Source organism: Sinorhizobium terangae, from assembly GCF_029714365.1.
Classification (GTDB): Bacteria; Pseudomonadota; Alphaproteobacteria; order Rhizobiales; family Rhizobiaceae; genus Sinorhizobium; species Sinorhizobium terangae.
In genome coordinates this window covers 3,583,184-3,627,500 of the sequence record NZ_CP121659.1, presented here as the reverse complement: position 1 = coordinate 3,627,500, position 44,317 = coordinate 3,583,184, and the positions used below count along the sequence as shown (strand labels likewise).

38 protein-coding genes (2 of these 38 cut by a window edge) are annotated in these 44,317 nt (G+C 63.2%); 26 read left to right on the top strand and 12 right to left on the bottom strand.

Annotation, left to right across the window (positions count from 1 at the left end; translation table 11 throughout):
- From lhpI to QA637_RS17030, 7 genes are all read left to right on the top strand, one after another.
- A protein-coding gene (gene lhpI, locus QA637_RS17060; RefSeq protein WP_153440541.1) for a bifunctional Delta(1)-pyrroline-2-carboxylate/Delta(1)-piperideine-2-carboxylate reductase crosses the window boundary here: on the top strand, positions 1-404 show its 3' end. Its footprint begins 544 nt before the window's first position; 404 of the gene's 948 nt are visible here — the last part of the coding sequence; its start codon lies beyond the left edge, outside the window; the stop codon is at positions 402-404.
- Positions 405-651: 247 nt separating this feature from the next.
- Positions 652-1,878, top strand: a complete 1,227-nt coding sequence (locus QA637_RS17055; protein ID WP_153440542.1) for an ABC transporter substrate-binding protein — start codon at positions 652-654, stop codon at positions 1,876-1,878.
- Positions 1,862-3,574: an ABC transporter permease gene (locus tag QA637_RS17050; protein ID WP_153440543.1), complete on the top strand. Its 1,713-nt coding sequence runs from the start codon at positions 1,862-1,864 to the stop codon at positions 3,572-3,574. Before QA637_RS17055 ends, QA637_RS17050 begins: the two co-directional genes overlap by 17 nt.
- The gene (locus QA637_RS17045; protein ID WP_283062423.1) at positions 3,575-4,240 is read left to right on the top strand and encodes an ATP-binding cassette domain-containing protein; all 666 of its coding nucleotides are present in this window, start codon (positions 3,575-3,577) and stop codon (positions 4,238-4,240) included.
- Entirely contained in the window at positions 4,240-6,699 is a 2,460-nt protein-coding gene (hrpB, locus tag QA637_RS17040; protein ID WP_153440545.1) for an ATP-dependent helicase HrpB, read from the top strand. The genes QA637_RS17045 and hrpB overlap by 1 nt, the downstream gene beginning before the upstream one ends.
- A gap of 99 nt (positions 6,700-6,798) precedes the next feature.
- Positions 6,799-8,097, top strand: coding sequence for an ActS/PrrB/RegB family redox-sensitive histidine kinase (locus QA637_RS17035; protein ID WP_153440546.1), 1,299 nt, complete (start codon positions 6,799-6,801; stop codon positions 8,095-8,097).
- Positions 8,098-8,194: 97 nt separating this feature from the next.
- Positions 8,195-8,779: an ActR/PrrA/RegA family redox response regulator transcription factor gene (locus tag QA637_RS17030; RefSeq protein WP_153440547.1), complete on the top strand. Its 585-nt coding sequence runs from the start codon at positions 8,195-8,197 to the stop codon at positions 8,777-8,779.
- Between the two features lie 42 nt (positions 8,780-8,821).
- On the opposite strand, the gene QA637_RS17025 is transcribed toward QA637_RS17030, so the two are convergent.
- Positions 8,822-9,349 carry an MmcB family DNA repair protein gene (locus QA637_RS17025; RefSeq protein ID WP_153440548.1) on the bottom strand — a complete coding sequence of 176 codons (528 nt, stop codon included), beginning with the start codon at positions 9,347-9,349 and terminating at the stop codon, positions 8,822-8,824.
- A gap of 251 nt (positions 9,350-9,600) precedes the next feature.
- Here QA637_RS17025 and QA637_RS17020 point away from each other — a divergent pair, with 251 nt between their 5' ends.
- Positions 9,601-10,275 carry a L,D-transpeptidase gene (locus tag QA637_RS17020; RefSeq protein ID WP_153440549.1) on the top strand — a complete coding sequence of 225 codons (675 nt, stop codon included), beginning with the start codon at positions 9,601-9,603 and terminating at the stop codon, positions 10,273-10,275.
- Positions 10,276-10,482: 207 nt separating this feature from the next.
- On the opposite strand, the gene QA637_RS17015 is transcribed toward QA637_RS17020, so the two are convergent.
- The 7 genes from QA637_RS17015 to hslV all read right to left on the bottom strand — a co-directional run bounded on the left by QA637_RS17015 (position 10,483) and on the right by hslV (position 20,069).
- Positions 10,483-12,654, bottom strand: a complete 2,172-nt coding sequence (locus tag QA637_RS17015) for a malate synthase G (protein ID WP_153440550.1) — start codon at positions 12,652-12,654, stop codon at positions 10,483-10,485.
- Between the two features lie 170 nt (positions 12,655-12,824).
- Positions 12,825-14,828 (bottom strand): hydantoinase/oxoprolinase family protein, encoded by a 2,004-nt coding sequence (locus QA637_RS17010; protein WP_283062420.1) that lies wholly within the window; start codon positions 14,826-14,828, stop codon positions 12,825-12,827.
- Between the two features lie 169 nt (positions 14,829-14,997).
- A complete protein-coding gene (locus QA637_RS17005) occupies positions 14,998-16,398 on the bottom strand; it encodes a cytochrome P450 (RefSeq protein WP_153440552.1) in 1,401 nt (466 codons plus the stop codon).
- 107 nt (positions 16,399-16,505) lie between these two features.
- On the bottom strand, positions 16,506-17,450 hold the full coding sequence (locus QA637_RS17000; protein WP_283062418.1) for a DUF1402 family protein: 945 nt from the start codon (positions 17,448-17,450) through the stop codon (positions 16,506-16,508).
- 249 nt (positions 17,451-17,699) lie between these two features.
- Positions 17,700-19,007: an ATP-dependent protease ATPase subunit HslU gene (gene hslU, locus QA637_RS16995; RefSeq protein ID WP_153440553.1), complete on the bottom strand. Its 1,308-nt coding sequence runs from the start codon at positions 19,005-19,007 to the stop codon at positions 17,700-17,702.
- A complete protein-coding gene (locus QA637_RS16990) occupies positions 19,004-19,522 on the bottom strand; it encodes a GNAT family N-acetyltransferase (RefSeq protein WP_153440554.1) in 519 nt (172 codons plus the stop codon). Before QA637_RS16990 ends, hslU begins: the two co-directional genes overlap by 4 nt.
- Entirely contained in the window at positions 19,512-20,069 is a 558-nt protein-coding gene (hslV, locus tag QA637_RS16985; RefSeq protein WP_153440555.1) for an ATP-dependent protease subunit HslV, read from the bottom strand. The genes QA637_RS16990 and hslV overlap by 11 nt, the downstream gene beginning before the upstream one ends.
- A 420-nt stretch (positions 20,070-20,489) precedes the next feature.
- Between hslV and hisB the strand changes: the two genes are divergently transcribed.
- The 7 genes from hisB to coaA all read left to right on the top strand — a co-directional run bounded on the left by hisB (position 20,490) and on the right by coaA (position 25,362).
- Positions 20,490-21,098: an imidazoleglycerol-phosphate dehydratase HisB gene (hisB, locus tag QA637_RS16980; protein ID WP_153440556.1), complete on the top strand. Its 609-nt coding sequence runs from the start codon at positions 20,490-20,492 to the stop codon at positions 21,096-21,098.
- Between the two features lie 25 nt (positions 21,099-21,123).
- Positions 21,124-21,600, top strand: a complete 477-nt coding sequence (locus QA637_RS16975; RefSeq protein WP_153440557.1) for a DUF2628 domain-containing protein — start codon at positions 21,124-21,126, stop codon at positions 21,598-21,600.
- The gene (gene hisH / locus QA637_RS16970; protein WP_153440558.1) at positions 21,600-22,250 is read left to right on the top strand and encodes an imidazole glycerol phosphate synthase subunit HisH; all 651 of its coding nucleotides are present in this window, start codon (positions 21,600-21,602) and stop codon (positions 22,248-22,250) included. Before QA637_RS16975 ends, hisH begins: the two co-directional genes overlap by 1 nt.
- Positions 22,251-22,284: 34 nt before the next feature.
- The gene (gene hisA / locus QA637_RS16965) at positions 22,285-23,022 is read left to right on the top strand and encodes a 1-(5-phosphoribosyl)-5-[(5-phosphoribosylamino)methylideneamino]imidazole-4-carboxamide isomerase (RefSeq protein WP_153440559.1); all 738 of its coding nucleotides are present in this window, start codon (positions 22,285-22,287) and stop codon (positions 23,020-23,022) included.
- A 4-nt stretch (positions 23,023-23,026) separates the two neighbouring features.
- Positions 23,027-23,803 (top strand): imidazole glycerol phosphate synthase subunit HisF, encoded by a 777-nt coding sequence (gene hisF, locus QA637_RS16960; RefSeq protein WP_153440560.1) that lies wholly within the window; start codon positions 23,027-23,029, stop codon positions 23,801-23,803.
- 243 nt (positions 23,804-24,046) lie between these two features.
- Positions 24,047-24,370 (top strand): phosphoribosyl-ATP diphosphatase, encoded by a 324-nt coding sequence (locus QA637_RS16955; RefSeq protein ID WP_153440561.1) that lies wholly within the window; start codon positions 24,047-24,049, stop codon positions 24,368-24,370.
- On the top strand, positions 24,367-25,362 hold the full coding sequence (gene coaA / locus QA637_RS16950) for a type I pantothenate kinase (protein ID WP_153440562.1): 996 nt from the start codon (positions 24,367-24,369) through the stop codon (positions 25,360-25,362). Before QA637_RS16955 ends, coaA begins: the two co-directional genes overlap by 4 nt.
- Before the next feature lie 49 nt (positions 25,363-25,411).
- Here coaA and QA637_RS16945 read toward each other — a convergent pair whose 3' ends face one another.
- The 4 genes from QA637_RS16945 to QA637_RS16930 form a co-directional block, all read right to left on the bottom strand.
- Positions 25,412-26,023 (bottom strand): alpha-ketoglutarate-dependent dioxygenase AlkB, encoded by a 612-nt coding sequence (locus QA637_RS16945; protein WP_153440563.1) that lies wholly within the window; start codon positions 26,021-26,023, stop codon positions 25,412-25,414.
- Between the two features lie 114 nt (positions 26,024-26,137).
- Positions 26,138-26,611: a peptidoglycan-binding protein LysM gene (gene lysM, locus QA637_RS16940; protein ID WP_153440564.1), complete on the bottom strand. Its 474-nt coding sequence runs from the start codon at positions 26,609-26,611 to the stop codon at positions 26,138-26,140.
- A gap of 137 nt (positions 26,612-26,748) precedes the next feature.
- Entirely contained in the window at positions 26,749-27,183 is a 435-nt protein-coding gene (gene arfB, locus QA637_RS16935) for an alternative ribosome rescue aminoacyl-tRNA hydrolase ArfB (RefSeq protein WP_153440565.1), read from the bottom strand.
- Positions 27,184-27,392: 209 nt separating this feature from the next.
- On the bottom strand, positions 27,393-29,003 hold the full coding sequence (locus QA637_RS16930) for a phosphoenolpyruvate carboxykinase (RefSeq protein WP_153440566.1): 1,611 nt from the start codon (positions 29,001-29,003) through the stop codon (positions 27,393-27,395).
- A gap of 331 nt (positions 29,004-29,334) precedes the next feature.
- Between QA637_RS16930 and chvI the strand changes: the two genes are divergently transcribed.
- The 11 genes from chvI to addA all read left to right on the top strand — a co-directional run.
- Complete coding sequence (chvI, locus tag QA637_RS16925) at positions 29,335-30,060, top strand: two-component system response regulator ChvI (protein ID WP_153440567.1); 726 nt, start codon at positions 29,335-29,337, stop codon at positions 30,058-30,060.
- A 280-nt stretch (positions 30,061-30,340) separates the two neighbouring features.
- Positions 30,341-32,125, top strand: a complete 1,785-nt coding sequence (locus QA637_RS16920) for a sensor histidine kinase (RefSeq protein ID WP_153440568.1) — start codon at positions 30,341-30,343, stop codon at positions 32,123-32,125.
- Positions 32,122-32,580, top strand: coding sequence for an HPr kinase/phosphorylase (locus QA637_RS16915; protein WP_184108619.1), 459 nt, complete (start codon positions 32,122-32,124; stop codon positions 32,578-32,580). Before QA637_RS16920 ends, QA637_RS16915 begins: the two co-directional genes overlap by 4 nt.
- Before the next feature lie 155 nt (positions 32,581-32,735).
- Positions 32,736-33,137 (top strand): PTS sugar transporter subunit IIA, encoded by a 402-nt coding sequence (locus QA637_RS16910; protein ID WP_153440569.1) that lies wholly within the window; start codon positions 32,736-32,738, stop codon positions 33,135-33,137.
- Positions 33,134-33,427 carry an HPr family phosphocarrier protein gene (locus tag QA637_RS16905; RefSeq protein ID WP_167528290.1) on the top strand — a complete coding sequence of 98 codons (294 nt, stop codon included), beginning with the start codon at positions 33,134-33,136 and terminating at the stop codon, positions 33,425-33,427. Before QA637_RS16910 ends, QA637_RS16905 begins: the two co-directional genes overlap by 4 nt.
- Positions 33,428-33,638: 211 nt before the next feature.
- Positions 33,639-35,039: an adenosylhomocysteinase gene (ahcY, locus tag QA637_RS16900; protein WP_153440570.1), complete on the top strand. Its 1,401-nt coding sequence runs from the start codon at positions 33,639-33,641 to the stop codon at positions 35,037-35,039.
- A 342-nt stretch (positions 35,040-35,381) separates the two neighbouring features.
- Entirely contained in the window at positions 35,382-37,865 is a 2,484-nt protein-coding gene (locus tag QA637_RS16895; protein WP_153440571.1) for a PAS domain-containing sensor histidine kinase, read from the top strand.
- On the top strand, positions 37,865-39,373 hold the full coding sequence (tsaE, locus tag QA637_RS16890; protein WP_283062406.1) for a tRNA (adenosine(37)-N6)-threonylcarbamoyltransferase complex ATPase subunit type 1 TsaE: 1,509 nt from the start codon (positions 37,865-37,867) through the stop codon (positions 39,371-39,373). The genes QA637_RS16895 and tsaE overlap by 1 nt, the downstream gene beginning before the upstream one ends.
- A gap of 9 nt (positions 39,374-39,382) precedes the next feature.
- Positions 39,383-40,114 (top strand): nucleotidyltransferase family protein, encoded by a 732-nt coding sequence (locus tag QA637_RS16885; protein WP_153440573.1) that lies wholly within the window; start codon positions 39,383-39,385, stop codon positions 40,112-40,114.
- 1 nt (position 40,115) lies between these two features.
- Positions 40,116-43,292: a double-strand break repair protein AddB gene (gene addB, locus QA637_RS16880; RefSeq protein WP_153440574.1), complete on the top strand. Its 3,177-nt coding sequence runs from the start codon at positions 40,116-40,118 to the stop codon at positions 43,290-43,292.
- A protein-coding gene (gene addA / locus QA637_RS16875) for a double-strand break repair helicase AddA (RefSeq protein WP_283062404.1) crosses the window boundary here: on the top strand, positions 43,282-44,317 show its start. The gene runs 2,531 nt beyond the window's last position; the window shows 1,036 of its 3,567 coding nt (coding positions 1-1,036); the start codon lies at positions 43,282-43,284; the stop codon falls past the right edge of the window. Before addB ends, addA begins: the two co-directional genes overlap by 11 nt.

Here is a 44,317-nt window from a genome sequence, read left to right as displayed (position 1 = left end):
ATCTCGAAGCGGCGGCGCGCGAGGCAGACATCATCTCCTGCGCGACGCTTTCCTCCGAACCGCTGATCCGCGGCGATTGGCTGAAACCGGGTGCGCATCTCGACCTCATCGGCGCCTTCAAGCCGACCATGCGCGAGTCGGACGACCGTGCCGCCGAGCGCTCCAGGATCTTCGTCGACACACGCGAAGGGGCGCTCAGCGAAGGCGGCGATATCGTCCAGCCGATCCGCTCGGGCGTAATCAGCAAGGATGCGATCTGCGCCGATCTCTTCGAGCTGGCCCGCGGCGCACATCCCGGCCGCACGAAGGCCGAGGAAATCACGCTGTTCAAGTCGGTCGGCGCCGCATTGGAAGATCTGGCAGGCGCGGTGCTTGCCTTCGAAGCGCAGCGTGACATGGCCTGATCGACGCAAGGCGGCCAGGCCTTTCCGCATCCGGCATCCGGCGACCGGTTTCACCGAATCGTGAGAGCGCCGCCCGCTGGCGCGCATTGACGCGGACGGCATGCGGCTTACCTTCGCCCGACACCTACAGCGCCGCGCGTCTTATCAGACGCGCAACGGACGCTGCAGCACTTTGAATTCCTGCATGTTTTTATCCCTAAATCGGCTACGATTTAAGGAAACATGCAGAAGCGAGACGGAGCGGCTCATGATCGGGCGGGCAAGACAGTTCATCACGGCCGCAACCCTGGCGCTCGGTCTCGCCAGCGAAGCGTCCGCGATCGACGTCAGCGACTGGAATTCGGTCGTCGCGGAGGCCAAGGGCCAGACCGTCTATTTCAATGCCTGGGGCGGCGCAGAAAACATCAACGCCTATATCAAATGGGCCGGCGACGAAATGAAAGCGCGCTACGGCGTCTCCGTCGTCCATGTGAAACTCGACGACACCGCAAAGGCGGTCGCGACCGTCGTCGCGGAAAAGGCCGCTGGAAAGGACCATGGCGGCGCTGTCGATCTCGTCTGGATCAACGGCGAAAACTTCGCGGCGATGAAACGCGAGGGCCTGCTTTTTTCTCCCGATTGGGCGACGAAACTGCCGAATTGGGCCTATGTCGATCATGAGAGCAAAGCGACGGTTCTCACCGATTTCACGATAGCGACCGAGGGACTGGAAAGCCCCTGGGGCAGCGCCAAGCTCGTTTTCTTCTACGATTCGGCGCGCACCCCGAGCGGCGAACTGCCCGATTCGGCCGCTGAACTGCTCGAGTGGGCCAAGGCCAATCCCGGCCGTTTCTCCTATCCGCAGCCACCGGACTTCACCGGCTCGTCGTTCCTCAAGCAGGTGCTGACCGAGCTGATCGACGACAAGGCCAAGCTGCAAAAGCCCGTTGACGAGGCGACCTTTGCCGGGGATGCCGCTCCGCTCTTTGCCTATCTCGACAAGCTCACGCCGCTGCTCTGGCGCAAGGGCAAGGCCTATCCGCAGAACTACCCTGACATGAAACAGAAGTTCGCCGACGGCGAGCTCGACATCATTTTCGCCTTCAATCCGGCGGAAGCGTCGGCGGCGATTGCCAATGGAGAACTGCCGGACAGCGTGCGATCCTTCGTCTTTTCGGGCGGCACGCTCGGCAACACGCATTTCGTCGCGATCCCCTACAACGCCTCGGCGAAAGCGGGCGCGCTGCTCTTCGCCAATTTCCTGCTCTCACCCGAGGCCCAGCTGCGCAAGCAGGACCCGAAAATCTGGGGCGACCCGACCGTCCTGTCGCTGGCAAAGCTTCCGGCCGCCGAGCGGCAAGCCTTCAGGGCACTCGATCTCGGCGCCGCGACGCTCGGCCCCGACCAACTTGGACCTGCGCTCGGCGAGCCGCATCCGGACTGGATGACGCGAATTGAGGCGGAATGGACCCGGCGATATGGGGCAGCGAACTAGGCGGCTGGATCAAGACCGAGGGGTCACGTACGTGACCGCCGGCAACGGCCTTCTTGTCATCATCCTTGGACTCCCGGTGCTGGCGGGGGTCGCGGGAACGATCCTGCCGGCATTCGGCTACCTGCCTGCTCTCGGCGGCTTTCGCCCGACGACGGTGTATCTCGCCGAGCTTGCTGGCCAGCCCCACATCCTTCGTTCCGTCCTTATCGCCCTGGCGGCGGGCCTGATCACCACCTTTGCGGCGCTCGCAATCGTCGGAACCTTCACTGCAGGCTTTGCCGGCACGCCGATTTTTGCCCGCATCCATCATCTCGTTTCGCCGCTGCTTGCCGTTCCACACGCCGCCGCGGCCTTTGCTCTCGCCTTCCTCATCGCGCCTTCCGGGCTGCTTCTCCGACTGGTCTCGCCGGAGCTGACCGGCTTCACGCGGCCGCCGGACTGGCTTCTGCCGAACGACCCCCTCGCGCTCTCGATGATCGCGGGGCTTGTCACAAAGGAAGTGCCCTTCCTCTTCCTGGTGACGCTCGCTGGCTTGCCACAACTTCCGCTGCGCAGGGCAAGGCAGCTGATGGCGGCACTTGGCTACGGACGTTTGTCCGGCTTTCTGATCAGCCTCTGGCCGACGCTCTACAGACAGATCCGACTGCCTGTCTTTGCTGTGCTTGTCTATTCCGTCTCCGTTGTCGATATCGCGATGATCCTTGGTCCGCAGCTGCCGGCGACGCTGCCTGTGCGCATTGCTCATTGGGCGGCCGATCACGACCTCAGGATGCGATTTCTTGCCTCCGCCGGCGCATTGTTGCAACTCTTCGTCGTCTTTGCGGCGATCGGAATCTGGCTCGCGCTCGAACGGCTCGGAAAGCTCGCGCTAACCTTCCTGACGTTCGCGGGTACGCGACTGCGGAAAGACATGCTGCCCCGGGCAACATCGGGATTGGCCATGGCGGGCTGCGCCGCCATCATATTTTCGGGACTGGGCGCCCTCTTCATTTGGTCCGTCGCCGGTCTCTGGCCGTTTCCAAAAGCACTGCCCGGAATGATAACCGCCAAGATCTGGCTGCGCACGTTGCCACAGATCTCTGAGCCGCTGCTCACGACTGTCGCCCTCGCCCTTTCCGCCTCGGCGCTGGCATTGCTTATCGCGATTTCATTGCTTCATCGAGACGGCCAGGGCGGCAACGGTGCAAGCTACAAGCTTCTTTACCTGCCGCTCATCGTACCCGAGATCAGTTTTGTCTTCGGCCTGCAGGTCCTGGCGGTCTCGATCGGCTTCACACCCGCTTTCCCAAGCGTGCTGGCGGTCCATTTGCTGTTCGTCCTGCCCTATGTCCTCCTCTCGCTGTCGGCACCCTGGCGCGAACTCGATCCACGTTTCGAACAGGTAGCGGCCGGGCTCGGGAAACCGCCCCTGCGGGTGCTCGTGACGGTCCGGCTGCCGCTTCTGTTTCGAGCCTGCCTCACCGCCTTTGCCGTCGGGTTTTCGGTGTCGGTGAGCCTCTACCTTCCGACGCTGCTGATCGGAGCAGGACGGCTGACAACGATCACCACCGAGGCGGTTGCTCTTTCGGCCGGCGGCGACCGGCGCGTCATCGGTGTCTATGCGCTCGTCCAGGCGGCTCTTCCCTTTCTCGCATTTGTCGTTGCGTCGCTTGGGCCCCAGTTGCTATTCCGCAACCGTCGCGCAATGAGGATGTGAATGCAGGCAGTTGACGACCCGATGCCGCTCACGCTGGCGGATGTGACGATTCGGCTCGCGGAGCGAACGTTGCTGTCCGTATCGGCGACGGTGATGCCCGGCGAGGTTCTGACCGTCATGGGCCCGTCCGGCTCCGGCAAGTCGACACTGCTCGCCTTTGCCGGCGGGTTTGTCGATCCGGCCTTCCGTGTCAGCGGCCGAATTCTGATCGGTGACAGAGACCTGACCGATGTCCCGGCAAATAAGCGCCGCGCCGGCATCCTGTTTCAGGACCCCCTGCTTTTTCCGCATCTCTCCGTCGGCGGCAATATCCTGTTCGCGATACCGCAGGCGGTGAAAGGACATAAGATGAGACGACAGCTCGCCGAGCGGGCATTGGAGCAGGTCGGGCTCGCCGGCTTCTTCGATCGCGATCCGGAAACGCTCTCCGGCGGCCAGAAGGCGCGCGTGGCGCTGCAGCGTACGCTCGTTTCGGCACCGCGTTACCTCCTTCTCGACGAACCTTTTTCGAAACTCGACGCGGCACTCAGGCAGCAGACCCGCGCGCTGGTCTTCTCGAAGGCGAAGGCGGCAGGCGTGCCGATCATTCTCGTCACCCATGACGGCGCGGACGCGGAAGCGGCCGGCGGCAGAGTGATCGAGATCGGCAGCGAGGCAGAGGCCTGATGCGCGATCTTCCGCCACTGCCGGTTCGTGACATTCTGCCCCGTGTGGGCGAGGTGCTCAAAGAGGCGCCGTCCGTCGTGCTCTCGGCGCCGCCCGGCGCCGGCAAGACGACGCTTGTGCCGCTCTTTCTTCTGGACCAGCCCTGGCTCAACGGCGGCAAGGTGATCCTCCTGGAGCCACGCAGACTCGCCGCCCGTGCCGCCGCCGGACGGATGGCCGAGCTGCTCGAAGAAAAGGTCGGTGAGACCGTCGGCTACCGCATGCGGCTCGACAACAGAATCTCGGCGCGGACGCGAATCGAGGTGGTGACCGAGGGCGTCTTCAGCCGGATGATCCTCGACGACCCCGAACTTTCCGGCGTTTCGGCCGTGCTCTTCGATGAATTCCACGAGCGCTCGCTCGACGCCGATTTCGGTCTGGCGCTGGCGCTCGATGTGCAGTCGGCTTTGCGCGACGACCTGAAGATCGTCGTCATGTCGGCAACGCTCGACGTCGGGCGGGTCGCCAGGCTGCTTGGCGATGCTCCCGTCATCGAAAGCCAGGGCCGCAGCTTTCCGATCGATATTCGCTACGAGGAGAGGAACGCTGGCGAGAGCGCCGAGAATGCGGTTGCGCGGGCGATCGTGGACGCCCACCGATCCGAAGCGGGTTCGATCCTCGCCTTCCTTCCAGGCCAGGGGGAGATCACCCGCACCGCCGAGCGTCTCGCCGGGCGTTTTGATGAGAAAACCGCGGTCGTGCCGCTCTACGGCAATCTGAGCCAGAAGGAGCAGGATGCGGCCATCCGCCCGGCACCCGCCGGCACGCGCAAGATCGTGCTGGCGACGTCGATCGCCGAGACCTCGATCACCATCGACGGCGTCAGGATCGTCGTCGACAGCGGTCTGCAGCGACTGCCGGTGTTCGAAGCCTCGACGGGGATCACCCGGTTGGAGACGGTGCGCGTATCGCGGGCATCCGCCGATCAGCGCGCTGGGCGCGCCGGACGAACCGAGCCCGGGATTGCAATTCGCCTGTGGCACCCGGGCCAGACCGCAGCGCTTGTCGCCTTCACGCCGCCGCAGATCCTCGCGAGCGATCTTTCCGGCCTTCTGCTCGACCTCGCCCACTGGGGCGTTGCCGATCCATCCTCGCTCGCCTTCATCGATCCGCCGCCCGAGACGACGTTGCGTGAGGCGCGCAGCCTGCTCGTCGAGCTTGGAGCGCTCGATGCCAACGGTGCGCTGACACCGCGCGGGCGCAGGATACGCGATCTCGCTTTGCCGGTCCGGCTGGCGGCAATGGCGGTCTCGGCGGCGGAAGAGGGCGAGGCGCAGGAAGCCTGCCTGCTGGCGGTGATGCTGACCGAGCAAGGCCTCGGCGGCAGCAGCCTCGATCTCGAGGAGCGGCTGCGCCGGTTCCGGGCGGACCGCGGCGATCGCGCCGATGCCGCTCGGGGGCTGGCAAGGCGCATGGCGGCCGACCTCAAGGCGCAGATGAGCAATGGCCAAAGCGCGCTGCCCGGTCCATTGCTGATGCACGCCTTTCCTGACCGGATCGCGCTCCAGCGCGGCGGCCGCGGGCGCTTCGTCATGGCGAACGGACGCGGCGCCGAAGTACCGGAAACCGAGCGACTTGCCGCAGCGGGAATGCTGGTCATTGCCGATCTGACCGGACGGGCTGGCGCCCAGCGCGTGCTCGCGGCAGCAGAAATCACCAGGGCGGATGTCGAGGCACATATGCCGGAGGCAATCCGGCGGGAGGAGCAGATCTTCTTCGATCGTGCGAGCCACCAGGTGCGCGCCCGCCGGGTCACCCGCCTCGGCGCCATCATCTTCGAGGAAACGCCGCTTTCACGCCCGAGCGGCGAAGCGGCGGCGCGCGCGCTCGCCGACGGCGTTCGTCAGTTGGGCCTTGCCGTCCTGCCCTTCTCGAAGGAAACGGCACAATTGCGCGATCGCATCGGCTTTCTCCATAGGTCGATCGGCGAACCCTGGCCGGACGTCTCGGATGAAGCGTTGCTGTCGCGCCTCGACGACTGGTTCGTGCCGTTTCAGCATGACGCCGGCAGCATCGACGGGATCAGGGCCCATGATCTCGCCGAAGGCCTGCTGTCGCTCGTTCCTTACGATCTTCAGCGCGATCTCGGTAAGCTCGCCCCGACGCATTTCGAAGCGCCGACCGGGCACCGCCATTCGATCCACTATGATGGCGACGAGCCCCTGCTTTCGATCCGCGTACAGGAGCTTTTCGGTCTGAAAGAGCATCCAACGATCGGCAATGGGCGGCTGCCGCTGCTCCTGGAACTCATATCGCCCGGCCACCGCCCGATCCAGACGACCCGCGATCTGCCGGGCTTCTGGGCCGGATCGTGGCGGGACGTGAGAGCCGACATGCGCGGGCGCTATCCGAAGCATCCCTGGCCGGAGGACCCGGCGAACGCGATGCCGACGACACGCGCCAAGCCGCGTGGTACATGAAACCACTGTATAATTCCCGGATCAGATGAGTTTGGGGCATTATAGGGGTGCTGCGACTCCCAAATCCGGCGGACGCAGCGGTGGAACGAAAGCGGCAGCATGGCAGCAGCGATGGCACTCGACTACAATGACATGAACAGCAACCGCAGCCTCAGGCTTCAGACGCTCGTTCGTCTGCGTTGGCTGGCCGTGGGCGGCCAGTCGCTTGCGGTCATCATTACCGCGGTGTGGCTGCAGTTTCCCTTGCCGCTCGTTCCCTGCCTGGCGCTGATCGCGAGCCTTGCGCTGCTGAACACCCTCCTGACGATCCGATTTCCACCGACACACCGGCTGACACCGCCGGCTGCCTTCGCGCTGCTCGGCCTTGATCTCGCGCAGTTGACGGCACTGCTCTTCATCACCGGAGGCCTCGCCAATCCCTTCGCGCCGCTCCTTTGCGTGCCGGTCATCATCTCCTCAGCCTCGCAGCCGAAGCCGCACAGCATCGTGCTGGCGGGCTTTGCGGTCATCGGGGTTACCGCACTTGCCTTCTCGCCCTACCCGCTGCCCTGGTATCCCGGAACCGTTCTCCTGATCCCGCGGGTGCTGACGGCCGGTATCTGGTTCGCGATCGTTTCGATGACGGCGTTTGCCGCTTTCTACACTTACCGGGTTTCGCTGGAGGCAAGCGAGCTTTCGGAAGCGCTAACCGCAACCGAGCTCGTGCTTCAGCGCGAAAAACACCTGTCGCAACTCGACGGCCTCGCCGCCGCCGCGGCGCACGAACTCGGAACGCCACTCGCCACCATCAGCGTCGTCGCCAAGGAGATGGAGCGCGAGCTCGGCGACGATCCCCGCTTCGGCGAGGACGTCCACCTCTTGCGCAGCCAGAGCGAACGCTGCCGCGATATCCTGAAGCGGCTCACGACGCTTTCGTCCGAGAGCGAAGAGCATATGCGGCTCCTGCCGCTTTCCTCGCTGATCGAGGAGGTGATGGCGCCGCATCGCGAATTCGGGATCGAGATCGAGCTCAAGGAAAAAGGCGATCGCGCTTCGGAACCGGTCGGCATCCGCAATGCCGGGATCCTCTACGGGCTCGGCAATCTGCTCGAAAACGCGGTCGATTACGCGCGCAAGAAGGTGACGGTCACGGCCGAGCATACGGCCGAACGCGTCAGGGTGACGATCGAGGATGATGGCGATGGTTTCTCGCCGGATATCCTCATGCGCATCGGCGAGCCTTATGTCACCAAACGGCAGAAGGACGACAGCGCCGGCGGCCTGGGTCTCGGCCTCTTCATTGCCAAGACCTTGCTTGAGCGCTCGGGCGCTCGACTGCGCTTCGAGAACGGCAGTCCGGGTGCGCGTGTCAGCGTCGAATGGCCGCGCGCGCTGATGGATACGAAACTGGCGAAATGACTTTTGGCAGTTTATTGAAGACGACAGCGAGAAAACCCACATAATTTCAGCGAAAACGGCATTGTTCGGGCCGTGTTTTGCCTAGGGATCGGAAGAAATGACGGAAAAATCGACAACCGCGCCGAGTGCACAGTCTTCGGATGCCGACCTGATCGGCCCGGACAGGACGCTGCTGATCGTCGATGACGACGGTCCGTTCCTGCGCCGTCTTGCGCGGGCGATGGAAGCGCGGGGCTTCACGGTCGATATTGCCGAGTCGGTCGCCGAAGGCATCGCCAAGGCCAAGGGCAATCCGCCGAAGCACGCCGTCATTGATCTCCGGCTCGGCGACGGCAGCGGCCTCGACGTGATCGAAGCGATCCGCGGGCGCCGGGACGACACGCGAATGATCATGCTGACCGGCTACGGCAACATCGCCACCGCCGTGAATGCGGTCAAACTCGGCGCCGTCGACTACCTCGCAAAGCCGGCCGATGCCGACGACATCTTCGCCGCGCTCGTCCAGCGCCAGGGCGAGAGGGTGGAGCCGCCGGAAAATCCGATGTCCGCGGACCGGGTCCGCTGGGAACACATCCAGCGCGTCTACGAGATGTGCGACCGCAACGTTTCGGAAACCGCCCGCCGACTCAACATGCACCGCAGAACGCTGCAGCGCATTCTGGCGAAGCGCGCCCCGAAATAATCCGATATCAGCTGTTTTTGAAGTGAAGGCGCACGCGGCTGCCTAACCGTCGCGCGTGCCGGCCACGATATCGCGAATCGAGTCACCGAGTTCCCCGTTTCGCTCCGCTGCCCACTCAGCAAGCATCAGTCGCTGGGCGGCTGTCCGGGCGAATGATTGAACGACGGACTTGCGCGTTGCCGGCGCGAGGCGATGTTCCGGTGCCTCTCGCAGCATGTGCGCCCCGTAGCCGTCGGAAAGCAGCAGGCCGCATTCTTCCGGAAAGATGTCCAGCGGCACGGCCGCGTGGGTCGCGAAAAACAGTCGGTCGCAATGCAGCCGGTACTCGGGCCATTTGCGATCTACGCGAAAATCCTCGATCGACGTCTTGATCTCGATGATCCAGATCTCGCCCTTTGCCGAAAGCGAAATGAGGTCGGCGCGCCTGCCGCTTGCGAGCGTCAGTTCGGGCAGGACGGAATGCCGAAATTCCGCAAGCAGCCGCTGAACGCCGCGGCGCACCTTCATCGCCCGTTCGGACTGACGTCCGTCGGAGAGCGGATTGTCTCCATGGATCGATAGAATCGTCATCGGTTCACTCTCGGACTAAAACAATTCCAGCAGAGGCGTGAAGCGGTTTCCGTCCGGAATTGCGTCGTTTCAACACCTTCCACTTCGCCATTTTGTTGCAAAAAAGCAATCGTGACGGAATTTACACTTTTCGGCCAAATTGCGGCGGCGCAGTCCCTTGCGCGGCGCGATGCAATCGAAAATAAGCTGATGACGCTGACGGCCGGGCATCCTCCCTCCCGTATTCCCTTACTTCCTTTCACGAGACCCCCATGCGCTTCCGCAACGCTATCCTCTTGTGCAGCCTGGCCGCCACTGTTGCCCTCGCCGGCTGCTCGCAAACGACGTCCACGACCGGCCCGGCTCCCGAGGGTCAGAAAATCGCGACGAATCAGATCTTTACCGGCACATACGGCGCCGTCGAGGACCACGGCTACGCGCTGCCTGCTATTCCGATCAACCGGGTCGACCAGCGTTTCCACCGCCAGATCGTCGACTACGCGACGAAGGAGCGACCGGGCACGATCATCGTCAACACGCCGAATCGCTTCCTCTACTATGTCCTGCCGGGCGGTAAGGCCGTACGTTACGGCATCGGCGTCGGCAAGGCCGGGTTCGCCTGGGAAGGCGAGGCCTATGTCGCCTGGAAGCAGGAATGGCCGACCTGGCATCCGCCGAAGGAAATGGCCGAGCGTAAGCCGGAAGTCGCCAAATATGTCGAAGACGGCATGGGCCCCGGCATCAGCAATCCACTCGGCGCGCGAGCTCTCTACCTTTTCAATGACGAGGGCAAGGACACGCTCTTCCGCCTGCATGGCACGCCGGAATGGGCCTCGATCGGCACTGCCGCGTCGTCGGGCTGCATCCGCCTGATGAACCAGGACATCATCGATCTCTATTCGCGTGTCCGGCCGGGCAAGGGCGCAAGGGTGGTCGTTCAGCAGTAACGCTGCCGGGTTTTGATAATGAGAGAGCCGTCGGTCGATGCCGGCGGCCTTGTTTATTTTCCAGCCAATTTAGTGTGTCAGCGGCGCCGTTGCTCGCCCCTCACCATAGCCCTCCCCCGCACGCGGAGAGAGGAGACTGAGGCGGTGCGGCATCGTCCCTTCTCCCGCCTGCGGGGAGAAGGTCGCGGCAGCGGGATGAGGGGCTGCTTATGCCCCCAGCTTCGCCTTCAACTCCAGACGACGGCGATGCAGGACCGGCTCGGTGTAGCCGTTCGGCTGTTCGCGTCCCTTGAGGACGAGGTCCAATGCGGCCTGGAAGGCGACCGATTCGTCGAAGCGGTCGGCCATCGTCGTATAGTTCGGATCTTCCGCGTTCTGCTGGTCGACGACCGCCGCCATTCGCTTCATCGTTTCGACGATCTGCATCTCGCTGACAATGCCGTGATGCAGCCAATTCGCCATGTGCTGCGCCGAAATGCGCAGCGTCGCGCGATCTTCCATCAGGCCGATATTGTTGATGTCCGGCACCTTGGAGCAGCCGACGCCCTGGTCGACCCAGCGCACGACATAGCCGAGAATCCCTTGGGCATTGTTGTCGAGCTCTCGCTGGATTTCGGCCTCGGTCCAGTTCGGCCGCGCCGCCACCGGCACCGAGAGGATGTCGCCGAGCTTGGCACGCGGCCGGTTCTTCAGGCCCTCCTGAACTTCCGCGACGTTGATGCGGTGATAGTGCGTCGCATGCAGGGTCGCGGCCGTCGGCGACGGAACCCAGGCGGTGTTCGCGCCCGCCCTCGGATGGGCAATCTTCTGTTCGAGCATCGCCGCCATAAGGTCCGGCATCGCCCACATGCCCTTGCCGATCTGCGCGTGGCCGGAAAGCCCGCACTCGAGGCCGATGTCGACGTTCCAGTTCTCATAGGCCGTGATCCACGCCGCCTGCTTCATGTCGCCCTTGCGAATCATCGGGCCGGCTTCCATCGAGGTGTGGATCTCATCGCCGGTGCGGTCGAGGAAGCCGGTGTTGATGAAGACGACGCGCTCGCGGGCGGCGCGGATACATTCCTTCAGGTTGACAGTGGTGCGCCGCTCCTCGTCCATGATGCCCATCTTCATGGTGTTTGCCGGCATTCCAAGCGCCGCCTCGACGCGTGCGAAAATCTCGCAGGCAAAGGCAACCTCTTCCGGCCCATGCATCTTGGGCTTGACGACGTACATCGAACCCGCGCGCGAATTCGCCCGGCGGCCGTTGGATCCGATGTCGTGAAGCGCGATCAGGGCCGTGACCATCGCGTCCATGATGCCTTCCGGGATCTCGCGGTCGTCGCGGTCGAGTATCGCCGGGTTGGTCATCAGGTGGCCGACATTGCGCACCAGCATCAGCGAGCGTCCGGGCAGCGTCAGCGCCGTTCCGTTCGGCGTCGTGTAAACCCGATCGGCATTGAGCTTGCGGGTGAATGTCCTGCCGCCCTTGGAAACCTCTTCCTCGAGGTCGCCCTTCATCAGACCCAGCCAGTTGCGGTAGACGACGACCTTGTCTTCGGCATCGACAGCAGCGACGGAATCCTCGCAGTCCATGATCGTCGTGATCGCCGATTCGATGATGATGTCCGACACGTTAGCCGGATCACCCTTGCCGATCGGCGTCGTCGCATCGAGGACTACGACGATATGAAGATTGTTTTGGCGCAGAACGATTTCCGATGGCGCTTCGGCAGGACCGGAATAACCGGCGAAGCGGGACGGATCCGCGAGCGCCGTCTTGGTGCCGTCCGCAAGCGCGATCGCAAGCGCAGAAGCTTCGACCCTCAACCCTGCCACATCGCTCCAGCGACCCTTGGCGAGCGGCGCGCTTGCATCCAGAAAGTCCCGGGCCCAGGCGATGACCTTGGCGCCGCGCTTCGGATTGTAGGTCTTGCCCCGCTCCGCGCCGTCGGCGTCGGGAATTGCGTCGGTGCCATAGAGCGCGTCATAGAGCGAGCCCCAGCGGGCATTGGCGGCGTTCAGCGCATAACGCGCGTTCATCACCGGCACGACGAGCTGTGGGCCGGCGATCGTCGCGATCTCGGGATCGACATTCGCGGTGGAGACGGAGAAGGCTGGGCCTTCCGGCAGAAGGTAGCCGATCTGCCTCAGAAAGGCCTCGTAGACGTCGAGATCGACGGGCGGGCCGTTGTCGCGATACCAGGCATCGAGCTGCGCCTGCATCTCGTCTCGCTTGGCAAGAAGCGCCCGATTCTTCGGCGCGAGATCGTGGACGAGATCAGCGAAAGCGGAAAAGAACCGCTCGGGGTCGACGCCGGTGCCCGGCATCGCCTCCTCAACCAGGAAATCATGGAGACCTGCATTGATCTTCAACCCAAACTTCTCAACGCGGTCCATGCGACAACTCCTGAAATCTCTGTTTCGGTATTCCGATAAGTAGGGCGGGACGCGGATGGGGAAGCGCGCTGACCCGCTCACGCGCGCGGACAGTCTCTCATCAATCCTTTGCCTGTCAATTCCGCAAGGATGTGAAGAATTCTTTCCAAAACGGAAAAGATCGACATGCATTAGTGATGCGCGATACGCGGCCGGCCGCTGGCCGAAGCGATGAACCGCGCCTCGATCAACTTGCGGCCGCCCTCGATCTCCGGCGCGTCGATCTCTTCCCACATCGTCGCCGCCGGTTCCTCGGCGCCATTCGCGCGGGCGGTCTCGAGCGCCATGGACTGTGCGCGGTGCCGGGCGACGCCGAAAGCCTGCTCCTGATCGAGAAAGCGTTCGCTCGCGCCGGCGCCGTTGACAATGAAGATACCCTCTTCCGGTGTCGTCACGAAAACGGTGACGGAGGCCCGGACCTGCCCAACCACCGCTCCGACGGCATTCGCCACGTCCGCCTCGGCCGGTATCGCTGCATCCGTACCGAGCATCTCGGCGATAGCCGGGTAATAAACGGGCGCCGAAGCGCCGAGACCGACAAGAGGCCGATCAAGCCCGAGCGAAAAACGGACGATGCCGGGTTCGCGTTTCAGGGCACGATCGACGGTGAGTGACGTTGCGGGGTCGATGGTGCCGGCGCCATCCTCGCCGAGACAGGCCTGCAGGATCACTTCCGATGATTGCCGCGTCAGCCGGTCGACGATCATCTCAGCCAGTCCTTCGGCGGATGCGGCGATCGGCTGGCCGGAGCCATCCTTCATGCGTGCGGCGATCTCCAGGCCGAGGCGGGCCGCCGCCGCATTCCACTGCGCCTGCCTGCCGAGCACATGCATCGCATCCGACGGCGTGATGCCTGAGATATGCACCAGCCCTCGCGCCACGAGGCGGTCGAGCGTCGCCTTCTGCGGCGTGCTGAGGAGCACGTCCGCGAGCGCCACCGGCACCGGGCCGATCCGCGCGTATAATGCCTGTTCCTGCGGCTGAAGGCCGCTCGCGACGTGATCCGGCAGACCGGTCCGCACGGCGAGGCGGCCGTCGTGTCGTCCCGCATGCGTCGCGCGCAGTTGCTTTTCGAGCACGGACAGCACGGCGTCGCCGTGCAAAGCGGCCGCGAGGCTCAACGGCAGGAACCGGCGCGGACCAAGATCGATCTTTGCCTTGAGGCCGCGATCGTTGATGCGCACTTCCGAATCGCCGCCGAGCCCATAGGTGCGCATCGCGACCGCCTCGACCATGGTGCGAAAGCCGCCGACGACGGCGCCTTCGGCGTCGAGCCTCGGACGGCCCTTCTCAAGCACGGCAACATCCGTCGTCGTGCCGCCGATATCGGAGACCACCGCGTTTTCGAGGCCGGTCAGATGCCGGGCGCCGACGAGGCTTGCAGCCGGCCCGGAAAGGATCGTCTCGATCGGTCTCAGCCGCGCTTCCGCTGCGGAGATCAATGCGCCATCGCCGCGCACCACCATCATCGGCACGTGAATGCCGCGGACCTTGAGGAAATCCTCGCAGGAGCCGATCAGCCGATCGATCATCGAGACCAGCCGGGCATTGAGAAGTGTCGTCAGCGCGCGGCGCGGGCCGCCGAGCTTCGACGAAAGCTCATGGCTGCATGTTACCGGCAGGTGCGAAACCTCGCGGATGCGTTCGCGCACGCGCTTTTCATGCGCCGGGTTGCGCACGGCGAAATAGCCGGCGATCGCGAACGACGATACCTGGTTTGCGAGTGTCGGCAGCGCCTCGTCGAGCGCGCTCATGTCGAGCGGCGTCTCGCCGCCATGCACATTGTGCCCGCCGGGCAGGAAAAGCACGGGATCGGAGCCCAATGCCTCAAGCAGGCCGTCGCGCTTCAAATCCTCCGGACCGAAGCCGATCATCACCAGGCCCGCTCTGCCGCCCTGCCCCTCGACCAGTGCGTTGGTGGCGAGCGTCGTCGAGAGCGAAACGAGGCTGATCGCCGAAACAGGAACCTTCGCCTTTTCGAGAACGGCTTCCACCGCTCCGGCGATGCCGACCGCCAGATCATGGCGCGTCGTCAGCGCCTTGGCCTTGGCGACGACGCCCGCCGCTTCGCTGAAGAGAACGGCGTCGGTATAGGTTCCGCCGGTGTCGATGCCGAGAAGAAGATGCGAGGTCAATTTTCTGCTCAGTCCAGTTTTTGAGGATCGGGAGGAGTCCCGAAGGTGGAAGGATCGTCTGGTGATAGGACATAATTCCGGGAAAGACCATCGCGTGAGAGCGACCTTTGTGCGTCTGGTTGGTGCGGCGTCCAATCAGATTGCAACGGTACGGTGGCCACTCAGGGACCTACTCAGCCCGCAGCGACACCTTCATCGGCAGGCCGCCCCTCGGTTGCGTCGTCAGCCGCTGCACCGGCCAGGGATGGGTCGCCTCGGTCAGATCGAAGCGGAAACGGTGCATCAACACGCCGAGCGCGATAACCGCCTCCTGCAGGGCGAAGGTCGCGCCGATGCAGACGCGCGGGCCCGCACCGAAGGGCAGATACTGGAACCGGTTGATCTTCTCCCGGTTCTCCGGGAGGAAGCGCTCCGGCATGAACGCGCGCGGCTTCTGCCAATAGAGCGCGTGCCGATGGAGCGTCCAAGGCATGATTAGCACCGTTATGCCTTTTTCGATGCGGACATATTCGCCGGCCGGCGATGTCCACTCATCTTGCTCGATTGCGGCGCGGTTGATGGACGGCGCGGGCGGATAGAGCCGCAACGCCTCCTCGAAGGCGGCAAGCACATGCGGCATGCGATCAAGCCATTCGACGGGGTCAGCGCCGCTTGTCACCACCTCGTCTACCTCGCGCTCCATCACCTCGCGATAGGCCGGCGTATTGGCGATGCAGTAGAGGGTCCAGGCGAGCGCCCGCGCCGTCGTTTCATGCCCGGCGCCGATGAAAGTCAGGATATTGTCTTCGATCTCGGACGTCGAAAGACCCTCGGGCCCTTCGAGCTGCAGCAACAGCGTCAGAAAATCGTTCGGAACGCGTTCGGATTCCTCCGCCATCCGCCGCCGGCGTTGCGCCATTGTGTCGGAAACGATCGACCGGAACCGGTTCAGGACCTTCTTGCCGCCGATGCGGGTCAGCCGCGGCACCCACGGCGGCGCCATCAGGAGATCCACGGGATCGACTCGGCCCATCCGGTGCAGCAACTCCTCGACGTTGCCCGCAAAGCCTTGCTTTTCGACGGCGATCTCGCCGGAAAAGAGGGTTTCGGCGAGGATCTCGAAGGTGAGCTCAGTCATGTCGACGGCAACGTTCGTCACCAATGGCTCTGCGCCGGCGCGCTCGTAGCGCTCAACGAATTCCTCGCAGACGCGGTGCATCTGGCCGGCAAAGCCCTTGGCGTGCCGCGGCGTGAAAACCGGCGCCATCGCCTTGCGGCACCGCTTCCAGATATCGCCTTCCGCCGTCAGCAGGCCGTCGCGAAGGATCGGGCGAAGGATCAGCTGCCGGACGACCGCCATCTCGTAATTGCCGGCATTCTCGACGAGCACATGGCGGATGAGACCGGGATCGTTGACGATCAGGGTGCGCTGATTGATGAATTTCGTCTCGATCCAGGGCAGCGTGTAGGAGGGCTCGCCCCAGAGTTCCAGCGGATTGCGAAAGACCGTGCGGATGATCTGCAGCCGCGAGGGAATGCCGACCCGGGGTTCGGGCGCGGGCGGCTCGAAGGGTTCCGGTCGCGTGTCCATGATGGAGGCCTTTCTCGATCGTCTACCGTTGCAATTATATACGGCGCAATCGAGGTAGATGCTTCACGTGAATCACAAATGAGCGAAGCGGACGAGCCTCACTCGGCTCAAAGCAGGCCTTCCAGTTCGGCGAGCTTGTCGTTGACGAGCCAGCCGTAATAATTCTCCTCCGGCCAATGGACCTCGCCGCCCTGGTTTTTCGCTGCGAGCGCCGCGGCGCGCTGATCCGGATTACCGACATTGTAGAGCGTCGCGGTCAGACCTGGATTGTTGGAGATGTCCATGCCGGCGATCGAGCGATAGGCATCGATCGAGTGGCGGATCGAGGCCGCCATATAGGCGAGCGAGACGTCCGGATCCATGATCGCCTCATAAACGCCCGCGGCGTTGTTCTCATCCAGGCGCTCGTAGCCCGAAACGCGCGAAACCATGTCCGTCAGCATCAGGGCGGTCAATGGATTGATCTGGCCGAGACCGAATGTCTGGCCAGCGAAAAAGGGCTGGAAGAAGACGGCGCTGAAGCGGTTGTTCGGGAAGGATTGCCCGCCGACCGAGCGGCCGCGGAACTCGCTCTCCCACACGCGCTCGCGGCAACTCCACAGCGCATAGGAATTGTCCTTGCCGGCGCAGGCGGAAAACTGCGGTCGCGCGACGAACTCGTCAACGGACTCGCCGTCATAGCCGAACTGGAAGCTGTTGCCGGCATAGGCGGCCGCCTTGACATAATAGGATTGCAGCCGGTCATAGGCATCGACATTGTAGGTATGCTCGCCGACGATGGCGCCGATCATGTGGATCGGCGCGATGCCATAGGCGCCGGCGACCGACTTGATCTTGCCGACGAGCTGGCGATCGCTGGCGAGCAGATCACGCACTTTCTCGTATTTGGCATCGAAGGAGGTTCGGCCCGCTTTCGTGCGGCGAACCGAGGCGCCCGGTATCTTCGGCTGCTCGACGTGGCGGTTGCCCGCGGGAACCATTTCCGCCGCGGCTCCCGGACCGGCGGAGAGGCAAAGCGTGGCGATGACGAGCAAGCAGGCGGTGAGACGCACGATCTGTTCTTCCTATGAAACTCCGGACCCCCGGTCATTCGAGCGCGCGGCCCCTACGGCAAGATCATGTCGGAATAATGCCCGGCCTTCGATCGATCACCGACCGCTGTAGAAAAAATAAATGCGCCTGTCGAGGGACGGGCGCCTCACAATTCGGCGAGTGCCGGAGTTTGCTTCCCTCCGGCACAGCGATTCAAAGTGCCACAGCATCCCTTGCGCCCCTGACAGGATGCGCGGCGCTGTAGCGGGTCACAAAATATAGCGTGACAGGTCCGTGTTGGCGGCGAGATCGCCGACGTGCTCGCGGACATATTCCGCATCGATCATCACCGTCTGGCCGCCACGGTCCGGCGCGTTGAAGGACACGTCGTCGAGAACCCGCTCCATCACCGTCTGCAGGCGGCGCGCACCGATATTCTCGACGTTGGTGTTGAGCTGAACCGCGACCTCGGCGAGTGCGTCGATCGCATCCTCGGTGAAATCGAGCTTTACTTCCTCCGTGTCGAGAAGCGCCTTGTACTGGCGGATGAGGCTTGCCTCGGTCTCGGTCAGGATACGGCGGAAATCCTCCTTGGTAAGCGCGCGCAGCTCTACGCGGATCGGCAGGCGGCCCTGCAGCTCCGGAAGCAGATCCGACGGCTTGGAGACGTGGAATGCGCCGGAGGCGATAAAGAGGATGTGATCCGTCTTCACCGGCCCGTATTTCGTCGCGACCGTCGTGCCCTCGACCAGCGGCAGCAGGTCCCGCTGGACGCCTTCTCGCGATACGCCGGCACCCATGCCGCCGTCGCGGGCGGCGATCTTGTCGATCTCGTCGAGGAATACGATGCCGTCGTTCTCGGCTGCCGACACGGCCTCACGCTGGATCTGCTCGTTGTCGAGCAGCTTATCGGACTCGTCGTTGATCAACAGCTCATAGGAGGCCTTGACGGTCGTCTTGACCTTCTTGGTCCTGCCGCCGCCGAGCGCCTTGCCGAACATTTCGGAAAGATTGAGGACACCGATATTGGCGCCCGGCATGCCCGGAATCTCGAAGGCCCCCGGAGCGCCGGTTTCGGCAACATCGATCTCGATTTCCTTGTCGTCGAGCTCGTTGGCGCGCAATTTCTTGCGGAAGGAATCGCGCGTCGCGGGCGAGGCCGTCGCGCCGACCAGGGCATCGAGCACACGTTCTTCGGCGTTCTGATGGGCCTTCGCCTTGACGTCGGCGCGCTTCTTCTCCCGCACCAATGTGATGCCGACCTCAACGAGATCACGAACGATCTGCTCCACGTCACGGCCGACATAGCCGACCTCGGTGAACTTGGTGGCTTCGACCTTGACGAAGGGGGCGCCAGCAAGCTTCGCCAGCCGCCGGGAGATTTCCGTCTTGCCGACGCCGGTCGGGCCGATCATCAGGATATTTTTCGGCATCACCTCGTCGCGCAGATCGTCGTCAAGCTGCTGGCGCCGCCAGCGGTTGCGCAAGGCAATGGCAACGGCGCGCTTCGCGTCCTTCTGGCCGATGATGTAGCGGTCGAGCTCCGACACGATTTCTCTGGGTGAAAAGTTGCTCATGAATTCCTCTCAAACTCCGTGCGCGTCAGCTCCATCAGGAGCGTGCGGCCGGACTCGTCTATCCATTCGCCAAAGGGCACGAAGCCTGCCTTCGAATAGGCCCGGACCGCGCGGCGGTTGCCGGCGTCAGGGTCGATCACGATGCGGACGGCGCCGTTTTCGAACAGTCTTTCGGCAAAGGCCTTGAGCGCCAGGGCAGCGATGCCTTTTCCAGTCATTTCAGGCGGGCCTACGAAGATATCCACGCCGGGCGTGTCGGACGGCAGATCCTTCGCCCAGGGCTCGTCATACTGGGACGGCGTCCAGGACTGAATGTATCCGGCGGGCTTTCCGTCGACATGAAAAATGAAGCCCTCCACTTCGCCGCTCGCGCAGCCATCGCGGATCGATTCCAGTTCCTTGTCCGGGTCGCCCCACCACTGCCGTACATGCGGCTCTGAAAGCCAGCCATGCAGCATCGACAGGTGGCTGTCGGCTACGGACAGGAAACTGACGTCGATCCCGTCATTCGGCATCCAGCGTCTCCACCACGAGATTGTGGTTGGTGTAGACGCAGATATCACCCGCGATTTCGAGCGCGCGCCGAGCGATCTCTTCCGCGGACTTGTCGCTGTCCATCAGCGCACGCGCGGCCGCCAGGGCATAGTTTCCGCCCGAGCCGATCGCGATCGTGCCGTGTTCGGGTTCGAGCACGTCGCCATTGCCGGTGATTGCCAGCGTAATGGATCTGTCGGCGACGAGCATCATCGCCTCGAGATTGCGCAGGTATTTGTTCGTGCGCCAATCCTTGGCGAGTTCGACGGCGGCACGCATGAGCTGGTCGGGATATTGCTCGAGCTTGGCCTCGAGCCGTTCGAGCAGCGTGAAGGCATCCGCCGTCGCACCGGCAAAGCCGGCCATCACGTCGCCCTTCGACAGGCGCCGGACCTTGCGGGCGTTGCTCTTCATGACGGTCTGGCCGAGACTGACCTGACCGTCGCCCGCCATCACCACCTTGCCATCCTTGCGCACCGTGATGATGGTGGTCGCATGCATCGTTCCGTAGGGATTGTGTTCACTCATCAAGATACCTATCGGGCCCTCGGGGGCGTTGCGGCTCCACTGCACGATCGCCCTGATCGGGATGATTTAAGGGCAAAATCATGCAGCGACTTTAGAGTGCTGCAGCGATTTTTGCGAGACGCGCGCCGCTGCAGGCGAGCCTGGTTGCTTGACGCCTATGTAAGTGCACGCCGCGCGATTGCAATTGGTCGTGCAGTCTGCCGGCGATCTTCCGTGCCGCCGACCGCGATCGGTCGAATTTCCATGACGGTTCTGGATATTTCGCGCCTCCCCTGATATGGAGCGGCTCTGGAACGGTACGGGAAAAGTGTGACGTGATTTTCCTCCCGCACATCCAGCTCTAGTTTTAGTATCGATCCCGCTGATTTCCGGGCGTTTCAGAGCGAAATCATCCGGATCGAACGCGTACAGGAGAGCCTGATGGCAGAAAGCATGCCCAGCCGCAGCGGCCAAGTTTCCAGAAAGACAAATGAAACCGCTGTATCGGTCTCCGTCAACATCGACGGAACGGGAACGTCGAAGATTGCGACCGGCGTCGGCTTCTTCGACCATATGCTGGACCAGCTTTCGCGCCATTCGCTGATCGACATGGAGATCAAGGCGGACGGCGACCTGCACATCGACGACCATCACACCGTCGAGGACACCGGGATTGCGCTCGGCCAGGCACTCGCCAAGGCGCTCGGCGATCGCCGCGGCATCACGCGCTACGCCTCGATCGACCTGGCCATGGACGAAACGATGACGCGCGCCGCCGTCGATGTTTCCGGCCGGCCGTTCCTCGTCTGGAACGTGGCTTTCACCTCGCCGAAGATCGGCAGCTTCGACACGGAACTGGTGCGTGAATTCTTCCAGGCGCTGGCCCAGCATGCAGGCATCACGCTGCATATCCAGAACATCTACGGCGCCAACAATCATCATATCGCCGAGACCTGCTTCAAGTCCGTCGCCCGCGTGCTTCGCACCGCAACCGAAATCGATCCGCGCCAGGCTGGACGCGTGCCCTCGACCAAGGGAACGCTCGCCTGAGCCGGCAATACCCCGGCTGAGACCCATGGCTTCTTATCTGATCATGACCCCGCCCGGCGCACCGGCCGATGACGAAAGGGCGCGGTTCATCGCGGACGGATTTTCCTGGCCCGCATTTTTCTTTCCCGCGCTTTGGCTGATGAGCAAGCGGGCATGGCTTCTTGGAATCGCAGTTGCCGTTCTGCAAATCCTGTTAATCTTCCTGTCCAGCGTACCGGGTGCCTTTGCCCCCTCGCTTTTCATGCAACTGGCGCTCAGCCTGCTGGTATCGCTCGAAGGCCCGCTTCTGGTCGCGCGGAACCTCAAGAAGCGAGACTGGACGCTTCGCTTGATCGTCCCGGCGCGCGATCTGGAAACAGCGGAAGAGATCTATTTTTCCAACATACCGGCCACGGCGGATGGTAAGACGGCAACTCCGTTGCCGTCAGACGAGCGCTCTGCGGCGAAGCGGGCCGACAGCAGCGCCGGCCTTGGCCTCTTTCAACCCTATGGAGAACGCTGATGCGGGTCGCCATCATTGACTATGGGTCGGGCAATCTGCGCTCGGCCACGAAAGCCTTCGAACGGGCGGCACGGGAAGCCGGCATCGCGGCGGAGATCGACCTGACCGACAGGCCGGAACGGGTGGCGTCCGCCGAGCGCATCGTCCTGCCGGGCGTCGGCGCCTATGCCGATTGCCGCCGCGGCCTCGCTGCGGTCGCCGGCATGGAAGACGCGCTGAAACAGGCTGTCGAGAAGGACGGGCGTCCGTTTCTCGGGATCTGCGTCGGCATGCAACTCATGTCGTCGCGCGGGCTCGAAAAGACGATCACAAAGGGCTTCGGCTGGATTCCGGGCGACGTCAAGGAAATGACACCGGCCGATCCGTCGCTGAAAATCCCCCAGATCGGCTGGAACACGCTCAAGCTCAACCGGCCGCACGCGCTTTTTGCAGGAATTCCGACCGGCGAAAACGGCCTGCATGCCTATTTCGTGCATTCCTATCATCTCGCCGCCGAGAAACCCGAGGACGTCATCGCGGAAGCGGACTACGGCGGCCCGGTGACCGCCTTCGTCGCACGCGACAACAAGGCGGGCTCGCAGTTCCACCCGGAAAAGAGCCAGACGCTTGGCCTCGCCCTCATTTCGAATTTCCTGCGTTGGAAGCCTTGAGGCTGCCGGCGTTCATTCTTGATCGGATCAACACATGATTCTCTTCCCCGCGATCGACCTCAAGGACGGACAATGCGTGCGCCTGAAGCTCGGCGACATGGACCAGGCGACCGTCTATAATCCCGATCCGGCCGCCCAGGCGCGCGCCTTCGAGGAGCAGGGCTTCGAGTGGCTGCATGTCGTCGACCTGAACGGTGCCTTTGCCGGTGAGACGGTGAACGGCGCGGCGGTCGACGCGATCCTCGAGGCAACGCGCAATCCGGTGCAGCTTGGCGGGGGCATCCGCACCCTGGCGCACATTGAGAACTGGCTTTCGCGCGGGCTCGCACGTGTCATTCTCGGCACCGTGGCCGTGCGCGATCCGGCGCTCGTCATCGAAGCCTGCCACAAATTCCCCGGCAGGATCGCCGTCGGCATCGACGCCAAGGGCGGCAAGGTGGCGGTCGAGGGCTGGGCAGAGGCCTCCGAGCTCGGCGTCATCGAGCTTGCGAAGAAATTCGAGGGCGCCGGCGTCGCGGCGATCATCTATACGGATATCGACCGCGACGGCATTCTGACCGGCATCAACTGGGCTTCGACGCTGGAGCTTGCCGATGCGGTGTCGATCCCGGTGATCGCCTCAGGTGGCCTCGCCTCGATGGACGACATTCGCCGCATGATCCAGCCGGATGCGCGCAAGCTCGAGGGCGCCATTTCCGGTCGCGCGCTCTACGACGGCCGCATCGACCCGCAGGAAGCGCTGGCATTGATCCGCGCCGCGAGAAAGGGATGATCCGATGACCTTGAAAGCCCGCGTAATCCCCTGCCTCGACGTCAAGGACGGACGTGTCGTCAAGGGCGTCAATTTCGTCGACCTCATCGACGCGGGCGACCCGGTCGAGGCGGCGCGCGCCTATGACGCGGCCGGTGCCGACGAGCTCTGTTTCCTCGACATCACCGCCTCCTCGGACAATCGCGAAACGATCTTCGACGTCGTCGCCCGTACCGCCGAACAATGCTTCATGCCGCTCACCGTCGGCGGCGGCGTGCGGCAGGTTTCCGATATCCGCAAGCTGCTGCTTGCCGGCGCCGACAAGGTGTCGATCAACACGGCGGCGGTGAAGAATCCGGAGTTCGTCGCGGAGGCCGCCGACAAGTTCGGCAACCAGTGCATCGTCGTCGCGATCGATGCCAAGAAGGTATCCGCCGAGGGCGAGGCGGACCGCTGGGAGATCTTCACCCATGGCGGACGCGAGCGGACCGGCATCGACGCCGTCGAATTCGCCCGGAAGGTCGTCGATCTCGGCGCCGGCGAAATCCTGCTGACGTCCATGGATCGCGACGGCACGAAAAGCGGCTACGATGTCGCGCTCACGCGGGCGATTGCCGATGCGGTGCGTGCGCCCGTCATCGCCTCTGGCGGCGTCGGGACGCTCGACCACATGGTGGAAGGCGTGCGCGACGGCCACGCGACGGCGGTGCTCGCAGCGTCGATCTTCCATTTCGGCACTTACAGTATCGGCGAGGCGAAGCGTTATATGGCCGAGCACGGCATCGCCATGCGGCTCGACTGACGACTATGCGAGCATGCAAGGGCCGCGCGATTGCTACCCCCTCTGGCCCGCCGGCCATCTCCTCCACAAGGGGAGAGAACAGATGCGGCACGCTCCGCGCCTCCGTCCATGCATTCCGCTTGCCGCAGCTTATCGGTCGGACAACAGGGGCAGCCGCTTGTTTTCTCCCCCCTTGTGGAGGAGATGGCCGGCAGGCCAGAGGGGGTTGACCGGGATGCCGCACAAGACCCAAGGGAGCCAACCATGACCACGTTCACTCTTTCCGATCTCGAAAACATCGTGGCCGTGCGGGCAAAGGCGGCACCGGAGGAATCCTGGACCGCCAAGCTCGTCGCGGCCGGCCAGCGCAAGGCGGCAAAGAAGCTCGGCGAGGAGGCGGTCGAAGCCGTGATCGCTGCGATCAGCGACGACCGCAAGAATCTGGTCGATGAGAGTGCCGACCTTCTCTATCATCTTATGGTCGTATTGAACATTGCAGCCATCCCGTTGCAGGATGTAATGGACGAACTTGCCAGGCGGACCAGCCAGTCCGGCCTTGAGGAGAAGGCAAACCGGAAAAATCCATGACTATCGCAGCGAAAGACGTCGACGCCGCGGATCTTCCAGGCAACCTCCAAGGTGGGGACTACTCGCCCTATCATGTGTTCTCAGCCGAGGAATGGTCGCGCTTTCGTGCCGACACACCTTTGACGCTGACGGCCGATGAGGTGCAGCGCCTGCGCTCGCTGAACGACCCGGTCGACCTTGGCGAGGTACGCCGGATCTACCTGTCGCTGTCGCGCCTGCTTTCCGCCCATGTCGAGGCTTCGCAGATCCTGTTCCAGCAGCGCAAGCGCTTCCTCAGCATGTCCGACGAAACGAAGACGCCCTTCGTCATCGGCATCGCCGGTTCGGTCGCCGTCGGCAAATCGACGACGGCGCGCATTCTCGCCGAGCTGTTGGCGCGCTGGCCCTCGAGCCCGAAGGTCGACCTGATCACCACTGACGGCTTTCTCTACCCGAACGCGATCCTGCAGCGGGAAAACATGATGGATCGCAAGGGTTTTCCGGAGAGCTACGACATCGGCGCGCTCCTGCGCTTCCTCTCGGCGATCAAGGCGGGCCAGCCGAACGTCAAGGCACCAACTTATTCGCACCTGACCTACGACGTCATCCCGGACCGGTTCCAGACCATCGACCGGCCGGACATCCTGATCTTCGAAGGAATCAACGTGCTGCAGTCGCGCAATCTGCCGGCCGACGGCAAGATCGTGCCGATGGTATCGGATTTCTTCGATTTCTCGATCTATATCGATGCCGAGGAAAGCCTCATACACAGCTGGTACGTGAGCCGCTTCATGCGGCTGCGCGAAACGGCCTTCAAGAGCCCGCAGTCCTTCTTCCACCGCTATGCGACGATCAGCGAGGACGCGGCACGCGCCATCGCCGAGGGGCTCTGGCACAACATCAATCTGAAAAACCTGCACCAGAACATCCTGCCGACACGGCCGCGCGCGGACCTGATCCTGCAGAAGGGCCCCAACCACCTGACGCAAACGGTGGCGCTCCGGAAGCTTTGAAGCGAGCACGGCGCCCCAGTACGGCCGCGCCCGATTCCTCATCCGACTTCTAAGGATTGACCCGGCGCAAGGTGAGATTCAGGCGGCCGCCGTTCTTCAGGAGCGTCGAGGTGTTCGGATAGATGCGGTCGACGCCGTGGAAGGCTAGCCTGCCTTCGCCGCCGAGCACGACGACGTCGCCGCTTGCAAGCTTGAACGAGATCGTCTGTCCACTGCGTTCCCGGCCCCCAACCCGAAAGAGGCAGGTATCGCCGAGCGATATCGAAACGACGGCGGTCTCGAGGTCCTTCTCGTCCCTGTCCTGATGCAGGCCCATGCGCGCGTCTGCGGAATAGAAGTTGACGAGGCAGGCCTCCGGCTCCTTGTCGCTTGCCGAAACTGCGCGCCAGATGTCGTTGAGTGCGGCCGGCATTGCCGGCCAGGGCTTGCCCGTCACCGGGTGCTTCGCCTGGTAGCGATAGCCCCCTTCCCGATCGGTAACCCAGCCGAGCGGACCGCAATTGGTCATGCGCACCGACATCGGCTTGCCGGTCTTCGGCATTTCCGGCACGAAGAGCGGCGCCTCCGTCACGACCAGGCGAATGGCCTCGACCAATTCCTCCTGACGGGAGCGGTCGAGGAAACCCGGAATATGTCTTATCCCTTTCGGCAGAACCTGCATTGTGTGTGTCCCGTCATCCGCTGCTGCGATCGACGGGCCCCAGTTCGTCAAACCCGAACTCGCCCGCTCTATAGCTATCGCGGAACTCGGTCGCCACCCGAAAAAAACCGCCGCTCAGCCAGCGTCCAGATCCGGAATGCGCAGAACCTGCCCCGGATAGATCTTGTCGGGATCTTTCAGCATCGGCTTATTCGCTTCGAAGATCAGCGGGTGTTTGGCGCCCTTACCCTTGCCGTACTGCGTCTCGGCAATCTTCCAGAGATTGTCGCCCTTCTTAACGGTGTAGAAGACGGGGGCCTTGGCGGGTGCGGGCGCGGCGCCGGCGTCCGCGACCTTAAGATCGGAGGCTTCCACCGCCGACACGCCGAGCGTGTTGCCGACAGCCACGACGGCCTTTTCGAACGTCGACTGATCCTTGACGACGCCCTTGAGGACAACCTTGTCGTCCACGACTTCGACCTGCACGTCCTTGGTGCCGAGGTCATGCGAGGCGAGTTCCTTCTGGACACTGTCGGCATCCGGCGGCGTATCGTCGCTGCCGATCCCAAGCTTCTTGCCGGCATTCTTGATAAAGCTGAACAAACCCATGGTTGCCTCCTCTTCCGCAGATGCCCCTCGATAAAAGAGGGCGGCACCGGCGAAAGTTCAAGAGAGCGGCCGAAAGATTCACTTGGCCCGTACGAGGAGCCGCGGGCGCGGTTTCTTACGCACGCTCGCAGACTTCCTCACTCGCCGCCGGGCCGCCCGCGAAGCTTCTTGATTTCGGCGCGGCCGGATTTCTCCTTCAGCCGCCGCTCGATCGAACTGCGGGTCGGCTTCGTCTTCTTGCGCGGGGGTGGCGGCGGCTCGGCCGCCTTCAGAATGAGCTCCTTCAGCCGCTCGCGGGCATCCTCGCGATTGCGCTCCTGGCTGCGAAAACGACTGGCCTCGATCATCAGCACGCCGTCCTTTGAGGCACGGCGGCCCGCAAGCCTCAATGCATTTGCCTTGACGCGATCCGGCAGCGACGGCGAGGCCTGAATGTCGAAGAAGAGCTGGACCGCCGTCGACACCTTGTTGACGTTCTGTCCGCCCGGTCCTCCGGCCAGCACGAACTGCTCCGTCAATTCCCAGCCGGCAATGACGATGCCGTCGTTGATGTACAGCGGTTCGCTGGCCATGGTTGCTCCGTTTCAGTCGTGCTGATGCCGCGGGCAGGCGGTTCCCCTTCCCCTCTCTAACCCATCAGAATCGATCACGTTCATGATTTTGGATCGAATCGCTCCGAAATCCACTGTGGCCTATAGCGAAGCATTTGAAAACAATCGGGATAAAACGCGAAAACCCGGCCCAACGGACCGGGTTTCACGTGAATCATAGCCGGCGATCTTTATTCGGCGGCGACCTTCGCTCCGGGTGCCGCGTCGCGCACGCTGCCGTCGACATGGCTTTCGAACTTGGCGAAGTTGGCGACGAACATGTCGACCAGGCGGCGCGCCTGGGAGTCATAGGCCACGCCGTCCGCCCATGTCGAACGCGGATCGAGAATGCCGTCGTTGACGCCCGGCACGGATACCGGGACGGCAAAGCCGAAATTCGCGTCGGTGCGGAACGCCGCATCGTTGAGCGAACCGTCAAGGGCTGCCGAAAGCAGCGCACGCGTCACCTTGATCGGCATGCGATGCCCCGTGCCGTAGGCGCCGCCGGTCCAGCCGGTGTTGACTAGCCAGCAGGTGACGCCGTTCTTGGCAATGAGGTCCTTCAGCAGATTGCCGTATTCCGACGGATGGCGCGGCATGAACGGAGCGCCGAAGCAGGTCGAGAAGGTCGCTTCCGGTTCGGTCACGCCCTTTTCCGTTCCGGCGACCTTGGCCGTGTAGCCGGACAGGAAGTGATACATCGCCTGTTCGGGTGTCAGCCTGGCGATCGGCGGCATGACGCCAAAGGCATCCGCCGTCAGCATGATGACGGTGCGCGGCTGCGGCGCCGTGCCCGTTTCGCTGGCATTCGGAATGAAGTCCAGCGGATAGGCGATACGGGTGTTTTCCGTCAGCGAGCCGTCGTCGAAGTCAGGTACGCGGCGCTGATCGAGCACGACGTTCTCCATCACGGTGCCGAAGCGCCGGGTTGTGGCATAGATCTCCGGCTCGGCCGTGGCCGAGAGCTTGATCGCCTTGGCATAGCAGCCGCCCTCGAAATTGAAGACGCCGTCCTCGCCCCATCCGTGCTCGTCATCGCCGATGAGCGTGCGGGCGGGGTCGGCCGAAAGCGTGGTCTTGCCCGTGCCGGAGAGGCCGAAGAAGATGGCAGTGTCTCCCGCGGGACCGACATTGGCCGAGCAATGCATCGGCATGACATCCTTTTTCGGCAGGAGATAGTTGAGCACCGTAAAGACCGACTTCTTCATTTCGCCGGCATAGGAGGTGCCGCCGATCAGGACGAGGCCGTTCGTGAGGTCACAGGCGATTACCGTCTCGCTGCGGCAACCGTGGCGCGCCGGATCCGCCCGGAAGCTCGGCAAGTCGATGATCGTCAGTTTCGGCTCGAAGCCCGCAAGCGCCTCGCGCGCCGGGCGGATCAAGAGATTGCGGATAAAAAGCGAGTGCCAGGCGAGCTCGGTGACGACGCGCGTCGGCAGGGCATGGGCCGGATCGGCGCCGCCGATGAGGTCCTGCACGTAAAGCGACTTGCCCTTGGCATGAGCAAGCATGTCCTGGCGCAGGCGCTCGAAGTTTTCGGCCGACATCGCGTTGTTGTTGTCCCACCAGATCTGGTCAGCGGTCGCCGCGTCGCGGACGACGAACTTGTCCTTGGGGGAGCGGCCCGTGTGCTGCCCGGTCCGAGCGCAGAGTGCGCCGTGTGCGGTCAATTGCGCCTCGCCACGGCGAAGGGCGTCCTCGTAAAGCTCCGCTGCCTCGAAGTTGTAGCGGACGAAAGCCAGGTCCGAAAAGCCTATTGTTTCCAGTCCGTTCGAGGGGTTGCGGCTGCCGAGTTGCTCCATGGTCAAGCTTCCTTTGTCATTGGCCATCGGTGGTGAAGATCGTCGGAACATACCGACAAGGTTGATCGAAGACAAGATATCGACTCCTAAAACAATAATGATATCAGTATATTAATCGATTTAAAGAAAAATGTGTATTTTTTAATCGGTTGAATTATGCTTCACCAAGACACATTTGTCGGCCAGTCCCGAGACGATTGACAGGCGGCGCTTTTCTGCTTCGCCACAATTTGTTCCACCTTTATACTCAAGTAACGCCGATGACTCGCGATTGCCGCGATTCCTGCAGCGGGTCTGGCCAACGGACCAAAATAAGACGGAGTTGAATACGATGCAGACCATCGCGCTTGTCGATGACGACCGCAATATCCTGACATCCGTGTCCATCGCGCTGGAAGCCGAGGGCTACAAGGTCGAAACCTACACCGACGGTGCATCGGCACTCGAGGGCCTGCTGGCGCGTCCGCCGCAGCTCGCAATCTTCGACATCAAGATGCCGCGCATGGACGGCATGGAGCTGTTGCGCCGCCTGCGGCAGAAATCCGACCTGCCGGTGATTTTCCTGACGTCTAAGGACGAGGAGATCGACGAGCTTTTCGGTCTCAAGATGGGTGCCGACGATTTCATCACCAAGCCCTTTTCCCAGCGCCTGCTGGTCGAGCGCGTGAAGGCGATCCTGCGCCGCGCGCCGAATCGCGACCTTGCCGCGGTCGGCGCCATCGGCACGGCAAAGGCTTCCGACGCACCGTCCCGGTCGCTGGAACGCGGCCAGCTCGTGATGGACCAGGAGCGCCACACCTGCACCTGGAAGAACGAGTCGGTCACGCTTACAGTCACCGAATTTCTCATCCTGCACTCGCTGGCGCAGCGTCCGGGCGTGGTGAAGAGCCGCGACGCATTGATGGATGCCGCCTATGATGAGCAGGTCTATGTGGATGACCGCACGATCGACAGCCACATCAAGCGGCTTCGCAAGAAGTTCAAGATGGTCGACAACGACTTCGACATGATCGAAACACTTTACGGCGTCGGCTATCGTTTTCGCGAGACGGCCTGAGGGCCTTAGCACCACGCTTGCCATGGCGGCGATTGTGGATCATGCAGAAATGGCGTAACGGCGACGCGGGAGTGGCAACCCGCGTCGAGCAGGCCGCGTCCGCGGGACAAGAGCCGCCCCGGCGCATGAGCCGGGAACCAGGCGGAGCCCCGGGATCAGGCGGATGCAATGTGCCGGCGCACTGCATTCAAAGAGCTACAGCGTCCTTTGCGCATCTGATTAGACGCGCGGCGCTTTAGGAGAAGAAGGCGACGGAATTTTCGTCGTGGGAGCGGGAGACTTGGTAGAAGTCTTGCAGGGCGATCTCGAGGATATCGAAGGGCGGGCATCGGCGCGCAGCGAGCGCCGATGGGCGCACCCCTTCACGCTGATCCGGCGCCTGTTCGGCAATGCCGTCTTTTCGAGCCTCACCCGGCGCATCGTCTTCTTCAACCTCGTCGCGCTCGTGGTGCTCGTCGGCGGCATCATGTATCTCAACCAGTTCCGCGAGGGCCTGATCGACGCCCGGGTGGAAAGCCTGCTCACCCAGGGCGAGATCATCGCCGGGGCCATTTCGGCCTCCGCCTCGGTCGACACCAACTCGATCACCATCGATCCGGAAAAACTGCTCGAACTGCAGGCCGGTGAAAGCATCACGCCGCTGCCGAACGACGAGGATCTCGAATTCCCGATCATCCAGGAGCGTGTAGCACCGGTCCTCAGACGGCTGATTTCGCCGACGCGGACGCGCGCCCGTCTCTTCGACGCCGATGCCGATCTCCTGCTCGACTCCCGCCACCTCTATAGCGGCGGCCAGGTGCTGCGCTTCGACCTTCCGCCGGTCGACCCGGAAACGACCGGCATCGCCGACAAGCTCAGCATGTGGCTCAACCGGCTGCTGCAGCCGGGCGACCTGCCGCTCTACAAGGAGCCGCCGGGCGGCAACGGCTCGATCTATCCGGAGGTGATGAATGCGCTGACCGGTGTGCGCGGCGCCGTCGTGCGGGTGACGGAGAAGGGCGAGCTCATCGTTTCGGTCGCAGTGCCGGTGCAGCGTTTCCGCGCCGTGCTTGGCGTACTCCTGCTTTCGACGCAGGCGGGCGACATCGACAAGATCGTCCATGCCGAGCGCCTGGCCATCATCCGCGTCTTCGGTGTTGCCGCGCTCGTCAACGTGATCCTGTCGCTGCTTCTGTCGTCGACGATCGCCAATCCGCTGAGAAGGCTGTCGGCTGCCGCGATCCGCGTGCGCCGCGGCGGCGCTAAGGAACGGGAGGAAATCCCGGATTTCTCGTCGCGCCAGGACGAAATCGGTAACCTCTCCGTGGCGCTTCGGGAAATGACGACGGCGCTCTATGACCGCATCGCGGCGATCGAAAACTTTGCCGCCGACGTCAGCCACGAGCTCAAGAACCCGCTCACGTCGCTGCGCAGCGCCGTCGAGACCCTGCCGCTCGCGCGCAACGACGACTCGAAGAAGCGGCTGCTCGACGTCATCCAGCATGACGTACGCCGCCTCGACCGGCTGATCAGCGATATCTCCGACGCCTCGCGGCTCGATGCCGAACTGGCGCGCAGCGACGCCAAGAAGATCGACCTGGAGAAGCTGCTCGGCGATCTCATCGATATTTCCCGACAGATCCGCAGCAAGAAGAAGCCGGTGCTCCTCGACTTCGTCATCGACCGCAAGGACAATCCGCGGGCAAGCTTTGTCGTCAACGGCTACGAGCTGCGCATCGGCCAGATCGTCACGAACCTCATCGAAAATGCCCGCTCCTTCGTGCCCGAGCAGAATGGCCGCATCGTCGTGCGCCTGACCCGGTCGCGGTCCCGCTGCATCGTCTATGTCGAAGACAACGGACCAGGCATCCAGGCCGAAGACATCGATCGCATTTTCGAACGCTTCTATACCGACCGGCCGGAGGGCGAGGACTTTGGCCAGAATTCCGGCCTCGGCCTTTCGATCTCGCGCCAGATCGCCGAAGCGCATGGCGGCACGCTGAAGGCGGAAAACATCGTCGGCCAGGGCGGGCACGTGACCGGCGCCCGCTTCATCCTCGCGCTGCCCGCCGAGCCGCACCAGTGACCGCGCCTACCTGCAATATCCACGCAACGGCCATCGTTCTCGGCTCGACCGGATTTCTGATTACCGGCCCTTCCGGTTCGGGCAAGTCGGCCCTGGCGCTTTCCTGCATTTCCGAGGCGAGGCGGCGCGGACGTTTCGCGGCACTCGTCGCCGACGACCGGGTCGACCTCAGCCTTTTAAACGATCGGATAATCGCCCGGTGCCCCCCATCCATTCGCGGCCTGATCGAGATCCGCGGCGGCGGCATCGTCGCCGCCGAAACGGTTTCGGCCTGCGTTCTCGACTGGGCGATTATGCCGGTCCGACCGTCCGGCGATGAGCGTCTGCCGCCCGAGAACGAAGAGCTGCAGCTAGATATTGGGCGAAGTCTGCCGCTGTTGCGCGTTCCCGTTGAAAACCTCGTTTCGCCTCTCGATGCACTGCACGCGCTGCTACCCAAAAATCTAGCACTTTAGCCTTATCCGAAGGCATAAGGGCTGCTTTTTCGGCATTTTTGGCTTGCACTTCCCCTTTTCCTTGCCAAGATGGCCGCCCCAACAGGTGGACGAAATTGCTGCATTGCGATATCTGACCATCAACGAGTTGCTATGCAGTTGGAGCAAAGATACCCATGATCGGACTTGTGCTTGTCACCCATGGCAAGCTGGCGGAAGAGTTTCGGCATGCTTTGGAGCATGTGGTCGGTCCGCAAAAAGCTATCGAGACCGTGTGCATCGGGCCCGAGGACGACATGGACCAGCGGCGTCAGGATATCCTCGATGCGGTCGCGGGCGCGGACGAGGGCAATGGCGTCATCATCCTGACGGACATGTTCGGCGGCACGCCTTCCAACCTTGCCATCTCGGTGATGCGCAGCGGCAGCGTCGAGGTGATCGCGGGGGTCAATCTGCCGATGCTGATCAAACTTGCCGGGGTTCGCGGCGAGAGTGACATGGACAAGGCCCTCGTCGAGGCCTCCGAGGCGGGGCGCAAATACATCAATGTCGCCAGCCGCGTGCTGAGTGGAAAATGATGGACCATCGCCCGGACATGTCGCTGACTCGGGAGCTGCTGATCATCAACAAACGCGGCTTGCATGCACGCGCTTCGGCGAAATTCGTCCAGACCGTCGAAGCCTATGATGCCGAGATCACCGTCTCCAAGGACGGCATGACGGTCGGCGGCACGTCAATCATGGGGCTGATGATGCTCGCCGCCAGCACGGGCTGCACCGTTTTCGTGACCGCCAGCGGCGTGCAGGCGGAAGAGGCGCTCAACGCCCTCGACGCCTTGGTGCGCGACAAGTTCGGCGAAGAGATCTGACGCGGTTCGTCGCGCGATCAGACCGAGGGTCACTTCCCGCGCATCGCCCGATATAAACATATAAAGACTTCTTTATATCGCGGTTGCCCTACCCGTCGATTCCTGATAGACCGTGGCCACTCTCCCCGCGATCCTGCGCGGGAGGCATTGTTATGCCGCCAGAAGGCCAAGGGGCCGGCGCGGCCGGAAGAGATCAGCCCTGGAGAACTCCATGACCGCAACTCAGGACTATATTGTCGCCGATATCGGGCTCGCCGATTTCGGTCGCAAGGAAATTGCCATCGCCGAAACGGAAATGCCGGGCCTGATGGCCTGCCGCGAGGAATTCGGTGCATCGAAGCCGCTGAAGGGCGCGCGCATCACCGGCTCGCTGCATATGACCATCCAGACCGCCGTGCTGATCGAGACGCTGGTTGCGCTCGGTGCCGAGGTTCGCTGGGCGTCGTGCAACATCTTCTCGACCCAGGATCACGCTGCTGCCGCCATCGCAGCAAGCGGTGTTCCGGTCTTCGCCGTCAAGGGCGAAACGCTTGAGGAATACTGGACCTATACCGACAAGATCTTCCAGTGGGCCGACGGCGGCCTCTCGAACATGATTCTCGACGATGGCGGGGACGCCACCATGTACATCCTGCTCGGCGCACGCGCCGAAGCCGGCGAGAACGTGCTTTCGAACCCGGGTTCGGAAGAGGAGGAAATCCTCTTTGCACAGATCAAGAAGCGTCTCGCCGCCTCCCCGGGCTGGTTCACCAAGCAGCGCGACGCCATCAAGGGCGTCACCGAAGAAACGACCACCGGCGTCAACCGCCTCTACCAGCTCCAGGCCAAGGGTCTGCTTCCCTTCCCGGCGATCAACGTCAACGACAGCGTCACGAAGTCGAAGTTCGACAACAAGTACGGCTGCAAGGAATCGCTCGTCGACGGCATCCGCCGCGGCACCGACGTGATGATGGCCGGCAAGGTCGCCGTCGTTTGCGGATATGGCGACGTCGGCAAGGGCTCGGCTGCCTCGCTGAAGGGCGCGGGCGCCCGCGTAAAGGTCACCGAAGTCGACCCGATCTGCGCGCTGCAGGCCGCCATGGACGGCTACGAAGTGGTCCAGCTCGAGGACGTCGTTTCGACCGCCGATATCTTCATCACGACGACCGGCAACAAGGACGTCATCCGCATGGACCACATGCGCGAGATGAAGGACATGGCGATTGTCGGCAACATCGGCCACTTCGACAACGAAATCCAGGTTTCGGCGCTGCGCAACCTCAAATGGACCAACATCAAGCCGCAGGTAGACATGATCGAGTTCCCGAAGGGCAACCGCATGATCCTGCTTTCGGAAGGCCGCCTGCTCAATCTCGGCAACGCCACCGGCCATCCGTCTTTCGTTATGTCGGCCTCCTTCTCCAACCAGGTGCTGGCGCAGATCGAGCTCTTCACCAAGGGCGGTAACTACAAGAACGAGGTCTACGTGCTGCCGAAGCAGCTCGATGAGAAGGTCGCCCGCCTGCATCTCGCAAAGCTCGGTGCCAAGCTGACCGAGCTCTCGGAAGAGCAGGCCGCCTATATCGGCGTGAAGCCGCAGGGTCCGTTCAAGGCCGAACACTACCGGTACTAATCGTTAGCCGGACAATCCACAAGATGTTGTGGCCGCGATCTTGACAGGAGATCGCGGCCTCTTTTTTGAGCCGCGCACTTTCCGGCGATTCGTCAAACAAGTATGCTTAAGTCATTGATTCGTGACGCTACTGCAGCGTCCTTCGCGCGTCTCAAAAGACGCGCAGCGCTGGAGGGCGGACCTTCGAGTGTCACGGATGGGGATGTCTTGTCGGACATGCGGCAAACAGACGGAGACAGACCGGGGATGCAATCGCAACTGACGCAAACCCCTTTCAGGGGTTTCGGTGCATGGCGGCGTAAGGTCGGCGGCAACTTCCGGACAAACGGGGACGGCGGCGCCATGGAAACTGAACGATCGACGCTTTTCGGCGGGGACCTTGGGGCGCCTACACTGGTGCGGCGGTTGCTCGCAAGCACCGTGTTCTTCGCGGCGACCGACGCAGCGGCCCAGGCGTCGACGCCCGTGGCCAAGGCCATATTCGGCTCCTCCGAAGTCGTCACCTTTTCCGTGCTGATCGGCGTTATTTCCGCCGCCATGATTTCTGCCATCTGGCTCATCCGCCAGCGCGGCAATATCGAGGCCGAGAACCGCGAACTGAGGTCCGGACTTTCCGATGCAAACCAGCGGATTTCCCGTTTCCAGGCCCTCATCGCCGACAAGAACCGGCGCATCGTGATCTGGGACGGTCTGGCCGAACGCCCCGAGTTCCTCGGACAGCTTCCCGTCGAAACCGGCGCTCCGCAGGACGACCGCACTTTTCTCGCCTTCGGACGCTGGCTCAAGGCGCCATCAGCCAGCCAGCTCGAGAAGGCGATCGAGACATTGCGCGCGCAGGCGCAAAGCTTCGACCTCGTGCTCGAAACGCAGCGCAACGAGGTGCTGGAAGCCCAGGGCCGCGTTTCCGGCGGACGGGCATTCGTGCGTTTCATCGCGCTCAACAATCTCCGCGCCGAACTTGCCGAGCTGAAACTGGAACGCGATCGTCTGCACGCATCGCTGTCGACCTTCCGCACGCTGCTCGACGCCATCGACCTGCCTGTCTGGCAACGGACCGCCGACGGCAAGCTCGAATGGGTCAACGAAGCCTATGCCGAGGCAGTCGAGACACAGAGCACGAGCCTCGCCGTCGCCGAAGGGCGCGAATTGCTTTCGACTGCGGCGCGCGAAAAAATCCGCGCCGTTTCAACCCTTGAAACGCCTTTCAGCGACAAAGTTTCGACAGTGGTCAAGGGCAATCGCACTTTCTTTGATGTCGTCGACGCCCGCAGCCCGGTCGGCTCGGCCGGCATCGCCATCGACGTCTCCGGCACCGAGGCCGTGCGCGAGGAGCTTGCCCGCACCTTGAAGAGCCATGCGGAGACGCTCGACCATCTGGCCACGCCCGTAGCGATCTTCGACGGCAATCAGCGCCTGCAGTTCTACAACCAGGCGTTCCAGCGGCTCTGGAACCTCGACATGGGCTTCCTCGAGCGCAAGCCCGACAACGGGGAGGTGCTCGACCGGCTGCGGGCCGGCGGCAAGCTTCCCGAACAGCTCAACTGGAAACAATGGAAGGCCAATGCGCTGTCCGTCTATCAGGCGCTCGATACGCAATCCGACCTCTGGCACCTGCCGAACGGCCAGACGCTCCGCGTCTTCGCCACCGCCCGGCCGCAGGGCGGCGCAACCTGGGTCTTCGAGAACCTGACCGAGAAGGTCGATCTTGAAACCCGTTACAATACCCTGCTCCAGGTCCAGGGCGAAACGATCGACCATCTCGCCGAAGGGGTCGCGGTGTTCGGGCCAGATGGCCGCATCCGGCTTTCCAACCCGGCCTTCCGGGCGATCTGGGGCATCAGCGAGGCGGAGGCCAAGCCCGGTACGCATATTCGCGCCGTCGAACAGGCGTGCCTGCCATCCTACGACCAGCCGGATGGCTGGAAGCGGTTTGCCCATATCATCACCAGCTTCGACGACGAACGGCCGTCGAGCCGCGGCATTCTGGAGTTGCGCACCGGCCTGATCCTCGATTACGCCGTGATCCCGCTGCCGAACGCCCAGACGATGCTGACCTTCGTCAACATCACCGACAGCGTCAGGGTCGAGCGCGCCCTGACCGAGAAAAACGAGGCGCTGCGTAAGGCTGACGCCCTGAAAAACGATTTCGTTCATCACGTCTCCTATGAATTGCGCTCGCCGCTCACAAACATCATCGGCTTCGCCGATCTCCTGAAGACGCCCGCTTTCGGCGAGCTTAACGAGCGCCAGGCGGAATATGTCGACCATATCGCGACGTCCTCGTCGCTGCTGCTGACGATCGTCAACGATATCCTCGACCTGGCGACCGTCGACGCGGGCATCGTCGAGCTCGACATGTCCGAGGTGAACCTCGTCGATTTCCTCGACGACGTCGCGCATCAAATGGCCGACAGGCTTGTCGAAAGCGGCGTCGCCTTGCGGGTGGATGCGCCCGACAACCTCGGCCGCATGGTCGCGGACCAGCAGCGGCTGAAGCAGATCTTCATCAAGCTTCTCACCAACGCTGCCAACTTTGCGCCCGATGGCAGCACCATCGATCTCAAGTGCCGGCGTGAAGGCAGCGATTTCGTCTTCTCCGTCAGCGATTCCGGCCCCGGAATCCCGCAGGATGTACTGAACACCGTCTTCAACCGCTTCGAAAGCTACGGCCAGCACGGCGGCGCCGGTCTCGGACTGTCGATCGTGGAGAGCTTCGTCAGCCTGCACCACGGCACCGTTTCGATCCGCAGCAAGGAAGGCGAAGGCACCGAGGTCACCTGCCGCATTCCGTCGTCCGAAATGCCGAAGATCATCGCGGCCGAATAATGAAGCATCTGCAACGGTTTCTGAAGGACGAGGCCGCCACCATCGAGCTTGGCGAAGACCTGGCGCTGGCGCTGAAGGCCGGCGATTGCGTCGCCCTGTCCGGCGATCTCGGCGCGGGAAAATCGACCTTCGCGCGCGCCCTGCTGCGGGCGATCGCCGACGACGAGACGCTCGAAGTGCCGAGTCCCACCTTCACACTCGTGCAAAACTACGACCTGCGCATCCCCGTCGCGCATTTTGACCTCTATCGCCTCGCCGACGCTTCGGAACTCGACGAACTCGGCTTCGACGAGGCCCTTTCCGACGGAATCTGTCTCGTCGAATGGCCGGAGAAGGCTGAGGAAGCGCTTCCTTCCGAACGCATCACGCTCACCTTCACACATGAGGGCGATGGACGCCGGCTTGCGATCTCCGCGCCCGATATTTCATTCGAGCGAATCTCCCGCTCGCTGGCGGTCCGCAGCTTCCTCTCGCAAAGCGGCTACGCGACGGCCCAGCGCCGGCATTTGAGCGGTGACGCGTCGATCAGGGCCTATGAACGGATTGAAACTGACGGTGAGCCGGCGAAGATTCTCATGGATGCGCCGAGGCATAAGCCGGGCCCCATTCTCCAGGACGGAAAATATTACCAGCAGCTCGCGCATCTCGCCGAGGACGTCGTTCCATTCGTCGCGATCTCCGAACTGCTGCGCGGACGCGGCTTCGCCGCGCCGGCGATTTATGCCCGCGACCTCGACAAGGGCATCCTGCTGATCGAGGATCTGGGCTCCGAGGGCATTCTCGACGCGGAGGGAAGACCGGTCGCCGAGCGCTATCTCGAAAGCGTACGCGTGCTCGCCCGCCTTCATGGCGAGCCGCCGAAGCGCGAGATTGCCATTGGCGATGGCCTCATCCACCGCGTTCCCGATTTCGATCGCACGGCGATCAAGATCGAGACGAGCCTGCTGATCGACTGGTACCTGCCATGGAAGCGCGGCGAAGGGGCCTCCGACAGCGAGCGCAAAGAATACTTCGCCATCTGGGACCAGCTCATCGACGTTCTCGAATCGGCCGAAAAGAACCTGCTGCTGCGCGATTTTCACTCGCCGAACATTCTCTGGCGCGCGGAGCGTAAAGGGCTCGACCGCGTCGGCATCATCGATTTCCAGGACGCGATGATCGGCCCGACCGCCTATGATGTCGCATCGCTCACGCAGGATGCGCGCGTGACCATCGGCGAGGATCTTGCCGACCGGCTGATCAATGCCTATCTCGCCGAGCGCAAGGCCTCCGGTCCATTTGACGCGACAAGCTTTCTTCGCGATTGGCACCTGATGTCGGCGCAACGCAACTGCAAGCTCGCCGGCATCTGGGTCCGGCTGATGCAGCGTGACGGCAAGCCGGGTTATATGAAACACATGCCCCGCACCTTCGCTTATCTGAACCGTGCGCTCGGCCATGAGGTGCTGACACCCTTGCGCGATTGGTGCATTAAGGCTGGAATCCTGGCTAGCGAATCAGCCAACTGACAGGAAATCATGCCCATCACCAATGCCATGGTGCTTGCGGCCGGACTGGGCACCCGCCTTCGGCCAATCACCGATACACTGCCGAAGCCACTCGTCCGGATCGCCGGCAAGCCAATGATCGACTACGTGCTGGACATCCTGGCGGCCGCCGGCGTGACCAAGGCGGCGGTGAACGTTCATCACTTTGCCGACCAGATGGAAGAGCATCTCCGTCGCCGTGAGACGCCGCATATCCTGATTTCGGACGAGCGCGGCGCCTTGATGAATTCCGGCGGCGGGCTTGCCAAGGGGCTGAAGCTGCTGGACGACGGGCCGCTGATCGTCATGAATGCCGATCTCTTCTGGATCGGCGAGGAGGCGGGAAAGCCGAGCAATCTTCAAAGGCTTGCCGATTTCTTCGATCCGCAGAAGATGGACATGGCACTCCTCTGCGTGCGCCTCGAGGATACGACCGGGCACAACGGCAAGAAGGATTTTTCGCTCGCCGAGGACGGCAGGCTCGCGCGCTACGAGGACGGCATGGACAGTCCCGTCGTTTATGCCGGCGCGATCGCCATGGAGTCGCGCCTCTTTGCCGATGCGCCGAGCGATGCCTTCAACCTCAACATCTATTTCGATCGCGCGATCGCCAGAGGACGCCTCTTCGGGCTGATGCTCGACGGCCACTGGATGACCGTCGGCACACCGGAAGCGATCGGTGAAGCCGAGGCGGTCGTAAAGCGCTTCCAGCCGGGAGGATAGCTTGCCCGGCCACGCCTCGAACGTCTTCACGATCCCCACTGGTCTGCCCTTCCTCAGGACCTTGGCGCAAAAGCTCTGCGACGGCGGGCTGGTTCCGGATTTCAAGTACGATCCAGCAGACCCGCTGATGCTTGCCGGCGTGACGATCTTCGTTCCCACGCGACGGTCGGCGCGCGTGCTTCGCTCGGAGTTCGTCGATCTGCTTGGTGGCCGCTCGGCAATCCTGCCGACGATCCGGGCGCTCGGCGAGACGGACGACGACAGCGGCTTTTTCGACGCCGAAGTGCCAGCGATCCTCGATCTCGCCCCACCTCTATCCGGCACCGCGCGCCTGATCGAGCTCGGCCGGCTTATTCTCGCCTGGCGCAACCAGCTGCCTCAGGCGGTTCTCGATATCCATGGCGAAAGTCCGCTGATCGCGCCGGCGAGTCCCGCCGATGCCATCTGGCTCGCGCGCAATCTCGCCGACCTGATCGACGCCGTGGAAACCGAGGAACTCGACTGGGAGGCGCTCGACGAGCTCGACGCCGGCGAACATGCGCTCTGGTGGCAGTTGACGCTGGCCTTCCTGAAGATCGCCCGCACCTACTGGCCGGAGCGGCTGGACGAGCTCAAGCAATCCTCTCCTTCGCGCCACCGCAACGCCGTTCTGCAGGCGGAAACACAGCGCATCGCCGCAGGCAAGCTGAGCGGGCCGATCATCATCGCCGGCTCGACCGGGTCGATCCCCGTGACGGCCGCGCTTATTGCAGCCGTGAGCAGGCTGCCGAACGGCACTATCGTTCTGCCGGGCCTCGATCAGACGATGAGCGATACGGAATGGGAGCTGATCGTCGGCGATGCTTCGACTGGCTTCACAAGAGATCCGGCAAGCCGCAGCCACCCGCAATACGGCTTCTACCGCCTGCTGAAACGCATGGGCATCGGGCGGCGTGATGTCCTGACACTCCAGCCGGCCGACGACTTCCTCGACTACCGCAGCATGGTTCTCTCGCGCGCCCTGCTTCCGGCAAAGGCGACCGACAGCTGGACCCGCGCGCGTGACGATTTCGATCAGGCGAAACTTCTCTCGGCCTTCGCAGACGTCGCGCTGATCGAGACGGCCAATGAACGGGAGGAGGCTACGGCCATTGCCATCGCACTCCGGCTCGCGCTTGCCGACAGCGATGAAAGCCAGGCGGCGTTGATCACCCCGGACCGCGGCCTTGCGCGGCGAGTCGGGGCGGAGCTTGCCCGCTTCGGCATCGAGGCCGACGATTCCGCCGGCACGCCGCTCTCCGCCACAGCCGCCGGCGCCATCGTCCGTTTGCTGCTGGAGGCGGCGTTGCGGCCGGGCGATCCCGTGCCGCTGGTCGCTCTCTTGAAGCACCCGCTCGCCCGCTTCGGCGGGGCGACCGAGGATGTCCGGCGCGCCGCCGATGCGCTGGAACTTCTGGCGCTGCGCGGCGGTACCAGCAATGCCGACATTTCGGCGCTTGTCCCCCTCGTCGAGCAGGCACTCGAAAAGCGAAAGCAGGATCGTCATCCGCCTCCGTGGCAGAGTCGCCTCAACGAGGAGGACATAACCGCCGCCCGCATGCTTGCCGAACGCATTGCGTTGGCCGCCGAACCCTTGACGAGCGCGTCCGCGATCGGCATCGACGGCCGGCTTCGGTCCAAGGTGCTCACCCTTGCCGACTGGGCGGAGCGAACGGGCCGCGCACTGGAAGCCGTCTGCGTCGACGAGCGTGGCAGCCTTGGCGACCTCTGGTCGACGGAAGCCGGCGAAGCATTGGCAACGCTTCTCAAAGGCATCATCGAGACCGAAGGTCAAATGAGCGCCGACGGGCCGCAATGGTGCGACATCGTCGAAGCGCTCGCGGCGAGCGAAGCGGTCAAGCCGCGATCGATGCGGCATCCCCGCGTCTTCATTTTCGGGGCGCTGGAATCGCGCCTGCAAAGCATGGATCTCGTGGTGCTCGGCGGCATGAACGAGGGTACCTGGCCGGGACAGACGTCAAACGATCCCTTCCTGTCACGAACGATGAAATCCGGAATCGGCCTTGAGCCGCCGGAACGGCGTATCGGTCAGCTTGCCCACGATTTCCAGATGGCCTGTGGCACGCGTCGGTTGATCCTTTCGCGCTCAATGCGCCAGGGTTCGGCGCCAACGGTCGCTTCGAGGTGGCTGCAGCGCCTGCAGGCACTCGGCGGCGAAGGCCTGACGCGACTCATCAAGTCCAACGGCGCGGATTATCTGCACTGGGCGCGCATTCTCGATGAAGGCGAAACCCAGCCGCTCGCCACAAGACCGGAACCGAAGCCGCCCGCAGAACTGCAGCCGCGCAAATATTCCTTCAGCGAAGTCACCCGCCTCCGCCGTGATCCCTATGCCGTCTACGCGCGGCGGATCCTGCGGCTGCAGCCGATCGACCCGTTCAATCGTGATCCGGGGGCGGCCGAGCGTGGAACGCTCTACCATCGAATCGTCGATCGCTTCGTCAGGGGGGGCTTCGATCCGGCCTCGCCCGAGGCCGAAGCGGTGATGACCAGGTTACTCAACCAGGCTTTCGACGAGGAAGGGCTTCCGCCGCATATCGACACGATCTGGCGTCCGCGTTTTGCCGCCGTCGGAAGGGCGTTCCTTAAATGGGAGCGCGAACGCCGGAAGAGCATCACGAAATCTTTCACCGAGGTTCCGGCATCCATGGATATCGGCCTTGCGGATATCCGGCTGACCGGCGTCGCCGATCGCCTTGATCGGCGCCCCGACGGCACCATCGACATCATCGACTACAAGACCGGCTCCAGCCCCTCGCCCAGGGAAGCGCGCAGTCTGCTCGATCCGCAGCTTTCGCTCGAGGCCGCCGCGCTCAAGGCGGGAGCCTTCGGCGCGACGGGACGCGCCGAGCCGAATGCGCTTCTCTACGTCCGCCTGAAACCCGGCAGCCGCTTCAGCGTCGATCCCGTCAACAACGAGGGCGGTAGGCAAAAAGAAACGAAATCCGCCGACCAGCTGGCGGAAGAAGCGCTTATCGAGCTGAGAAAGCTGCTCGCGGCTCTGATGAGCGGCAGGCACGGTTTCGCATCACGCCTGATTGTTCAGAAGGAGCGCGACTACGGAGGCGAATACGATCATCTGGCGCGGGTCGCCGAGTGGGCGACAGCCGAAGGCGAGGATGATGCCGATGAGGGATGACGCTTTCGGACCTCGGGAAACGACCCCCAGGGCTTGGCTCGACTGGACGACGGAGCGGCAATCGCTTGCTTCCGATCCGGCGCGCTCGGCCTGGGTTTCCGCCAACGCCGGATCGGGCAAGACGCATGTCCTGACGCAGCGCGTCATCCGCTTGCTGCTCGCCGGCTGCCGCCCTTCCGCGATCCTGTGTCTCACCTATACGAAGGCCGCCGCTTCGGAAATGTCGAACCGGGTGTTCGAGCGCCTGGCCGAATGGGCGACGCTTGACGACACCACCCTTGAGAAACGCATCGAAGCGATCGAAGGCGTCCGGCCCTCGGCCGTGAAAATCCAGGAGGCACGGCGGTTGTTCGCCGCCGCCCTTGAGACGCCCGGCGGCCTGAAGATCCAGACGATCCACGCCTTCTGCGAAGCGCTGCTGCATCAGTTTCCGCTCGAAGCCAATGTCGCCGGGCATTTTTCCGTGCTCGACGACAGCGCCGCCGCCGTCCTGCTCGCCGATGCCCGGCGCGCGTTGCTGGCGGCCACGGCGGGCGACGACAGAGAGCTAGCCGACGCCTTCGCCACGGTTCTCGATCTCGCCGACGATACCGGTCTTGAACGGCTGCTGGCGACGATCGTCGCCAACCGTACGCCTATCCAAGCCTTTCTCGATCGCGCCTCGGCACGGGGCGGACTGGACACGCACCTGCGCGCAGCGCTCGCGATTGCGCCGGGCGAGTCCACCGAAAGCGTGCTCGGTAAGGTCTGGCCACTGGCCGGGCTGAATGGGGCGGTCCTGGAGCAATATCTCGACCTCGCAGCACGCAAGGGCGGCGCCAAGCCTTCCGAGTTTGCGGAAGGCTTGAAGGCGGTCGCAAGGCTCAGCGATCCCGAGGAACGCTACCGAAGCCTGCTTGGGCTCTTCTTCAACGGCGGGGGCAAGCCGAGGGCCGACTCGACCTTTCTCAATGCGGCGATGCGGCGCGAGGCGCCTGAGCTCGCACCTCTGGTAGAACAGGCGCGCGATCATGTCGTGGCGTACG

What these genes read in the sequence shown, in the direction of transcription:
- QA637_RS17015 (WP_153440550.1), bottom strand. Translation starts at nt 12,654, where the DNA reads ATGGACCGCGTTGAGAAGTTTGGGTTGAAGATCAATGCAGGTCTCCAT.
- arfB (WP_153440565.1), bottom strand. Translation starts at nt 27,183, where the DNA reads ATGGCCAGCGAACCGCTGTACATCAACGACGGCATCGTCATTGCCGGC.
- QA637_RS17055 (WP_153440542.1), top strand. Translation starts at nt 652, where the DNA reads ATGATCGGGCGGGCAAGACAGTTCATCACGGCCGCAACCCTGGCGCTC.
- hisH (WP_153440558.1), top strand. Translation starts at nt 21,600, where the DNA reads ATGCGGGTCGCCATCATTGACTATGGGTCGGGCAATCTGCGCTCGGCC.
- lysM (WP_153440564.1), bottom strand. Translation starts at nt 26,611, where the DNA reads ATGGGTTTGTTCAGCTTTATCAAGAATGCCGGCAAGAAGCTTGGGATC.
- QA637_RS16885 (WP_153440573.1), top strand. Translation starts at nt 39,383, where the DNA reads ATGCCCATCACCAATGCCATGGTGCTTGCGGCCGGACTGGGCACCCGC.
- QA637_RS16895 (WP_153440571.1), top strand. Translation starts at nt 35,382, where the DNA reads ATGGAAACTGAACGATCGACGCTTTTCGGCGGGGACCTTGGGGCGCCT.
- QA637_RS17045 (WP_283062423.1), top strand. Translation starts at nt 3,575, where the DNA reads ATGCAGGCAGTTGACGACCCGATGCCGCTCACGCTGGCGGATGTGACG.
- QA637_RS17005 (WP_153440552.1), bottom strand. Translation starts at nt 16,398, where the DNA reads ATGGACACGCGACCGGAACCCTTCGAGCCGCCCGCGCCCGAACCCCGG.
- QA637_RS16930 (WP_153440566.1), bottom strand. Translation starts at nt 29,003, where the DNA reads ATGGAGCAACTCGGCAGCCGCAACCCCTCGAACGGACTGGAAACAATA.
- chvI (WP_153440567.1), top strand. Translation starts at nt 29,335, where the DNA reads ATGCAGACCATCGCGCTTGTCGATGACGACCGCAATATCCTGACATCC.
- hisB (WP_153440556.1), top strand. Translation starts at nt 20,490, where the DNA reads ATGGCAGAAAGCATGCCCAGCCGCAGCGGCCAAGTTTCCAGAAAGACA.
- QA637_RS16945 (WP_153440563.1), bottom strand. Translation starts at nt 26,023, where the DNA reads ATGCAGGTTCTGCCGAAAGGGATAAGACATATTCCGGGTTTCCTCGAC.
- hisF (WP_153440560.1), top strand. Translation starts at nt 23,027, where the DNA reads ATGACCTTGAAAGCCCGCGTAATCCCCTGCCTCGACGTCAAGGACGGA.
- QA637_RS17025 (WP_153440548.1), bottom strand. Translation starts at nt 9,349, where the DNA reads ATGACGATTCTATCGATCCATGGAGACAATCCGCTCTCCGACGGACGT.
- QA637_RS16905 (WP_167528290.1), top strand. Translation starts at nt 33,134, where the DNA reads ATGATGGACCATCGCCCGGACATGTCGCTGACTCGGGAGCTGCTGATC.
- QA637_RS16975 (WP_153440557.1), top strand. Translation starts at nt 21,124, where the DNA reads ATGGCTTCTTATCTGATCATGACCCCGCCCGGCGCACCGGCCGATGAC.
- hrpB (WP_153440545.1), top strand. Translation starts at nt 4,240, where the DNA reads ATGCGCGATCTTCCGCCACTGCCGGTTCGTGACATTCTGCCCCGTGTG.
- ahcY (WP_153440570.1), top strand. Translation starts at nt 33,639, where the DNA reads ATGACCGCAACTCAGGACTATATTGTCGCCGATATCGGGCTCGCCGAT.
- QA637_RS16910 (WP_153440569.1), top strand. Translation starts at nt 32,736, where the DNA reads ATGATCGGACTTGTGCTTGTCACCCATGGCAAGCTGGCGGAAGAGTTT.
- QA637_RS17050 (WP_153440543.1), top strand. Translation starts at nt 1,862, where the DNA reads ATGGGGCAGCGAACTAGGCGGCTGGATCAAGACCGAGGGGTCACGTAC.
- hslV (WP_153440555.1), bottom strand. Translation starts at nt 20,069, where the DNA reads ATGAGTGAACACAATCCCTACGGAACGATGCATGCGACCACCATCATC.
- hslU (WP_153440553.1), bottom strand. Translation starts at nt 19,007, where the DNA reads ATGAGCAACTTTTCACCCAGAGAAATCGTGTCGGAGCTCGACCGCTAC.
- coaA (WP_153440562.1), top strand. Translation starts at nt 24,367, where the DNA reads ATGACTATCGCAGCGAAAGACGTCGACGCCGCGGATCTTCCAGGCAAC.
- QA637_RS17035 (WP_153440546.1), top strand. Translation starts at nt 6,799, where the DNA reads ATGGCAGCAGCGATGGCACTCGACTACAATGACATGAACAGCAACCGC.
- QA637_RS17020 (WP_153440549.1), top strand. Translation starts at nt 9,601, where the DNA reads ATGCGCTTCCGCAACGCTATCCTCTTGTGCAGCCTGGCCGCCACTGTT.
- QA637_RS16955 (WP_153440561.1), top strand. Translation starts at nt 24,047, where the DNA reads ATGACCACGTTCACTCTTTCCGATCTCGAAAACATCGTGGCCGTGCGG.
- QA637_RS16990 (WP_153440554.1), bottom strand. Translation starts at nt 19,522, where the DNA reads ATGCCGAATGACGGGATCGACGTCAGTTTCCTGTCCGTAGCCGACAGC.
- QA637_RS17030 (WP_153440547.1), top strand. Translation starts at nt 8,195, where the DNA reads ATGACGGAAAAATCGACAACCGCGCCGAGTGCACAGTCTTCGGATGCC.
- tsaE (WP_283062406.1), top strand. Translation starts at nt 37,865, where the DNA reads ATGAAGCATCTGCAACGGTTTCTGAAGGACGAGGCCGCCACCATCGAG.
- hisA (WP_153440559.1), top strand. Translation starts at nt 22,285, where the DNA reads ATGATTCTCTTCCCCGCGATCGACCTCAAGGACGGACAATGCGTGCGC.